Below are 56,628 nucleotides of genomic sequence, written 5' to 3'. Positions count from 1 at the left end.
CTGCTCGTGGAGTGACGGCGCTCTTCAACTCGTCGGCGAAGGTCATGCCCCCACGCTCCGAGGCGCCCGCGGAGGGCGCAGGCGGGGCGGGGCCGAATGGATGACGGGCACCCCGCACGCGCGGTCGAACTAATATTCGAACGTGGTCTATGGTGGAGGTGGGGGACAGGAAGCGGAAGGTTCAGGAGGTGCGTGTGCCCGGCTTCACGCATCTGCACACTGCCTCCGGGTTCTCCCTGCGGTACGGGGCCTCGCACCCGGAGCGGCTCGCCGAGCGCGCCGCCGAGCGGGGCATGGACGCGCTCGCGCTCACCGACCGGGACACCCTCGCGGGCGCGATCCGCTTCGCCAAGGCGTGCGAGAAGGCGGGCGTGCGGCCGCTGTTCGGGACGGATCTCGCGGTGGACCCGCCCGCGCCCCGGGAGGACGGCGAGCGCGGTGCGCGCCGCCGCGCCCCGGTGCGCGGCGGCGCCTTCATCGACGAGTCGACCCCGAGGGCGACCTTCCTCGCCCGGGACGGGGCCACGGGCTGGGCGGAGCTGTGCCGCCTGGTCAGCGCCGCCCACCGCGACGGCAGGCCCGTACTGCCCTGGGACGACAACCACGGCGAGGGCCTGACCGTGCTGCTCGGCCCCGCCTCCGACGTCGGCCGGGCGCTCGCCGCCGGGCGCCCCGACCGCGCGGCCCGTCTGCTCGTCCCCTGGCGCGAGCGGTACGGCGACGCGCTGCGCCTCGAAGCGCTGTGGCACGGCCGCTCGGGCACCGGGCCCGGCTCGCTGCGGCTCGCCGCCCGCACCGTCGGCTTCGCCGCCGAGCAGCGGCTGCGCCCCGTCCTGACCAACGCCGTCCGCTACGCCGACCCGGGCCAGGGCCCCGTCGCCGACGTCCTGGACGCCGCGCGCCGCCTGGTGCCCATCGACCCGCGCGGGGAGCACGACGGCGGCGAGCGCTGGCTGAAGGGCGAGGCCGCCATGCTGGGCGTCGCCGAGCGGATCGTCGAGGCCGCCGGGTTCCGCCGCGACGCCGCGTACCGGCTGCTCGAACAGACGAAGGCGGCCGCCGCCGAGTGCCTGGTCGACCCCCAGGACGACCTCGGCATCGGCTCGGTGCGCTTTCCCGAGCCCGCCCTCGTCGGCGCCGGGCGCCGCACCGCGCAGCGCGTCCTCGCCTCCCGGGCGGCCGCGGGCATGGTGCTGCGCGGCTACGACCGGCGCGGCGACCGGCGGGCGTACTGGGAGCGGATGCACCACGAGCTGGACATCATCGCCCACCACGGCTACGCCTCGTACTTCCTGACCGTCGCCCAAGTCGTCGACGACGTACGGGCCCTGGGCATCCGTGTGGCCGCGCGCGGCTCCGGCGCCGGGTCCCTGGTCAACCACCTCCTCGGCATCGCGCACGCCGACCCGGTCGCGCACGGGCTGCTCATGGAGCGGTTCCTGTCCACGCGGCGGCGGGTGCTTCCGGACATCGACATCGACGTGGAGTCCGCGCGCCGCCTGGAGGTCTACCGCGCGATCCTCGGCCGGTTCGGCCAGGAGCGGGTGGCGACGGTCGCGATGCCGGAGACGTACCGGGTCCGGCACGCGATCCGCGACGTGGGCGCGGCCCTGTCTATGGACCCCGCGGAGACCGACCGGATCGCCAAGGCCTTCCCGCACATCCGCGCCCGCGACGCCCGCGCGGCGATGGCGGAGCTGCCCGAGCTGAAGGGCATCGCGGCCGAGGCGGACCGGCACGGCCGTCTGTGGGAGCTGGTCGAGGGCCTCGACGCGCTGCCGCGCGGCGTCGCCATGCACCCGTGCGGCGTGCTGCTCTCCGACGCCTCCCTCCTGAAGCGCACCCCCGTCATGCCCACCAGCGGCGAGGGCTTCCCCATGTCCCAGTTCGACAAGGAGGACGTGGAGGACCTCGGTCTGCTCAAGCTCGACGTGCTTGGCGTGCGGATGCAGTCGGCGATGGCGCACGCGGTCGCCGAGGTCGAGCGGGCCACGGGGGAGCGGGTCGACCTGGACGACCCGCGCCGGGTGCCGGAGGGCGACGCGGCGACGTACCGGCTCATCCGCTCCGCCGAGACGCTCGGCTGCTTCCAGATCGAGTCGCCGGGCCAGCGGGACCTGGTGGGACGCCTGCAGCCCGCGACCTTCCACGACCTGGTGGTGGACATCTCGCTGTTCCGCCCCGGGCCGGTCGCCGCCGACATGGTGCGGCCGTTCATCGAGGCCAGACACGGCCGCGCGCCCGTCCGCTATCCGCACCCCGACCTGGAGGAACCGCTCCGGGAGACGTACGGGGTCGTCGTCTTCCACGAGCAGATCATCCACATCGTCGACATCATGACCGGCTGCGGGCGCGACGAGGCGGACCGGGTGCGCCGCGGCCTGTCCGATCCCGAGTCGCAGGGCCGCATCCGCCACTGGTTCGCGCAGACGGCGGCCGCGAAGGGCTACGGCGCCGAGACGGTCCGGCGGACCTGGGAGATCGTCGAGGCCTTCGGCAGCTACGGCTTCTGCAAGGCGCACGCCGTGGCCTTCGCCGTGCCCACGTACCAGTCGGCGTGGCTGAAGGCCCACCACCCGGCGGCCTTCTACGCGGGCCTGCTCACGCACGACCCGGGGATGTACCCGAAGCGGCTGCTGCTCGCGGACGCGCGGCGGCGCGGGGTGCCGATCCTGCCCCTCGACGTGAACCGGTCCGCGGCCGCCCATCGCATCGAACTGGAGTCCGAATCCGGGGCGTGGGGCGTACGGCTCGCGCTCGGTGACGTGCACGGCATCAGCGAGGCCGAGGCGGCCCGGATCGCGGCCGGACAGCCGTACTCCTCGCTGCTCGACTTCTGGGAACGGGCCCGGCCGAGCCGCCCGCTCGCCGGACGGCTCGCCCAGGTGGGCGCGCTCGACGCCTTCGGCGCCAACCGCCGTGACCTGCAACTGCACCTGACGGAGCTGCAGCGCGGCGCCCGGGGCGTCAGCGGCCCCCAGCTGCCGCTGACCGGCGGCCGGGACACCGCGCCCGCGGGTCTGCCCGACCTCGACGACGCGGAGCGGCTGAGCGCCGAGCTCGGCGTGCTCTCCATGGACGCCTCGCGGAACCTGATGGACGATCACCGCGCCTTCCTCGACGAGCTGGGCGTCACCTCCGCGCGCCGGCTGCGCACCGCGCGGCACGGCGACACCGTCCTGGTCGCGGGCGCCAAGGCCGCGACGCAGACCCCGCCGATCCGCTCCGGCAGGCGCGTCATCTTCACCACCCTCGACGACGGCACCGGCCTGGTCGACCTGGCCTTCTTCGACGACGCCCACGCCGCCTGCGCGCACACCGTCTTCCACTCCTGGCTGCTCCTCGTCCGCGGCGTGGTGCAGCGGCGCGGCCCGCGCAGCCTCAGCGTCGTCGGCTCGGCGGCGTGGAACCTCGCGGACCTGGTGGAGCTGCGCCGCGAGGGCGGCCTGGACGCGGTGGCACCGCGCCTGGCCGAGGGCGGCGCGGCGACCGGGGGGACCGCGGAGTCCGGGGCGGCCGCGGAGTCCGGGGCGGCCGCGGCGTCGGGCCGGGGCGGCGACCCCGGACGCGGCCGCCGTATCCGGATGGAGACCGGATACGAGATGCACCCGTGGGCCGACCTCCAGCCGCCCGGCGAACGGGCGCCCACGGGACGGAAGTTGTGGCACCAGAGCCCGGGGAGTGCGGGATGACCATCCTCTGCGTACGTTTCCAGCTGCCGCCGATGTACGAGGCGGCCCTGCCGGGCCTGCTCGGGCTCCTGGAGGAGTTCACCCCGGTCGTCGAGGCGCTGCCGCCGGACGGGGCCCTCGCCGATCTGCGGGGCGCCGAGCGGTACTTCGGGCGCGACGCCGTCGGCCTCGCGTCCGTGATCCGGGTGCGCGCCCTCGCGCTGCACGGCGTCGACTGCCTGATCGGCGCGGGTCCCGGCCCGATGCTCGCCCGGGTCGCGCTGCGCGACGCCCGGCCCGGCGCGCCGTGCGCGGTGCCCGCGGGCGCCGCCGCCGAGTTCCTCGCCGAGAAACCCGTCGCCGCGCTGCCCGGCGTCGGCACGGCGACCGCCCGCACCCTGTGCGCGTACGGCCTCGACACCCTCGGCCGGGTCGCCGCCGCGCCCCTGTCCACGCTCCAGCGCCTGATCGGCGCCAAGGCGGGCCGCGAGCTGCGCGAGCGGGCGGGCGGCGTGGACCGGGGCCGGGTGGTGCCGAACGCGGTCTCCCGCTCCCTGGCCACCGAACGCGCCTTCTCCCACGACGAGATCGACCCCGGCAGGCACCGCCGCGCCCTGCTCTCGGCCGCCGAGGAGCTGGGCACCCGGCTGCGCGCCCTCGACAAGGTCTGCCGCACCCTGACCCTCACCGTCCGCTACGCCGACCGCTCCGCGACCACGCGCAGCCGCACCCTGAAGGAGCCGACCGCGCACTCGGCGGAGCTGACGCGGGCGGCGTACGGCCTGTACGAGGCGCTCGGTCTGCAGCGGGCCCGGGTCCGTGCGATCGCCCTGCGCGCCGAGGGCCTCGGCCCCGCCGACCAGGCCGCCCACCAGCTCACCTTCGACCCGGCGGACGAGCGGGCCCGCCGCATCGAGGCGGTGGCGGACCGGGCCCGGCGGAAGTTCGGGGCGACCGCGATCGTGCCGGGGTCGCTGGCGGCGTAGGGCGAGGGCCCAGCGGGCCGCCCCTCGCCCGTCCGCGATACAACACAGACTCCCGCCCCCTTCGAGAGGACCACCATGGCCGCGACCCCCCGCCGCGCCACCCCCGCTCCCCGCGGCCTCGCGGACCTGCCGTACGCCCACCGGCTCGGCGTGTTCGCGCAGGAGTTGGAGCGCGACGGCGACCACGAGTCCGTGCACTTCGACGGCGGTGACTTCGTCGACCTGGACGGCGGCGGCACCGTCTTCCTCGAGTGCGCCTTCTCCGCGGTCGCCTTCGAGGGCGGGCGCTACCGCCGGGCCCGCTTCACCGACGTCTGGGCGCACCAGACCCGCTGGGTGGGGGCCGACCTGGCCGAGACCCAGTGGACCGACTGCGAGGCGGGTGCGGGGCTGTTCGCCGGGGTCGAGCTGCACGGCTCGCGGCTGCGGCGCGTGGTGTTCCACCAGTGCAAGTTCGACTCCGTGAACCTGCGCGCCGCCGGGCTCCGCGACGTCACCTTCGCGGACTGTCTGCTGCGGGACGTCGACTTCGCCGGGGCACGCCTCGCGGAGGTCGCCTTCCCCGGCAGCACGCTGGAGCGCGTGCGCTTCGACAACGTCACCGTGGACCGGGCCGACCTGAGCGGGGCCGCGGCCCTGGGCATCGCTTCCGGGCTCGACTCCTTGCGCGGGGCGACGATCAGCGGACTGCAACTGGTGGAGCTGGCACCCGCGTTGGCGAGGACGCTCGGCCTCGACGTGGCGGACGGCTGAGTCCGGCCGCACGGGCTCTCGGGTGCGTGATCGTGCCGAGGGCCGCTGGGAAGTCGTGCCCGCGCGCAACTTCACACTTCTACTACCGGCGCGTAATTTAGCGTGAACGCGTCAATACCGTGATCCGGGTCACAGTCGATCGTTAGCCGGTCATCGCACCTGCTCCCGTCCGCGAGGAGATCGCCTGATGCTGCCCTGGAGACGAGCGCTGCGCGCGCTCACCGCCGCCCTGCTGATCACGGGCGCCGCCACGCTCACCCCCACCGCCACGGCCGCCGCGTCCCCCGCTTCCGCCGCCGCCTCCGCCCCGACGCGCGGCTGGAACGACTACGACTGCCGCCCGTCCGCCGCCCATCCCCGTCCGGTCGTCCTCGTCCACGGCACCTTCGCGAACTCCGTGGACAACTGGCTCGTCCTCGCGCCCTATCTGGTGGGCCGCGGCTACTGCGTCTTCTCGCTCGACTACGGCCAGCTGCCGCTCGTGCCCCTCGTCCACGGCCTCGGCCCCGTCGAGAAGTCCGCCGAGCAACTCGACGTCTACGTCGACGAGGTCCTTGAGGCGACCGGGGCCGAGGAGGTCGACCTCGTCGGGCACTCGCAGGGCGGCATGATGCCCCGTCACTATCTGAAGTTCCTCGGCGGCGCCGCGAAGGTCAACGCGCTCGTCGGCCTCGCACCCGACAACCACGGCACGACCCTGCTCGGTCTGACCAAGCTCCTGCCGTACTTCCCGGGCGTCGAGGCCCTGCTCACCACGGCCACACCGGGCCTGGCCGACCAGATCGCCGGTTCGAAGTTCCTGACCCGGCTGAACGCGGGCGGTGACACCGTGCCCGGCGTGCGCTACACCGTCATCGCCACGCGGTACGACGAGGTCGTCACCCCGTACCGCTCGCAGTTCCTCGACGGGCCGAACGTACGCAACGTCCTGCTGCAGGACCTGTGCCCCGTGGACCTCTCCGAGCACGTGGCCATCGGGGTCCTGGACCGGGTCGCCCACCACGAGGTGGCCAACGCGCTCGACCCGGCCCACGCGACCCCGACGACCTGTCTGTCCTAGGGGCTGTCCGATGGGTCGGCGTGGAGCAAGGAGCGGCGTCTGGTGCGTGCGATCGCAAGGCGCCGGGATGTCCTCGGGTGGGGTCTCCCCTGCTCGAACGCAGCTGAGAGCTCGGGGAAGGAGCTACTAGGGCATTTCGGCAACGCGGCGAGCGTGCGTGCCAGGCGTCGCGACGCCGCGCCGACCCATCGGACAGACCCTAGGCCCTAGCGGTTCGTGGCGGCCCGCCGCCGTGCCGCCACGAACAGCGCGCCCGCGCCGAGCGCGATCGCCGCGGCCCCGCCCACGGCGTAGGACGCGCCGGAGCCGTCGCCGCCGGTCTCGGCGAGGCTCTCGCCGGTGGCCGCCACCGGCTTCGCCGCTCCGCCCATGGCCGAGGGCCCCTTCGTCCCGCCGCCCCCGAGGTCGCCGTGGCCGTGGTGCTCCACGGTGGACTTCCGGGCACCGGCGGCTATGTCCTTCTCCGACGGCGCGGCAGCGGCCGGGGCGACAGCGGCCTTGCCCCCGGCCGTGCCCGCGCCCGCGCTCTTGCCCGCGCCGAAGACCACGTCCGAGCAGGTGTAGAACGCCTCGGGGGAATCGGACCGCTGCCAGATCGAGTAGACGAGGTGCCGCCCCGACCTGGCGGGGACGGTGCCGCTGAACACGTAGGAGCCGTTCTCCAGCTTCGGGTCCGTGACCTTCGCGAAGGGCCGCCGCTCCAGGTCCGACCACGTCAGCGGCTTGGCCGGGTCGTACGAGGCCTTGGTGACGTACAGCTCGAAGGAGCCCCGGTGCGGGGCCGTGGCCCGGTAGCGGAAGGTGTGCTTCCCGGCGCTGAGCTTCGCGGCGGGCCAGTCGGTGCGGGGCAGGTCGAGCCCCTTGTACTTGGCGTTGCCCGCGCTGCACAGCTTGCCGTCGGGGATGATCTCCTTCGACCTGCCCGCGGCGTTGGCGATGTTGACCTCGTTCCAGTCGTACAGGGGCTGGGTGCCGCCCGCCCGGACGAGCGCCTTGCAGGCCGCCGACTTCGGCGCCTCGGGCCCCTCCTGGAAACACGCGGCCACCCGGCTCACCGGATCCGTCATCGACCCGTGCGCGGCGGCGGGCACGGCGGTGAGCGCGGACAGGGCCAGCGGTGCGACACCTGCCGCGGCGATCGCGGCGACCTTGCGGGCAGCAGTCATGGGGGATCTCCTAGCCGACGTACGGGGTGGGGGGAGCGGGGCGAAAACCCCGCGGCGATCAGCAAGTTAGCCCCCGCCCGGCCCGAATTCCCCTGCTGAAAGGGGCCGCGGGCGATCCTTATGCTCCCGTTAAGGGCCCCCTCAGCCTCGCCTCAGGTCACCCACCGGTACCGCCGCTCCGGACGCCCCGCGCCGCCGTACCTCAGCGTCACCTCCGCGCGGCCCGTCACCGCGAAGAACTCCAGATAGCGGCGGGCGCTGACGCGCGAGAGGCGGCCCGCCTGTGCGCACTCGGACGCGGACAGGCCCCGGGGGTGGGCGCGCAGGGTGTGCTCGACCAGGTCCGCGGTGTGCGGGGCCAGGCCCTTGGGGAGTTCGCGGGAGCCGGGCGGACGGCCGCCGAAGAGCTGGTCGACGTCCTCCTGGCGGGCCTCGGCGAGGCCGTCGAGCCGGGCCCGCAGGGCCGCCACGTGCCGCAACTGCTCCCGCAGCGCGGCCTGGTTGAACGGTTTGATCAGATAGTGCAGGGCCCCGGCGCGCAGGGCCGCGCGGATCACCCCCGCCTCGCGGGCGGCGGTGATGAACAGGGCGTCCACCGGCACCCGGCCGGGGTCGAGCCCCTCCGCCGCCCGCACCTCACGCAGCACCGCGAGGCCGTCCATGTCGGGCAGGTACACGTCCAGGAGCAGCAGATCGGGCCGCAGCCGCTCCACCGCCCGCAGCGCGTCGGCGCCGCTGTGCGCCACGCCCGCCACCGCGAACCCGTCCACCGCGGCGACGTACCGGCTGTGCAGCTTGGCGACCATGAAGTCGTCGTCGACGACCAGCACCCTCGTCATCGCCCGGCCCCCTCGGCCCCTCGTCGTCGCCGCAGGGTACGAGCGCGACCACAACGACCACAACGTCCGTTGATTCCGGAAGGGAGACAGGTTCCTCACGCGTGGGCAACATGTGGGCCACCTCACACACGTACCCGGCCGGAAGGCGGTGGCACCCGTGCGACTGCGCGCCCCCAGGCGACTCCGCACCCCCCTGGCCCTGTGCGGGGCCGCGCTCCTCGTCCTCGTCGGGCCGCCGCTGCTCACCACGGGCGACGGCGACGACACCGGTACCCGGATCCCCGGCCTGCGCTTCATGGTCCCCAACACCCCCGGCGGCGGCTACGACATCACCGCCCGCACCGCGGCGAAGAACGCCCAGGACGCCGGACTCACCCACGACATCGAGGTGTTCAACCTGCCCGGCGCGGGCGGCACCGTGGGCCTCAGCCGCCTCGTCGGCGAGCACGGCAACGGCCGGCTCGCCATGTCCATGGGCCTCGGCGTCGTCGGGGCCGTCCGCTCCAACGACGCGCCCAAGTCCCTCGCCGACACCACCCCCATCGCCCGGCTCACCGAGGAGCAGGACGTCGTCGTGGTGTCGAAGGACTCCCCGTACGACACCATCGACGACCTCGTCGCGGCCTGGAAGGAGCGGCCCGGGAAGATGCCCGTCGGCGGCGGCTCGGCCCCCGGCGGGCCCGACCACATCGCGCCCATGCTGATGGCCCGCGCCGCCGGGATCCCGCCGAAGGACGTCAACTACGTGCCCTTCGACGGCGGCGGCGAACTGCTCGCGTCCATCCTCGGCGACAAGGTCGCCTTCGGCGTCTCGGGCGTCGGCGAGTACCTGGACCAGATCAGGTCCGGGGAGCTGCGCCTGCTCGCCGTCACCGGGCCGAAGCGCGTCAAGGGCCTCGACGGGCCCACGCTCAAGGAGTCCGGCTACGACGTGGACTTCACCAACTGGCGCGGCATCGTGGCGCCCCCCGGCCTCTCCGACACCGAGCGCGACAAGCTCATCGGGCTCGTCCGCGAGCTGCACGGCTCCAAGGAGTGGCGCGCGTCTCTCAAGAAGAACGGGTGGGACGACGCGTTCCTCGCCGGCGACGCGTTCGGCGACTTCCTCGACGCCCAGGACCGGCGCGTCGTCTCCGTCCTGAAGGAACTCGGCCTGTGACCCCCACCGAACCCGCGCCCGCGGCCCGCGACCGCCGCGCCTGGCTGCGCGACCACTCCGAACTCGGCGTCTGCGTCATGCTGCTCGCCCTCGGCGTCGTCGTCCTCACCGACGCCCTCACCATGGACGTCGCCATCGCCCAGCGCGGGCCCATCGGCCCGCGCACCGTGCCGATCGCCGTCGGCGCCGGTCTGCTCCTCATCTCCGTCCTGCTCGCCGTCGACGTCCTGCGCGGCGGTTCAGGGGTGCCGCGCGCAGCGCGTCCAGCCGGGGTGGCGGTCGGGCGGCGGGCGGGCGAGGCCGAGGGCGGCGAGGACGTCGACCTGTCCGAACCCGCCGACTGGCGCACCGTGCTGCTGCTCGCCGGGGTCTTCCTCGCCACCGCCGCCCTCATCGAACCGGTGGGCTTCCCCGTCGCCGGAGCCCTGCTCTTCTGGGGCGCCGCCCACGCGCTCGGCAGCCGCGCGCTCCACCGCGACCCGCTCATCGCGGCCGGGCTCTCCCTGGTCACCTACGCCGTCTTCGACAACCTGCTCGGCGTGCCGCTGCCCGGCGGCCCCCTGATGGGAGTGCTGTGACATGAACTCCTTCACCTCCCTCATGGACGGCTTCGGCACCGCGCTCACCCCGATCAACCTGCTCTGGGCCGCGGTCGGCGTGCTCCTCGGCACGGCGATCGGCGTCCTGCCCGGCATCGGCCCCGCGATGGCCGTGGCCCTGCTGCTCCCGGTGACGTACGGACTCGAACCCACGGGCGCCTTCATCATGTTCGCGGGCATCTACTACGGCGCGATGTTCGGCGGCTCCACCACGTCGATCCTCCTCAACACGCCGGGCGAGAGCGCCGCCGTCGTCGCCGCCATGGAGGGCAACCCGATGGCCAAGTCCGGCCGGGGCGCGCAGGCGCTCGCGGCCGCCGCCATCGGCCACTTCGCGGGCGGCATGATCGGCACGATCCTGCTCGTCGCGCTCGCGCCGAAGGTCGCGGACCTCGCCGTCGACATCGGCGCGCCCGACTACTTCGCCATCATGGTGCTCGCCTTCATCGCCGTGACGTCGGTCCTCGGCTCCTCCCGCATCCGCGGCCTCGCCTCCCTCCTGATCGGTCTGACCCTCGGCCTGGTCGGCCTCGACCAGATGACCGGACAGCAGCGCCTGACCTTCGGCTCGCTCCAACTCGCCGACGGCATCGACGTGGTGATCGTCGCCGTGGGCCTGTTCGCCATCGGCGAGGCCCTCTGGGTCGCCGCGCACCTTCGGCGCATCAGCGGCCGGGCCATCCCCGTCGGCCGCCCCTGGCTCGGCAAGCAGGACGTCAAGCGCACCTGGAAGTCCTGGCTGCGCGGCCCGCTCATCGGCTTCCCGTTCGGCGCGATCCCCGCGGGCGGCGCCGAGATCCCCACCTTCCTCTCCTACGTCACCGAGAAACGCCTCTCCCGGCACAAGGACGAGTGGGGCAAGGGCGCCATCGAGGGCGTCGCGGGCCCCGAGTCCGCCTCCTCGGCCTCCGCGGCGGGCACCCTCGTGTCCATGCTGACCCTCGGCCTGCCCACGACCGCCGTCGCCGCCGTGATGCTCGCCGCCTTCCAGAGTTACGGGATCCAGCCCGGACCCCTGCTGTTCGAGCGCGAGTCGGAGCTGGTGTGGGGCCTGATCGCGTCCCTGTTCGTCGGCATGGTGCTGCTCCTCGCCCTGAACCTGCCGCTGGCCCCCGTGTGGGCGAAGCTGCTGCGCATCCCGCGCCCGTATCTGTACGCAGGGATTCTCTTCTTCGCGGCGGTCGGCGCGTATGCCGTCGGCGGCGAGGCGCTCGACCTGGTCATCCTGCTCGTCATCGGCCTGATCGGCTTCGGCATGCGCCGCTACGGCCTGCCGGTCCTGCCGGCCGTCATCGGCGTCATCCTCGGCCCGAACGCCGAGCAACAGCTGCGCCGCGCCCTGCAGATCAGCGACGGCAGCGTCCGGGGCCTGGTCGACACGCCCTTCTCGATCAGCGTCTACGCGGTCATCGCGCTGCTCCTGCTCTGGCCCCTGCTGCGGAAACCGGCGCGCGCCCTGCTGAACTCCCGCCGTACGGTGAGGCAATGACCGACAAGATCACCCCGCCCGGCGCGCAGGCCGCCGTCCGCCCCGCCACCGCCGCCGACGTGCCCGCCGTGCGGGCGATCACGCACGCGGCGTACCACCACTACATCGAGCGCATCGGCCGCGTGCCCGCCCCCATGGAGTCGGACCACGCCCAGAACGTGGCGGCGGGGCGGGTGCACGTCGCCGAGACCCCGGAGGGCACCGTCGTCGGCCTGGTGGTCGTCTACGCGTACGACGACCATCTGTACCTGGACAACATCGCCGTCCACCCCGACGCCAAGGGCACGGGCCTGGGCCGGCGCCTCCTGGAGTTCGTCGAGGAGCACGCGCGCGGCCTGGGCCTGCCCGAGATACGGCTCTACACCAACGCGATGATGTGGGAGAACCAGAAGCTCTACCCACGCTTCGGCTACGAGTTCGTGGAACGGCGGGTCGAGGGCGTCTACGACCGCTTCCACTACCGCAAGGCCCTTGCTGTGGACGTCCCTTGAGGGGCGGTGCCGTCAGGCCCCGCGCCCCGCGAAGGGGCCGTCGGGGGCGAAGGCCAGCCCGGCGAAGCGTTCGCCGATGTGGCAGTGCGTGGCGGCGTCCGGGTGGAGGTTGTCCGGGAGGGGGAGGCGGGCGGCGTCGGCCTCGCCGTAGAGGGCGCGGCCGTCGAGGTAGTGCAGGTTCGGGTCCTCGGCGGCCCGCTGCCGCACGATGCGGGACAGCTCCTCGCGGATGACGGTGAGCGTCAGCTTCCCGGCGGCGCGCTCCGCGGGGTCGCCCGCGGCCACGAACCGGAGCTTGCCTTCGCCGATGCCGCTGAAGTCCGGCGCGCTGGGGCCGGGCGTGTCCTCGTGGACGGGGCACAGGAGGGGCGAGACGACGAGCAGCGGCACGCTCGGGTGGCCCTCGCGGATCGTGTCGAGGAAGCCGTGCACGGCGGGCCCGAAGGCGCGAAGGCGCATCAGGTCGGCGTTGACCACATTGATGCCCAGCTTGACGCTGATCAGGTCGGCGGGGGTGTCCCGCAGGGCGCGGGCGGTGAACGGGTCGAGCAGCGCGCTGCCGCTCAGGCCCAGGTTGATCAGCTCCACGCCGCCGAGCGCCGCGGCGAGCGCGGGCCAGATGGTGGTGGGGCTCGCGGCGTCGGAGCCGTGGCTGATCGAACTGCCGTGGTGCAGCCACACCTTGCGGCCGCGCTCGGGCAGCGGCGCGACCGGGGCGTCGGCGCGCAGCGCGACGAGCTCGGTGGTCTCGTTGTGCGGCAGCCAGATCTCGATGTCCTTGTCGCGGTCCGGCAGCCCCGCAAAGCGCAGGGTGCCGGCCGGGCCCGGCCGTGTCTCGGCGGACCCGGTGGCCATGTCGATGGTCAGGGTGTTGCCCTCGGCCAGGCTCTCCCCGGCGACGAGGTCGCCGTCGACGAGCAGGTCGTAGACGCCGTCGGGCCGGGGCGGCGCGCCCACGTAGATCCGCTTGGTGGGCAGCGCGTCCAGCTCCACGACCGTGGCCCGGCTGCGGAAGGCGACGCGTACGCCGGAGGGCTGGGACTCCGCCATGGCGAGCTGGCCGTCGGCGCACTGGGCGCGGGCCCGCGCGGGCAGCCGGTGCGGCAGCAGCCCGTGCGCGGTGCGCTCCAGGTCGAGGGCGCCGCGCAGCAGGTCAGCGGTGAGGGGGACGGTGGTCAAGGGGTGCTCGGTACGCATGTCTCAGCCTGTTGGGGTGGGGTGGGGAAGTAGTGTCCGGGCAGGCCGGGGCGAAGGCCTCAGGGCGTGGGCCAGTTCCGCAGCAGGGCGTCGAGGGAGTCCAGGATCCGGGCCCAGCTCTCCTGCGGATCCGGCTCGCTGTGGCTGAACGCGCCCGCCGTCTCCAGGCTGACGTAGCCGTGGAAGACGCTGCCGAGCAGCCGGACCGCGTGCGTCTGGTCCGGCTCCGCCAGGTCGTAGCCGCGCAGGATCGCCCGCATCATCGCCGCGTGCCGGACGCCCGCGCTCGCGGCCGCCGTCTCGGGGTCGAGCCGCAGCCGGGCCGCGGCGTAGCGCCCGGGGTGCTCCGTGGCGTAGTCGCGGTAGACGTGCGCGAAGGCGGTCAGCGCGTCCTTGCCGGAGCGTCCGGCCAGTGCGTCGGCGGCCCGGTCGGCGAGTTCTCCCAGGGCCAGCAGGGCGATCCTCGTCCTGAGGTCCTGGGAGTTCTTCACGTGCGAGTACAGGCTCGCGACCTTGACGTCGAACCGCCGGGCCAGCGCCGAGACGGTCACCTGGTCGAAGCCGACCTCGTCGGCCAGCTCCGCGCCCGCCCGGGTCAGGCGTTCCGGGGTCAGTCCCACGCGTGCCATATCGGTCCTCTCCTTCGACAGAACCGATTATGCAGTTACCTAAAGGGTTTAGGCAAGCAGGATTACTCCTTAGGCTGGGTCGAGAGGGCCTCGGGCGACCTCGGGAGGAGGCCCCGCTCGGCGAGGCGCTCCAGGTCGGACAGGGCCCGCACGGCCGCGGCGGCCGCGGCCGGATCGGCCTCCGTGATGCCGCTCGCCGCGAACTCGTCCTCGTCCAGGCGCAGCACCGCACTGCGGTCCGCCGCGCACCACAGGTCGAGGTCCAGGTCCTCGACGGTGAGGACGCCGCCGCTGCGGACGGCGGGCCGGGTCACGTCGCAGTACCAGCCCTTGAGCGCGCCGTCCGCGGCGTACACCTCCTTGACGGCGTACCAGCGGTCGCGCCAGTAGTGCTCCACGAACGTGTCGCCCGGCTCGAAGCGGACGAAGCCGAAGTCCCGTACGCCCGCGCCCGCCCAGGGCGCGCGGACCGTGACGCGGGTCCCGTCGTCCGAGAGCAGCCGGGCCGGATAGCGGATCTTCGTGCGCCCCGCCTTGCGCAGCTCGACCTCGACGTCGGTCGAGGGCTTGACGTCAGTCGACAGAACGGACATGACGGACCTCCGTGTCGTGGATTTCGTATCCGAACCACTGATTGATCGCGACCATCGGGCCGTTCTCGCTGTCGTTGCCCGTGAACGCCTCCGCGAAGCCCGCCGCCCGGGCCCGGTGCAGCGAGGCGTTCTTCGCGAGCTTGGCCAGGCCCCGGCCCCGGTGGGCGCGGGCCGTGCCGGTCATGCCGGACGCGTACCGGGACGCGTCGTCGGTGTGCGCCAGGGTGAACGCGGCGGGCTCCCCGTCCACCACCGCCACCGTGGTCAGCTCGTGGTTCAGGAGCGGGTGGTGCCAGGTCTCGGTGAGCCAGTGTGCGTAGTCCGTGAACTCCGCGGTCACATCGCTCGGTTCGTCCGCCGCGGTCTCCGCGTCCAGGGCGAACAGGGGGCGCGGGTCGTCCCGGAAGTCGGCCGCCGAGCGCAGTTCGACGCCCGGGGGCGGGTCGGCGAGCGGCGGCAGCTCGCCCCGCGCCAGGTCGAGGCGGAGGAAGTGCGCGGTACGGCTCGCGCGGTAGCCGCGCCGGGCCGCGAACGCCCGGTTGCGCGGCGTGTCCAGGACCCACGAGTACAGCGCCGTCGCGCCCGCGCCCGCCAGGTGCTCCTCCGCCGTGCGCACGAGCAGCGAGCCCGCGCCCAGGCCGCACCGCCCCGGGTGCACATAGACGTTCAGGAAGCCCTGGCCCGGCTCCGGGCTGTCGTGCGCGATGCCCACCTGGGCCGTGCCGACGACCTCGCCGTCCGCCTCCGCGACCAGCGCGCGGTAGCGGGCGTCGGGATGGGCGTGCGCGCAGGAGTACGCCACGGACGCGGCGGTGGCCAGCAGGGCGGGCACCGCGGCGCGCCGCACCGCCGCGTAGGCGGCGGTGTCCCGCGGGTCGGAGGTGCGCAGGTCGCGCACCCGGATCTCAGTCATGGCCCGGACGGTACGCGCGGGGCGGGCCCGGGTGCCTCCGAATTTCCGCGCGTGCGGGACAATCGGCGGGTGGCTCTGAAGATCGTCATCAAGGAAGGCGCGGGTGCCGCGCCGCCGTTCGAACAGGTGCGGACGCAGATCGCCGAGCAGGCGCGCGGCGGGGTGCTGCCCGTCGGCTACAAGCTGCCGACGGTACGCGGGCTGGCCGAGGAGCTCGGGCTCGCGGCGAACACCGTGGCCAAGGCGTACCGGGCCCTTGAGGCGGACGGGGTGATCGAGACGCGGGGGCGGCACGGGACGTTCGTCGCGGCGGCGCGTGAGGCCGGGGCCCGGGCCGCCGCGGGGGCCGCGCAGGCGTACGCCGAGCAGGTGCGCCGCCTCGGCCTCACGCAGGACGAGGCGTTGGCGGCGGTGCGCGATGCGCTGCGCGCGGTGTACGACTCCACGCCCTGACCCCGGTGCGACGGTTGCTCGGTGGCTATAGGTACAGTCCCGCGTCGTCGTTGTCCCGGGTGGCCGGGATGGTCGGCGGCGTCGTGCCGCGGCGCAGGGCGTACAGCTCGGCCAGGGTCGCGCCCTCGCGGGAGACGCCCTCGGGGGTGCCGAGCCAGCTCACCGACTCGGCGCGGGTGAGCGCCCCCACCTCGATCCGGGCCAGGCACCGCCCGGGCCGCACCACCGCGGGGTGCAGCCGCTCCAGGTCCTCGTTGGTGGTGACCCCCACCAGCACGTTGCGGCCCTGGCCGAGCAGGCCGTCCGTCAGGTTGAGCAGGCGCGAGAGGGCCTGGCCCGCCGTGTGCTTGGCCTCGCCGCGGATCAGTTCGTCGCAGTCCTCCAGGAGCAGCAGCCGCCAGCGGCCCTTCGCCGTGCCCTCGTCCTCGCCGATGGCGATGTCCATCAGATAGCCGACGTCCGTGAACAGGCGCTCCGGATCCAGGACGCAGTCCACCTGGCACCAGTCGCGCCAGGAGCGCGCGAGCGTGCGCAGCGCGGACGTCTTGCCCGTGCCGGGCGGACCGTGCAGCAGGAGGAGCCGCCCGGAGATGTCCTCCGGCGTGGTCTTCATCAGCTTGTCCATGGCGTCGGCCACCGGCGCGGTGTAGTTCTGCCGCACCTCCGACCACGTGCCGGCGGAGATCTGCCGCGTCGTGCGGTACGGGCCGCGCCGCGGCGAGACGTACCAGAACCCCATGGTCACGTTCTCCGGCTGGGGCTCCGGGTCGTCCTGCGCGCCGTCCGTGGCCTGTTTCAGGACGTCCTCGGCGAGCTCCGCGGTGGTCGCCGTGACCGTGACGTCCGCGCCCCGGTTCCAGCGCGAGACGAGCAGCGTCCAGCCCTCGCCCTCGGCGAGCGTCGCGCTGCGGTCGTCGTCGCGGGCGGCCCGCAGCACGCGGGCGTCCGGCGGCAGCAGCGTCGAGCCCGCCTTGACCCGGTCGATGTTCGCGCTGTGCGAGTACGGCTGCTCGCCCATCGCGAAGCGGCCGAGGAACAGCGCGTCGACGACGTCCGACGGGGAGTCGCTGTCGTCGACGTTGAGCCGGATCGGCAGGGCGTCCTGAGGGTTCGCAGACATGCCGCCATGATCCGCCACGAATGAGCCCGTGTGCACCCTGGTTTCGGTACTCCGCCCGAACGCCACGCGTAAGTCCCGGACACTCGTACGGAACGCGCCCGACCGGGAATCGTCGCCGTTACGCTGGCCCTCGATGCGACGGCATGGGTGGAACTCGGATGCGCGGAAGTGGCGTCTCGCCGCTCTGCTCGGCGTTGGTGCGGCCGCTCTGGCCCTGGTCCTGACCGTGCTCACGCTGCCCGACGAGCGCGGCGGCAGCACCGCGGGCACCACCAAGGACGGCGACAAGGTGCACGGCACGCCCATGGACCCGCCGCCCCGGGGGGAGGCCCAGGTCGGCTGGGGCTTCACCCACACCCAGCACAGCGCCGACCAGGGCGAGGACGCCGCCGTCGCGCGCGCCGAGAAGCTGCTCAAGGGCCAGCCGCGCCCGCTGCCGCAGGTCCAGCACATCATGGGCTGGGGCTCGGGCAACCCCGAACCGGTGAAGGGGCGCTACGACTTCGGCGCCATGGACCGCCGCGTCGACTTCATCCGCGCCACCGGCGGCACGCCCGTCGTCACCCTGTGCTGCGCCCCCGACTGGATGAAGGGCGGCACGCCCGGCGCCGACCACACGAACTGGAGCAAGAGCTCCCTGGAGACCGCCCCCGAGCCCGAGCACTTCGACGACTTCGCCCGGCTCGCCGCCACCGTCGCCAAGCGCTATCCGGACGTACGGCACTTCATCGTCTGGAACGAACTCAAGGGCTTCTGGAACAGCACCGAGCACCGCTGGGACTACGAGGGCTACACCGAGCTGTACAACCGCGTCCACGCGGCGCTGAAGGCCGTGAACAAGGACATCATGGTCGGCGGCCCGTACGTGGTGATGAACAGCGTCGACCCGCGCCAGACCGACGGCGTCTCCAAGGACCTGAAGGGCCCCTGGGGCGCCATGGACCAGCGCTCGCTCGACGCCTTCGACTACTGGAACAAGCACAAGGCGGGCGCCGACTTCGTCGTCGTCGACGGCGCCAGCTACACGGTCGACGACGAGCTGCTCCCCGACGAGTTCAAGGCCACCGAGAAGCTCACCGACGTCAGCCACTGGCTGCGCGAGCGCTCCGGCGACCTGCCCCTGTGGTGGGCCGAGTACTACGTGGAACCCGGCGACGGCGAGGACGAGCGCGACGGCTGGTCCGAGGCGCACCGCGTGGCCGTGCACGCCGCCGGCCTCATGGCCCTGGCCCGCGGCGGCACCACCAGCGGCTTCTACTGGAACCCGCAGAAGCGCGGCGACTGCGCGGGCTGCCTGTGGAGCTCGACGCAGCTCGCCGACGGCGGCCGCGGGAAGCCGATACTGGACCTGCTCGGGAAGTTCGCCGCGGCCTTCCCGCCCGGTACCCGGTACGAGAAGGTCACCGTCGCCGACGACGACGTGCCCAACGTCCGCGTCCTCGCCGACGACGCCACCGTCCTCGTGGTGAACACGCTCGACCGGCCCATCAGCGCGGAGGTCGACGGCAAGCGGTTCGACCTCGCCGGGTACGGGGTGAAGTGGCTCAAGCGCTGAGCCGCTCCACACCCGCCCGCGCGCGGGGCCCACGGGCCCCCGGGGCTACGCCATCGTCAGGAACCGCTGGATCAGCGACGCCAGGAACACCGCGAGCAGCGGCAGCGAGAACCAGAAGCTGCTCTGCAGCCAGCGCTGCTGCGCCACGCCCGGCGCCACCGCGACGCGCACCACCTCGCGCGCCGCGAGCAACAGCACCAGCGCCACCACCGCGAGGCCGCCGACCACCGACCACGGCGTCCACGTCACCTTGGGGCCGACCGCGCCCGGATCCGCCTTCGGCACCGCACCCCTCGGCTGCTCGCGCAGCGTGTACAGCGTCGCGTCGGCGTTGCTGAGGACCTTCTTCAGGTCCGCGCGCCCGTCCAGGTTCCGCACGAGCCGGGTGTCCCAGTGCTCCGGATAGCCCGAGTCCATCTGGAGGTACACCGTCTGGCCGCGGTTGACCATCAGATAGGAGTTGGGCCCCGCGTCCTTGAGCGCCTTCACCAGGCCCGACACCAGGCGCGGGTCGGCCGGCGCGAGCGTGGGCAGGTACTCGACCTTCTCCGGGTCCTGCTTGCCCCAGGGGATCGCGGGCGTCACGTTGGTGACGGTGTCGTTGCTCATCCACAGCAGCCGCACGGTCGGGTCGTCGTGCGCGTACACGTACTCCATCGCGGCGACCTCGCCCGTGCGGACCCGCTCGAAGGGCTCGTTGCCCCAGCGGGCCACCAGGAAGCCGCCCACCAGGACGAGCCCCGCGAGCAGCGCGGCGTACGGCGCGAGGCTCACCCGGTCGCGGTCCCGCTCCTTGGCGGTGGCCCCGGTGCGCGGGAACAGCGCGAGCCCGCCGAGCAGGGCCACGCCCGGCAGCGCGAACATGAAGACGCGCAGCGCCATCTCGCCGCCGTAGCTCTGCATGCCGAAGCCCAGGAACGGCACGAAGGCCAGGACGACGAGGGACACCTCGCGGTACTTCAGCCGGCGCCTGCGCAGCCAGCCCCAGCAGGCGAGCGCGAGCACGCTCCCGGCCAGCGCCACGCGTGTGTACAGGACCAGCTTGTGCGTGGGGTCGCCGCCCTCGATGCGGCCGGAGACGGACGACGACACGTTGCCGCCGACCCCGCCCACGCCGCCGAACAGCTCGTCGAAGTGCCCCGACCAGTACGGCTCCGCGAGGAAGCCCAGCCAGAGCACCACCAGGACGCCGAAGAGCAGCGGCAGGCCCCGCAGCTCGCAGCGGCGCACGAGCACGAGGACCGTGACCACGCCGAGCATCACGAACGGCGTCAGCTGGTGCGCGGGCACCGTGGCCGCGAACAGGCCCATGAGGACCAGGAGCAGCACCGCCTGCTGCCGCCGGTTCGCCGGCTCCACCTCGGCCTCGCCGGGCCGCCGCTTCGACCAGAGCACGCGCGGCGCCCGGAACCACACCAGGAGGATCGCCACGAAGGCGATGTACAGCAGATACGTGAAGCCCTGCGGGGAGAAGTAGTCCTGGCCCACCCAGCCGCTCAGGACGAAGAGCCACAGGCCCGTCCACTTGGCCCGCCAGCTCGCCCGCATGTGCCGGGTGAGCAGGTACATCGGCGGCAGGTACAGGAGCTGGATGGCCAACGGCCACCAGCGGATGAGCTCGGTCAGGTCCGAGACGCCGCACGCCTCGGCGAGGAACGAGGCGCCCGCGAAGAACCCGGGCCAGCTCCAGCGCGCGTCCAGGTCGGGCGCCGCCGTGCCGGTCCGGTCGATGAACTCCATGAAGCCCAGGTGCTGCCAGGCCGTCGCGAACCGCGGCTCGGTCTCGATGACGGCGGGCAGCGCGTGCAGCGACACGACGGTGGCCACGAGCGTCACCGCGAGCAGCCAGGTGCGGGGCCGGTCCAGGCGCAGCAGCGAGGCGAACACGACCACGAGGAGCACTGCGCCGACCAGCGTGGGCACCGGCAGTACGGAGATGAGGCCGAGCCCGCCCATCGCGTCGAGGTCGGCATCGCCGAGCCCGAGCGCGGGCACCCAGTACAGGCCGAGGGCCAGTGCCAGGAGCAGCGCGAGGACCAGCGGGGTGCGGTCCGGGGCCGGGGCCGGCCGCGGCGGGGGAGCGGGCGTGGCGGACGCCGGTGAACCGGCGGGCGGCGCGGGCGACTTCGCCGCGGCGGACCCGGACGCGCCCCGGGTGGCCGGGGCGCCCGTGACGGGTGTCGGTGTCTTCATGCCCGGTGAACCGGGCGAGGCGGGCGCCGGTGACGGCACGGCTGCCGCACCCGTGGCGGAACCGGGCGCGCGGCCCGGGGCCGGGCGCTCCACCGGTGTCCCGTGCGACGGCGTGCCGCCGAACGGCCGCCCCACGGCCCACGCGGGCCGGTGCCCGTCCATGCCGCCCCCGTCCCCCGAGCCCGGGCGCGGCCGCGTCCCGAACACCGGCGTCGCCGGGCCGGGCCGCACGTCCGGCCTGCGCTCCTGGTGGTCCAGGTCGGCCCGGTGGATCGCCAGTTGCAGGGTGTCCGAGTCGAGGGAGTCACGCAATGCCCAGGCCGGGCCGAGGCGGTGCCCGGGGGCCTTCCTGAGGGCGCCGCCCCGGGCGCGGGCCACCGGTGACGGCGGGACGTCCGGGGTGCCGAGGTCCGCGAGGTCGCCGTCCGGCGCGGCCTCCGGGGCCGTGCGGTGCGTGATCGCGTACAGCTTGGGCGCGGCGATCGCCACGATCACCGCGAGGCTGGAGATCTCCGCGACGCCCGCGCCCGTCAGGCCCATCCGCGGCAGCAGGACCAGCGTCAGACCGAGGACGAGCGCGCACAGCAGGCCCTGCAGCCAGGCGAGGCCGGAGGTGCGGCTCTGTGCCCTGAGGACGGCGAAGTACGTCTCCATGACGACCCGCAGCGCGGACCCGACGGCGAACCAGCGCAGCAGCGGCGTCGCCGCCTCCGAGTAGCCCTGCCCGAACACGTGCAGGATGTAGGGCGCGCCCAGGAAGATGACCGCGCACACCGGCAGCATGATCCGCAGCATGCGGCGCAGCGCCGCCCGGGTGTTCGCGGCGAGCCGCGCCGGGTCGTGGGCCCCCTCGACGGTCAGCGAGGCACCCATGTTGATCGCAAGGAGGTTGGTGGTGCCCGCGATCGTGGTGGTGATGTAGAAGTACGCGTTGTCCTCGGAGCTGACCTGTGAGGCGACGATCACCGGGACCAGGTACACCACGGCGAGCGAGAACAGCGAGCCCGTGTAGTCACCGGCCAGGAAGCGGCCGATCTCGCGCAGCGAGGGCGGCTTCGCCTTGCCCTCGGTGGCCCGCACGTGGCGCGGCACGAGGCGGCGGAACACCAGCCAGCCGAGCGGCACCACCGACAGGGCGATGGCGGCCACCCACGAGACGAACACCCCGGCCGTGGGGACGGCCGCGGCGAAGACGATCAGCAGGCCGAGCTTGACCACGGAGAACACGGTGTTGCCCACCGGTACCCACACCGCGCTGCGCAGGCCGGTGAGCACGCCGTCCTGGAGGGTGAGCAGACACCAGGCCACGACCGCCGCGACGAAGCCCACCCCGGCGAGCGGGCCGTGCAGGAAGCGGTACGAGGGCCCCCACAGGTCGAGCGTGCTCAGGAAGATCAGCGCGGCGAAGCCGACGACGATCGAACTTCCCGCGTACGTACGGAAGATGAGCTTCCCGGTGGCGCGGCCCGCCACCGGGATGAAGCGCGCGAGGGCGCCCGTGAGCGTCACGGCGGTGACGCCCGCGAGGAGCTTCATCGCCGCGATGGCCGCCGAGCCCTGGCCGACCGCCGACTCCGAGTAGTACCGGGCGGCGGCCAGCCAGAAGCCCAGGCCGAGGACGCCGGAGATACCGGTGTTCAGCATCAGCGCGTACGCGTTGCGGAACAGCGGGCTGCCCCCGCCCGCACCTGGCAGACGCACCCTCCGGGACCTTCTCTCCTTTCCGCCGGACGACGGTGTGCCGCCGGTACTGCTGGTGGTCCCAGTGACCTCTGCCTGTGCGGTGGTCGTGTCAGACACGGGAGCGAGCTGCCTTCCGGCGGGCTTGTTGGCAACGGCGGACTATCGCATAACCCTTGGTGAGGGCCCGGTCCCTGGCGAAGGTCCGGGTGACCGAACGGCCCTCGGCGAGCCGCTCGAACTCCTCCAGGCCCGTACTGCGCCGCACCGTCACGCGGCGCAGTGCGTACGGGCCCTGACATCGGCGCGCCAGGGTGTTCCCCACGGCGAGCGACTGGCAGAAGCCGGCACCGCGCACCGCGCGCCGCACCCGGCGGCTGGAGTAGCCGTACGGGTAGGCGAACGACACGGGCGGGGTGCCGAGTTCACCGGCCAGGATCTCCTTGCAGCGGATCACCTCGAACCACAGGGCGTCGTCCGAGAGCTGGTCGAGCTGCGGGTGGGTGTGGCTGTGGCCGCCGATCTCCACGCCGGAGTCGGCGAGGTCGCGCACCTGGTCCCAGGTGAGCATGGTGTCGAGGCCACCGCCGGTGTTGTACGTGCCGCGCAGCCAGCCCGTCGCGATGAACAGCGTCGAGCCGAACCCCTGCTTGGTCAGGACCGGCAGGGCGTGCTGGTGCACGCCCTCGTAGCCGTCGTCGAAGGTGATGACGACGGGCCGGGTGGGCAGCGGCCGGCCCGGGTGGCGCCAGAGCCGGGCCAGCTGCGCGGTGGTGAGCGGGGTGCAGCCGAGCGCGCGGAGCACTTCCATCTGCTCCGCGAACGCCTCCGGCGACACGGACAGCTCGTGCGTCGCGTCGTTCGGCAGCTGCGCGACCGAGTGGTACATGAATATGGGGATCCCTCTTCGGGTCATCCGGTCGCTCCCTCCACGCGTCTCTCCTCGGGGCCCTCCGTCACGTCCACGACGGCGAACTCCGTCCCCGCCCTGCGTGCGCGAACGCTCCCGACGACGTACCCACCGGCCGCCGCCAGCACGCCTGTCACGATGGCGCCCGCGCGGCCCGCGCCGCCGGGGCGGCCGAGGACCGCGTCCCGCAGCCCGCGCCCGACCCCCGCGGGCAGCACCCGCGTGGTGTAGCGGCGCTCGGACTCCAGGCCCTTGTCCGCGCCCACGCTGCGGGCCACCAGGGCCTTGGAGAGCCCCTCGGCGTAGGCGCGGGAGCGGAAGTAGCCGAACCGCTCGCGGGCCGCGGGCACCCGGTGGTGGATGACCGCGCGGTCGTCGATGAGCAGCACGGCGTCGGGCCGGGCCCGGGTGAGCCGGATGCACAGCTCCGTCTCCTCGCCGCCCAGCGGGCGCTTGTCGCCGTCGCGGCCGATGCCGCTGGCGAAGCCCCCGGCGAACTCGAAGGCGGTGCGCCGGAACGAGGCGTTGCCGCCGAGCACGTTGCGCACCCGCACCCGGCCGGTCGGGTGGCCCCGGTACATGCATCCGACGACCCAGTCGAACTCCTCGGGGAACCAAGCCGGGCGGCGCCGTGAGGCCCACACCGGCCGGGTGGCGCCGCCGACGGCGAACACCCGCGGGTCGTCGTACGCCTCGGCGAAGCGCAGCAGCCAGTCGCGCTCGGCGACCGCGTCGTCGTCGAGGAAGGCGATGACCTCGCCGCGGGACGCGGCGATGCCGGTGTTGCGGCCCGCGGACAGGCCGCGGGGGCCCGCGTTCGCGAGCACCCGCACGTCCGGCGCCTCCTTGTACTCCTTGGAGAGGCGTTCTCGCAGTGCTGTGTTGTGGTCGACCACGAGCAGGGTCTCGTGGGCCGCGCGGGACTGGGCCCGGACCGAGGCGACCGCCGAGAGGATGTCCTCCCAGCGGTCCTCGGTGTACACGCAGATGACCACCGAGATAGTGATCAAGAAACCTCTCCCTGGCGCGCCGGGACGGCGGCGGTGCGTGTGACCCGCCGTTGGGTGCGCCTGTTGGAGCGCTCGGTGAGGATCACCCTGAGCACCCGCAGACCGTCGCGCACCGCGCTGAGATTGCTCACGCCGTGGATGCGCAGGTACTCGTGGCTCGGGATCTCCTGGACCTTGAGCCCCGCCTTGACGACGCGGATGTTCATCAGCGTCTCGACCTCGAAGCCGGTGCAGTCGAGCTCGATCTTGTCGAGGCAGTGCCGCCAGAAGGCGTTGTAGCCGTAGCACAGGTCCGTGTACCGGGCGCCGAACTTGGCGTTCACGACCGCGCACAGGGCGAAGTTGCCGAGTTTGCGGATGAGCGTCATGTCGTCCGTGCCGCCGCCGTTGGCGAACCGGGAGCCCTTGGCGAAGTCGGCGCCGGAGACGAGCGCGGAGACGTAGGAGACGATCTCGTGGCCGTCGGCGGAGCCGTCCGCGTCGACCATCACGATGATGTCGCCGGTGCACGCCTCGAAGCCGGTGATGAGCGCGTCGCCCTTGCCCTTGCCGAGCTGCCTGACGACCTTCACGTCCGGCCACAGCTCGCGCGCGACGCGGACCGTGTCGTCCGTGGAATTGCCGTCCACGAGCACGACTTCGTGGATCCACTCGGGCAGGGTCTTGAACACATAGGGAAGATTCTCCGCTTCGTTCATCGCGGGAATCACGACGCTCACCGGAGGCGCAATCGCCAGATGCGAGGAGACCGGCCGGTATTGCTGCTGGCTCGGAATGGCGGCCATTCCGCCTTTGGACAGTGACGGCCGTGCCGACTTGGCGGTGGAGCCGTTCTGCGACGGGTCGATTAAAGGATCTTGGCCCGAATTGAACGGGCGCACGACAGAACTCATGAGTCTTTGGTCCCTCTCGTCCGGTGGACCGCCCGCCCCCGGGCGGTCCGGCTGTGGGTCCGGTTCGAAAGAGGGGGTTCTCACGTCCGGCCATGGCGGAGCCCACACCGTGCTGTGAGCTCCGGGACACGCCCGGGTGAGCTGGCATGACTGCGCGGCACGTGACCCGGGCGACTTGTGGTCACCGGGCACGGGCACCCCCCTACCGCGCCCCGCACCGGGATCATCGCGGTCTTGAGCCCTCCCCTAGACCGACTGCCGATGAACCGTTGCGGGTGGATGTACGACGGTATTGATGCTTGCGACCGTATGGCAAGACCTGGAACGAGGTCTCGCGTTTTCGATAAATTGACTGTTGTCTTAGGACACTTTGGATGTGCCCTGTTCACTGGTTCTTCTCTGACGTTCCCTGGCGCTTCTTGCGCGCTTCTCACTCTTTTCGGCGCCGGGAACGGATCTTTCCCAGGCCCTTGAGCAGGCGGTCTGCCGGTTCGAACAATTCCGGTCGGGATACGACCGTGTTGCGCAGCGCCCGGACCGGCGCGCGATGCGCACGATGTCCGAGAGCCATGGGGTGGCGCAGCGCCACCCACCCCTCGGACACGGCGAGTTCCCGTGTCTTCAGGGAGTCCTTGTACTGTTTCTGGCCACGTCCGAGATCGAGGTGGGCGATGCCGTCGGCGGCGGCCGCCTCGGCCATGTGCAGATGCAGCAGCAGGCCGGGCGAGTACTTCGCGAACGCCGGGTCGTAGGCCGGGAACCAGCAGGAGAGCACGCGCTCGGTGCGCGGGCCGAAGTGCGCGGCGACGGGTGCGCCGTCGACGTAGAGCACGGAGAGCAGCCCCTGGAAGGTCTCCGAGCGGGTGTGGAAGAGCTGGTGCACGAGCTGGGTGATCCAGGCCTGGGCGAAGCGGTCGCTGCGGCCGGTCCTGCGGTACTGCGCGGACTTCCAGGCCATCAGCGTGCACAGCGCCTCGGGGTCGCGCTCGTCGTGCACGTAGCGCACCTCGCGGTGGGCGCGGTCGAGCTTGCGGCCCTTGGCGAGGGTGCTGCGCAGGAACTTCGGCGCATGCGTGCGCAGATGGTCGAGGTAGGCCTCGTAGCCCTGGTCGAGGTCCATGACGGGCGAGGCGTAGGAGTCGGTGGCCCCCTCCTCGAACGCCGGCTGGCCGTCCACGAGGTGGTCGTACTCGTACATCACCAGGCGGCAGGCGCGCAGCAGCCCGCGGGCGTCCCAGGTGAAGCCCGGCCGGTGCACGACGCCCTGGCTGTCGGAGACGCCGAGGCCGACGGCGCGGCCCACTCCGGTTCTGGATCTCTGGTACGGGAAGAACGCGGCGGGCTCGCCGTCCTCCCGGGCGACCGCGATCCGCACGTCGCGCCGCACCCGCGCCACGGCGAGCGTGAACTCGGGGGAGAGGAAGGGGTTCGCGAGCCCCGGTGAGCCGTTCAGATGCGCTTTGGACTGCAGGGCGGTCCAGGCCACCCGGTCCGCCGCGGTGAGTTCGCCGGGACGGTGGACGGTGATCTCCACGTCTTCAAGTCCGTCTCCTCGGGGCGCGGGGGCGCTAGCGCCGCGCCAGTGCCGACAGGAAGATGACCGAACTGATCCCCGCCACCGCCGCGACGCCGCCGCGGACCGACCACACGTGCAGGGCCAGCATGGCCTGGGCGACCAGCAGGTTGACCACGACGGCCGCCGAGACGGAGGCGAGGACACGGCCCCAGGGGTCGAGCCCCCGCAGCCAGGGCGCGAGCGCGGCGGCGGGGGCGGCGACGAGGAAGAAGAGAGTCAGGGGTCCGCGCACCGGTGAGGAGAGGTCGAGCAGCGCGAACAGCGCCCCGACGCACCCGGCCGTGACGGCCGCGCCCGTGAGCAACGGGCTCAGATCCCTGTGCGACGACTTGAACCTGATGGTCTGCATTGGCGACTTTGCCCCCCGACGCGCCGGATGCCGGGCTTCAATGTGGCGCAGTCGGCGGCGGCTCGTCAAGACGCGCAGGGAGTGCGCAGGTGTTCGCCGTCACCCCGTCGGATGATCGGTGAACTCATGGAGCGGGCAAGGGAATTACTGAAGAATTGATTGTCATGAACACTATCGACGGCGGTGGTGCGGTGCTACCACTGTCCAGGCGGAAATCCTGCTCAAGGAGGCACCATGAGATTGTCCCGTTTCACGGCCTATGCAGCGTCGCTCCTCCTCGCCGCGGCCGCCACCCTCACCGGCGTGGGCGCCGCGCACGCCGACTCCGGCGACCCGCGGAGCGCGGCCCCCGCCTATGTGGCGCTCGGGGACTCCTACTCGTCCGGCGTCGGGGCCGGCAGCTACGACAGCGGCAGCGGCGGCTGCAAACGCAGCACCCGGGCGTTCCCGGCGCTGTGGGCCGCCGCCAACTCGCCCTCCGGGTTCAGCTTCACGGCCTGCTCCGGCGCGCGCACCGACGACGTGCTCGCCAACCAGCTGGGGCCGCTCAACTCCGGCACCGGCCTCGTCTCGATCAGCGTCGGCGGCAACGACGCGGGCTTCAGCGACGTCATGACGACCTGCGTCCTGCAGTCCGAGGACAGCTGCGTGGCGCGCGTCAACCAGGCCAAGGCCTACGTCGACTCGACCCTGCCCGGCAAGCTCGACCGTGTGTACGCGGCGATCAAGAGCAAGGCGCCGTCCGCCCGGGTCGTCGTCCTCGGCTACCCCCGCTTCTACAAGCTCGGCGGCAGTTGCCTCGCCGGTCTGTCCGAGCGCGAGCGGACCGCCATCAACGGCGGCGCCGACCACCTCAACGCGGCCGTGGCCAAGCGCGCCGCCGACCACGGCTTCGCCTTCGGGGACGTCACCACCACGTTCGCGGGCCACGAGATCTGCTCCGGCGCCCCGTGGCTGAACAGCGTCGTCTGGACCAACATCGGCGAGTCGTACCACCCGACCGCAGCGGGGCAGTCCGGCGGCTATCTGCCCGTCTTCAGCAGGAACGCCTCCTGAGGCCCGCCGCGCGCCGGAGCCCGGCGCGGCCGGTGCGCCCTCAGGGCGCGAAGGCCCCGTAGGACGAGGAGGAGCCCCCGCCCGTCGTGGGCTCCTCCTCGCACGTCACCGAGTACGCCACGGCGTTGGACGTGGCCGTCACGGGGGAGCGGACCTCGACGCTGAGTTCGTTGTGGTACGTCCCGCTCGTCGTGCCCGGCTGCTCCGTGTGGTTGACCTGCTTGGTCTTCCCGCCCCCGGTCGGGAAGGAGAGCGACTTCCAGCCCGGGTCGCCGGACTCGCCCTCGGCGGTGACCCAGCGGTACTCGACCGTCACCGGGACGCGCCCGACGGTGAACGTCGCCGTGAACGAGGCCGCCTGCGCGGGCGGGCAGGCCCCCGTGTACTCCGTGCCGTGGCCGGTGAGGGAGACGCGCACGGACTGGGGCGGGGGCTTGGTGGTGCCGCCGCCCGTGCCGCCGCCCGTGCCCCCGCCGTGGGTGGAGCCGCCGTCCGTCGAACCGCCCTTGCCTCCCCCGCCGTTGGTGCCGCCGCCCCCGCTCGAACCGCCGCTGCCGCTGCCGCCGCCGTCGGAGCCCCCGCCGCTGCCGCCGCCGTCCTTTCCTCCGGTGCCGCCGCCCCCGCTGCCGCCGCCCGCGTCGGCGCCGGAGTCGTTACCGGCGTCCTTGCCCCCGCCGTTCCCGTCGCCGTCGTCGACGAGGGCGTACGTGATGCCGGCGATGGCGAGCACCAGGGCGGCGGCGCCCGCGACGAGGGCCGCGGCCGCGCGCCGCGAGCGGGGTCTCTCGGGCGTGGTCGTCGAGGTCGTACCGCCGTACGCGGCGCCCGCGGTGGCCGTGGGCGCGGCCGCGTGGCCGCCGGGCGGCGGCGGGGGCGGCACGGGCGCCGGCGGCTGGTGGGAGACCGCCGTCGGCGCGTACGGAACGTCCCGTCCGCTGCTCGGCGGGTGGCCTTCGGCGATCAGGCGCAGATCGCGCTCGGCGTCGGCGGCCGTGGCGCGCTCGCTGGGGTCCTTGCGGAGCAGGCCCTCGATGACCGGCGCCAGGGGCCCGGCGTCGCGCGGCGGCGGCAGCTCCTCGTCGACGACCGCGCGCAGCGTGCTCAGCGGGGTGTCCTGCCGGAACGGCGAGACGCCCTCCACCGCCGCGTACAGCAGGACGCCGAGGGACCACAGGTCGGACTCGGGTCCCGGCCGCTGCCCCAGCGCCCGCTCCGGGGCGAGGAATTCGGGCGATCCGACGACCTCGCCCGTCATCGTCAGGGCCGAGCTGCCCTCCACCATCGCGATCCCGAAGTCGGTGAGGACGACGCGGCCGTCGTTGCCGAGCAGGACGTTGCCCGGCTTCACATCGCGGTGCAGGACGCCCGCACCGTGGGCGGCCCGCAGCGCGCCGAGTACCTCCGCGCCCACGCGCGCGGCCCGCTGCGGCGTCATCGGGCCCTCGGCCTCCAGGACGTCCGACAGGGCCAGACCGCGCACCAGCTCCATGACGATCCAGGGGCGGCCCTCCTCGCGCGTCACGTCGTACACCGTCACCACGTTCCGGTGGGGGATGCGGGCGGCGGCCCAGGCCTCGCGCTCCAGGCGCGCGTACAGCCGCTCCACCTCGCTCGCCGGGAGGCCCGCGGGCGCGCGGACCTCCTTGACCGCGACCTCACGGCCGAGTACGTCGTCCCGGGCCCGCCACACCGTGCCCATGCCGCCCTCACCGAGCGGGGAGAGGAGGCGGTAACGCCCCGCGATCACGCGCGCCTGACCGGTCACGGTCCCCCCATTCGCAGCCGTGCGATTCTCCACAAAAGTAGCTCAACCGAGCGCCGTTGCAGCCCCTTTGACCACCAATCCGCACCCAAGGGCGAGGACCACGCAGGCGGAGCCCAGCGGTGCGAGGCGGCGGGCGAGGCCGGGGGTGCGGCCGTGGGCCAGGCGCCGTCCCGCCACCGCGCCGAGCCGTACGACGAGGAACCCGGCCGCCGTCAGCGTGACGGCCAGCCCCGCCCCGTAGGCGAGGACGAGCAGGAGGCCGAACCAGGCCTCGCCCAGGGCGGCCGCGCCCACCAGCACCACGACGGCGGAAGGGCTGGGCACGAGGCCACCGGCGAAGCCGAGCAGGAGGGTGCCGCGCAGGGTGGGCGGCGGGTGGGGGTGCGCGTGGTGGTGCGGGTGCGCGTGCGGGTGCGCATGGGGGTGCGCGGGCCGGTGCCTGCGGCGCCAGGCCCGTCGTACGAGCAGCGCGCCCGCGCCCGTCACCAGGGCCCCGCTGGCCACGCCCAGCCAGGCGACGACCGAGGGCGCGGCCGCCGAGCCGCCCGCCACCAGCAGCCCCAGCGCCACCACGCCGAGGGTGTGCGTGACCGTCACGGACGCGGCGAGGGGCAGCACGTCCCGCGCCGACGCGCTGCCGCGGGCGGCGGCGGTCGCGGCCATCAGGGTCTTGCCGTGGCCCGGCGCGAGCGCGTGCAGGGCACCGAGCAGCAGGGCGGTGCCGAGCGCGAGCGCCGCGAAGGCCGGGGTGAGGTCGTGCCGGGCCACCAGGCCGGTGAGCGCGTCGGTCGCGGCGCGCGGCAGGGCGGAGCCGGGGGCCGGGGGCGGCTCGTCGGCGAGGGCGGGGCCGCCGGGCCGGGCCCGCAGCGAGGCGGCTGTCGCGTCGGGAGAGGAGGCGCCGGGCGGGTAGCGGGTGAGGCGCTCGGAGCGGGACGTGCGCGGCACGCTCGATCCGCTGAGGGTCATGCGGTCGCCGCGCGCGGTGATCTCCCGCCAGCCCGGGACGGCCTGGGGCGCGGCGCGGAAGCGGACCGTCAGGGCGCCGGGCGGCAGCGGAGCGGTCAGACGGCACTCGACCCGGACGGTGGGCAGGCCCGCCTGGCCCGGCCGCACGCGGGCCGTGGCCGCCGCCGTGCGCAGGGCGACGCTCCGCCCGCCCACCTCCACCCGGCCGTGTGCGGCCGCCGCGCGGCACCTCTCCCGTGCCCAACGGTCCCTTCCCTCGCGGTCGATGGCGGGTTCCGCCTGCGCGGCGGGGATCTCGGCGAGGTCCTCCACGTGCTCGACGCGGAGGCGGCCCGGGGCCAGGAGCAGACCGTCGTACTGGTTGACGGTGAAGTTGCCGAGGGGGTGGGCATGGGCGGGTGCGGCGGTGCCAAGGACGACAGCAAGCACGACGAGGCCTCGCCGGGCCCAACGCCAGGCCCTGGCGGGGAGGGGGCGGCGGGCAGCGGGCGCGGTCATCGCGGCACCCCCAGAAGGCGTCGCGCCTCCCTGGCGCCCCGGGGGGAGAAGCCCGGGTTCAGGTCCAGCGCGGCGCGCAGCCAGGCGTGGCCCGAGGCGGGGGAGAGGGCGGACTCGATGGCCCCCCGGTGGTAGAGGAAGGAGGCCTCGCGCACCCCCGTGCTCGTGGCGCGCCGCGCGTACCGCAGGGCCTCCCGGTCGTGCCCGTTGACGTGCAGGGCCCAGGCCAGCGCGTCGGCCGTGTGCACGGTGTGCCGCCGCTTCCACTCGTCCCGTGCCGCGCGCAGCGCCACGGCCCGGTCGCCGTGGTCCGCCGCGGCGAGCGCGGTGTCGAGGTCGGGATCGACCCCGTGCGCGCGGGCGAGCCGCACCCAGGAGTCGATGAGCCGGTACTGCTCGCGGGCCCGCGCGGGCTCCCCTTGGGCGTCGTACAGCTCCCCGAGGGCCACGAGCGTCCCGGGCAGCGGCCGCCGGGCGACGACGGTGCGCAGATCGGCGATCGCGGCGTCCGTCTCGCCCCGCGCCGCCCGGGCCCGCCCCCGCGCCTCCAGGGCGGGCAGGTTCCCGGGGTCGGCCCGCAGCGCGGCCGCGCAGTGGCGCAGGGACGCGGCGTAGTCGCCCTGGCGCCAGGCCAGTTGGGCGAGCGCCGTGGCGACGTACGAGACGTCCCCGGGGGACCGCGCCGCCGTCGCGGCCCGGCGCAGCACGCGCCGGGCACCGGCCACGTCGCCGTGCAGCTCCTGTACGTAGGCGTACCGCGTGAAGACGGGGACGCCGGGGCGGCGCGCGTCGGCCTCCCGCACGGCCCGCGCCGCCTTCCCGTAGCGGCCGAGTTCGACGAGCGCGTCGACGCGGGAGGCCAGCGCCCCCTCGCTGTAGGGGTTCACGGCCAGCGCACGCTCCGCGTACCGCAGGGCGCCCCCGAAGTCGTGCCGGGCGGCGGCGAGCGCGGCCTGCCCGGCGAGCGCGGAGTCGTCGGCGGGGCGCAGCACGAGCGCGCGGTCCAGGGCCCGCTCGGCCTCCGCGTAGCGGGACGGGTCGCCGCGGAGCCGGGCCTGTTCGACGTACGCGGTGCCGAGCGCGGCCCAGGACCGGGCGTCCTGGGGCCGGGCGCGCAGCCGCGCGCGCAGCGCGGCCACCCCGCGGTCCAGGTCGGAGGCGAGCAGCCGGTTCCCGGTGGCGTCCGGCGCGCTGCCCCGCGCGGCGGGCGGGGCGGCCGCCGCTGACGGCCGCCCCTTGTCCGAGTCCGACGGCACCCCGCCGAGCGCCAGCGCCCCGCCGGTCAGCGCGACCGCGAGGACGGCGGCGGCGAGGAGCCCGCGGCCGGAGACGTGGTTCACCTCAGGCACCCCCGGCCGTGGCCCGGGTGCGCCGCCACCACAGGAGGCCGCTGCCGACGAGCAGCACCCCGGCGCCGCCGACGGCAGCGGACGTGATCAGGACGGTGTCGGTGGAGCCGGACGAGCCGGAGTCCACGGGCGGCGCGCCACCGCTGAGGGCGTTGCGCGCGCTGGTGCCGTCCTTGCCCGCCACCGGTCCCCGCGACCCGGCCGTGGGCAGCGCCAGATAGGGGAAGGAGCGCCCGAAGGCCTTGTCGTTGGTGTCGACCGCGTCGCCCAAGTCGTTCTTCTGGCCGACGAGTTCGCCCTCGACGACCTGGAGCGAGATGTCCAGGACGTCGTCGCTCAGGCGCCGGCCGTTCGGATAGCCCGCGTTGTCGCCGTCGAGGACACCGAGCCGCTTCGGCGTCTCGGCGGGCTTGACCGAGGTGTTCAGGCGCAGCGCCTCGGCGGGCCGTACGTTCGGCGGCTGGTTGAGGTCCTTCACGCCGGTGAGGAACACCGAGACCAGGTCCTTGCGGGGCTCCTTGGGCGCCTTGATCTTGTAGAGCTTCTCGATGATCCGCGGCAACTCCGGCTTCTGGACGTAGGGCAGGAACTGCGCGTCGTTCCACGGCGCGGAGGCGTTGAACTTGTCCTTGTCCTTCATCGGGACGACGACCTCGTTCACCAGGGGCGCGCCGAGCCGGGACACCTGGGTCCACTTGCCCGCCGCGTTCCTGCGCTGGGTCGTCGACCAGATGCCGACGGTCGGCTGGTCCTTGGACTGCCGTATCTCGGCGCTCGGCACCTGGAGCGCCACCGAGTTCACGTTGTACCCGGCGACCGTGTCCCGGCCGACCTCCGACAGGTCCTTGCCGTACACCAGGTCGAAGACCCTGAGGTCCAGGAAGAAGGGATCGTCGGCCTGCCCCACGAAGGAGGTGCCGCCGCCGGGGAGCTTGCGCACGGCCTGGTCGCGCAGCTTGCCGTAGTCGGGCATGGACGCCTTGCCCACGTGCGAGGGCGCGATCGGCAGGTCGTCGGCGATCTTCTTGGTGGACACGACCTCCTGGTCCTTCAGCCGCAGCAGGTCGATGTCGTACGTCTGCGTCACGTTCAGGTCCGGGTCGTCCAGGCTCGTGACCTCACCGGTGTTGTAGAGGAAGGTGTCGCCGTTCCTGGTGCGCGTGTCGAAGGTCCAGCGGTAGAGCAGGTCGCCCTGCGCGTCGCCGTCGCTGTCGATGTGCACGTCGTACTGGGCGTCCTCGGGGAACGGGTAGAAGTTCGGTCCGCCCGCCGGCTCCTCGAACGGCACCCAGTTCGCGACGAGGGTCGTCGTGTCGGGCTTGTCGGGGCTGACGAAGGCGTACACGTCGGTGTTGTCGTACTGCGGCTGCCCCGAGATCAGCGGGGCCTCCCGGTGGCTGGAGGCGCGCGCGGCCTCCGGTCGAAGCGTGCTGACCCCGGCGGCTGCGAGCCCCCCGGCGGCCAGCGCCCCGCAGACCAGTGCGGCGACGCCACGGATCCTGCGGCGCCGTGTGCGGCGGGTGACGACTGTTGTCATCGCGTCCGTCCTCAGTTCGGCGGTACGGGCCGCGCGCTGACCGCACGGCCCGGCTGACGCATGCCATTCGGCGCGGGGGCGGCGGTGGATTGGCCCGTGGCCGGTGAATTCCGCGGCGATGCGCCAATCCGGTCCGGGGGCTCGCCCCGAATCTCCGCCGAGTCCAGAATTGAGCGCCCGGGATGCCGGGAGAGTGGGGGACGGCTGTGGACGCGGACGCACTGCTGCCACGGGTGGCCGACGGCGACCACCAGGCCTTCGAGGAGCTGTACGCGCTGGTGTCCGGGCCGGTCTACGGCCTGGTGCGACGCGTGCTCCGCGATCCGGCGCAGTCCGAGGAGGTGGCCCAGGAGGTGCTGCTCGAACTGTGGCGCACGGCGGCCCGCTTCGACCCGGCGCGCGGCACGGCCCTGTCGTGGATCCTGACGCTCGCCCACCGCAGGGCCGTCGACCGGGTGCGCAGCGCCCGCGCGGCCGGTGACCGCGAGCGGCGCCTGGCCCGCCGCGGCGAGGGACCGGCCTTCGACCAGGTCGCCGAGGCGGTGGAGGGCAGCCTGGAGCGCGAGTGGGTGCGCCGCTGCCTGGACCGCCTGACCGACCTCCAGCACCAGGCGCTCACCCTCGCCTACTACGACGGCTACACCTACCGGGAGGTGGCGCGACGCCTGTCCGTGCCGCTCGGCACCGTCAAGACCCGCATGCGGGACGGCCTGCTGCGTCTGCGCGACTGCCTGGGTGCCGCCGCATGAGCCCTGCGGAACCCGGGCCGCTGAGCCGCCTGCGCCGGTACGCGAGCGGCCTTTTGACGGGTGGCCCACTGCACTCCATGCACTCCCTCGCCGTGCCGTACGCGCTCGACGCCCTCGACCCGGACGAGACGCGCCGCTTCGAGAAGCATCTGGCCACCTGCGGCCGATGCACGCGGGAGGTGCGCGCGCTCGCCGCCGACACCGTGCGCCTGGCGCGCGCGGCCTCCGTCCCCGCCCCCGAGGACCTGCGGGAGCGCATCCTCGCCGCCGTGCGCACCACGGCCCAGGAGCCCGCCGGGCGGCGGGCCGCGCCCGAGCCCCCGGCGGTGCCGCGGCGCCGCGCTCCCGGCCTGGCTCCGCTCGCGCTGGCCGCGTCCGGCGTGGTACTTGCCCTCGTGGCGGCCGGCTTCCTCGCCCTCGCGCTGGTCCGCACCGACGGCGAGCTGTCCGACGAGCGGGCGGCCGCACGTGAGATCGCCCACGTCCTGGCCGCGCCCGACGCCCGCGCGAGCACCGGCCGGGACGCCCGGGGGCGGGGTATCGGCGTGATCGCGTCCCGTGCGGAACGACGGGCCGTGGTGAGCGTCACCGGCCTCGGCCGGCCTCCGGACGGGCGCGCGCATCAACTGTGGGTGATGCGCGCCGGGGCCGCGCCCCGTTCGCTCGGGCTCCTCGATGGCGAAACGCCGGTGGTCGCGAAGGATCTCAGCACGCGAGCGAAATCACTCGCTGTCACCGTCGAACCCGACGGCGGCTCCGCGCGGCCCACGACTGGGCCCCTCGTCCAACTCACCCTGGAATCAGTTGGATTCGGAGAGTAACCGTCAACGACCTTGTGGAGAAGGTGAATCCCGCCACCGGGATACACGAGTGTCATGGTGGGGCGATAGGGTTAACCTGCCCTGGGCCGGGTGCCCTCGTACGGGTGGGGAGTGACATGGAACAGATAACAGTGCGCAGCAGGGCGAGGGTCCCTGCGATCACATGTGGGAGCGGCGCGAGCAGTTCGCGTCTCGACCGCCATCTCTCGGTGCTGGGCGGCCCCGCCGTCCCGCAGCGCGAGGCGGCCGAGGCGACCCTGCTGATGCGTGAGCTCACCTCGCGTGGCGCCGCGCACGACCGGGGCGGCAAGCGCGCGCAGGTGCGCCGTGTCTCGCTGTTCGCACCGCTGCGCAGACTGCGCCGCACGCTTTTCGGCGGCCACTGACCTCGGGCGCGGGTGCCTCCGGCCTCGCCCTGGGGTGCCCGCGCTTCCCCTCTCCCCGCCGTCACTCCCGGCACGCGGCGGGCACCGGTGACTCCCCCAGCTCCTGATGCTGACCGGCCTGTGCGCCGTGCTCGCCCGCGGGCCGCGTGGGGCTGGCCGCGCAGTTCCCCGCGCCCCTTCGGGGCGTCATCGCGCTCAGGCGCTCAGCTCTTCCTCCGTCCCGAAACCGAGACGGGTCAGCTCGCCCCGTGAGGACACCCCCAGCTTCGGATACGCGTTGTACAGGTGGTAGCCCACTGTGCGCGGGGACAGGAACAGCTGGGCGCCGATGTCGCGGTTGGTCATCCCCGCCGCCGCGAGCCGCACCACCTGACGCTCCTGCGGCGTGAGCCGCTCCAGCGGCACCCGTTCGCCGCCCTGCCGCGCCCGGCTCTCGCCCGTGGCCCGCAGCTCCGCGCGCGCCCGGCCCGCCCACGGCGCCGCCCCGATCTGCTCGAACGCGTCCAGGGCCGCGCGCAGCGGCACACGGGCCTCGCTCCTGCGGCCCGCCCGGCGCAGCCACTCCCCGAACAGCAGTCGCGTACGGGCCTGCTCGAAGGGCCTGCCGTCGCCGCTGTGCAGCGTCAGGGCCTCCTCGTACGCGGCCTGCGCCGTCGCCTCGCCGGCGAGCAGGGCACGGCAGCGCGCCGCGATGGCGCGCGCCCACGCCGCGCCCGTGTGCTCCGCCCAGTCCGCGTACCGCCGTGCCGCCCCGCGCGCCGCGTCGGGCCGCCCGGCCCGCACCGCCGCCTCGACGTGGTCCGGCAGGCAGTGCAGCGCCACCACGGTGTGGCCCGCGGGGCCCGCCGCCAGGTCCTCGTAGCCGCGCAGCGCCGCCTCCCAGCGGCCGAGGCCCAGGTCGAGCAGGGGCAGGGCGGCCGCGCCCCACACCCGGCCCGGCGGTGCCTGCCGCGGGTCGAGGTGCCCGGCGAGCTCCCGGACGCGGGCCTCGTCCCCGTCGAGCGCGGCGAGATGGGCGAGGACGCCCGTCAGCTGGTGCGCGTAGTGGTGCTGGCCGCTGTCGCGGGCGATGCGGACGCCGTCCTCGGCGCCCGCGAGGGCGCAGCCGTGGCGGCCGAGCAGCACGCGCGCCCTGGCCCGCTGGAGCAGCACCAGCGGCAGCGGCCCCACCGCGCCCTGCTCGCGGCACTCGCGCTCCAGGTCCGCGGCCAGCTCCACGCCGCCCTCCAGATCGCCGAGGGGCGCGAACCACCCGGCGACGGAGGCCCGCTCGCGCAGGTCGAGGCCGTGCTCCCGGCTCCGCGCGGCGTCGAAGAGGCGCCGCAGCGGCGGCAGGGCCGCGCCCGTGTCGCCCGCGGCGAGCCGCGCCAGGCCCGTGACGGCGGGTAGATAGGGCGGCGCCGCGGGCGACGGCTCGACGCCGAGCGCGGCCGCCCGCTCCACGACGGCGTCGACCGCCGTGCGGTGGCCGGACGCCCAGGCCGCCGTCATCGCCTCGTACAGCAGGCGCGCCGCCGTCTCCGGGGCCCGCCCGGCGAGGGCCGACGCGGTGTCCACGAGGACCGTGTGCGCGGCTTCCAGCTGGTCGCGCTCGCGGGCCACGCCCGCGCGGACCCGTGCGAGGCGGGCGAGCAGCGCCGGGTCCGTGAGGTGCGGGGTCGCGCTGCCCGCGAGCCGGGCCGCGTGGTCGCCGTGGCCCGCGTCGGCCGCCGCCGAGGCCGCGAGGGCCAGGCGCCGGGCGCGCTCGGCGCTGTCCGGGGTGAGCTGCGCGGCCCGTTCGAAGGCGGCGGCCTCGGCCGCGTAGCCGCCGCGGGCCCGGGCGTGCTCGGCGGTCCGCTCCAGGACGGACGCGACGTGCTCGTCGGGTTCGGTGGTGGCCGCGGCCAGGTGCCAGGCTCGGCGGTCGACCTGGCCGACGCACGGCAGGGCCTCGGCGAGGGCGGCGTGGGCGGCGAGGCGGGCGCCGAGCGGGGCGCCGCGGTAGGCGGCGGTGCGGATCAGGGGGTGCCGGAAGACGAGCCGCCCGGCTTCGACCCGCAGGAGCTGCTTGCGCTCCGCGGGCTCCACGTCGGCGACGGCGGCCCCGAGCCGGGCGGCGGCGGCCGCGGTGGTCTCCAGGTCGCCGGTGCCCTCGGCCGCCGCGACGAGCAGCAGGGTGCGGGTGGCCTCCGGCAGCGCGGCGATGCGGTCGGCGAACGCCTGCTGCACGCGGGAGGGGCCCGGCACCGGCGCGGACGGCGGCCCGTACGCCACGAGTTGTCCCTCGCGCTGGGCGGCGGGCAGCTCGCGCAGGGCCAGGGGGTTGCCGCCCGCCTCGGCGAGCAGCTGACGGCGTACGTACGGCGGCAGGTCCCCGGCGTGCGCGGCGAGGATCCGGTCCGCGGCGGCGTCGTCGAGCCCGGTCAGGCGCAGCTCGGGCAGGCCCGCGGCGGGGAACGCCGGCGCGTGCGGCTCGCGGGCCGCGAACAGCATCACCACGCCCTCGGCCGTGAGCCGTCGCGCGGCGAACAGCAGCGTGTCCGCCGACGCGTGGTCGAGCCAGTGGGCGTCGTCCACGACGCAGAGCAGCGGCCCGTCGTCGGCGAGTTCGGACAGCAGGGTCAGCAGGGCGACGCCCGTCAGGAACCGGTCGCCCGGCCCGCCGTGGGCCCCGCCCGCGAGCCCGAGCGCGGTGCGCAGGGCCGCGGCCTGCGGGGCGGGCAGCGCGGCGATGCGGTCGGTCACCTGGTGCAGGAGCATGTGCAGGCCCGCGAAGGGGAGTTCGCTCTCGGCCTCCACGCCGGTGGTGCGCAGCACCCGCCCCCACGGGGCGGCCGACGCCGCGCCGTCTGCCGCCTCCGCCCCGGCCTCCGCCGCCCCGAGCAGAGCGGATTTGCCGATTCCGGCTTCGCCGCGCAGGACGAGGGCCGCGCTGTGTCCCGTGCGGGCCTGGGCGAGCAGGGACCTGAGCTGGTGCAGTTCTTCGGCGCGGCCTTCGAGCATGTTGCATGTCAGCCGCCCCGGCGCGCCGGGTATTCCCCGGCCCCGCTCCGGGCAGCGCTCCGGCGGCCCGGCCCGCGTGGTGTCAGTCGACCGTCAGGACGACCTTGCCCCGGCCGTGGCCCGACTCCACGGCCCGGTGAGCGGCCGCCGCCTCCTGGAGAGGGTGGGCCGCCCGGAGGTGGACCCGCAACAGGCCCTTCGCGTACAGGGCGGTGACCTCGGCCAGGCGCTCCGCCGTGCGCGTGCCGCGCAGCAGGGGCACGCCCAGGCGCTCCGCCTCCTCGTCCGCGACCATCGTCGCCACCCGGCTGCGGTCCTTGGCCACGGCCACCGACGCCCGCAGGGCCTGGGCGCCCGCCCCGTCGACGGCCGCGTCGACGCCGTCCGGGGCGAGGGCGCGCACCCGGTCCTCAAGCCCTTCGCCGTACGTGACGGGGACGGCGCCGAGGGCGCGCAGGTGGTCGTGGTTGCGCGGGCTCGCGGTGCCGATGACCGTGGTGGCGCCCCACGCCCGCGCCAACTGCACGGCCAGGGTGCCGAATCCGCCCGCGGCGCCGTTGACCAGGACCGTGTCGCCGGGCCGCACGCCGACCGCGCTGAGCGCCATGTGCGCGCCCTGCGCGTTGCCGGAGAAGCCGCCCGCGCTGACGAAGTCCATCGCGTCCGGCTTGGCGACCAGCTGGTCCGCGCCGACGACGACGTACTGCGCGTACGCGCCGAGCAGGGAGAAGCCGAGGACGTCCGCGCCGGGCGCGAACGCCGTGACCTCGGAGCCCACCGCGTCCACGGTGCCCGCGAACTCGTTGCCGGGCACGACCGGGAAGGCGGCGCCGGGCGGGCGCATCGCCCCCTGCCGGATACCCGTGTCGAAGGGCATGACGCCCGCGGCCCGGACCCGCACCCGCACCTGCCCGGGCCCTGGCTCCGGGACGGCGAGGTCCATGAGCCGGAGCACGTCCGGGCCGCCGTACTCCGTGAAAGCCATCGCGCGCATGGTCATGACGCCACCGTCTCCTTCGTGTTGTCGCTGGTGCTGTGGGTGCCGCCGCCCGAGGTGGGCTCGGCGGAGGCCAGCAGGACGACCTTGCCGACCGTGGCGCGGCCGAGCAGCGCCGTGTGCGCCGCGGCCGCGTCACGCAGCGGGAACGTCGTGACGGCCGGTACGAGGGTGCCGCTCGCGGCCGCGGCGAGGGCGCGCTCCTGGAGCGCGCGCAGGCCCCCGGGCACCCGCAGGACGCGCGGGCCGAGCGCGTACGTCGCCGTGATCAGGCGCGCGTGCAGGTCCTGGGAGGTGAACTCCGTCGGCGCCCCCGCCGACCAGCCGTACATCACGAACTGCCCGCCGTGGCCCAGGAGGTCGAACGCCGCCCGGCCCGCGGCCCCGCCGACGCTGTCGAAGACGACGTCGACCTCGCGGCCGCCGAGCGCGGCACGCACCTCGTCCGCCCAGTCCGGGCGGTCGTAGTCGACGGCGACGTCCGCGCCGAGGGCCCGGACCCGTGCGGCCTTGTCCGGGCCGCCCGCCGCGCCCACCACGGTCGCGCCGAGGTTCCGTGCCGCCTGCACGAGCAGCGTGCCGATGCCGCCCGCCGCCGCGGTCACCAGGACCACGTCGTCGGCCGCGGGCGCGGCCACCTCCAGGACGCCGAGTGCCATCCGGCCGGTGCCGACCATCGCGATCGCGGCCTCGTACGACACCGAGTCCGGCAGCGGGAAGAGCGCCTCCGTCTCGCGCACGGCCAGCTCGGCGTAACCGGCGTTGACCAGGCCGAGATGCGTGACGACGCGGCGCCCGAGCCACTGACTCGCCACCCCGTCGCCGAGCCGGTCGACGATCCCCGCGACCTCGCGGCCCGGTGTCACGGGCAGGTCGGGCAGCGGGAAGGGCAGGGCGTCGTCCGCGCCGCGCTGCAGGGCGGTGTCGAGGAGGTGGACGCCCGCCGCCCGTACGGCGATCCGGACCTGGCCGGGGCCGGGCTCGGGGTCGTCGACCTCTTCGTAGCGCAGTTCCTCGGGCCCGCCGAAGGCGTGCAGTCGGATGGCGTGCATGGGGAGTTCCTCCCGGACGGTGGTGGGGGCGATGTCGCTTCCGACGCTAGGCGGGGGCGGTGCGGCGTCGCCTCTGTCGGGTGACTGGGGTCGTGCGAGAGGTGACCGGGCCGGGTGACCGGGGGAGCGACCGGGACCGCCTCCACCGGAGCCCGGCCGGGGGGAACCCAGTCACGTGACAGAGGCGGTGCGGTCAGGGCCGTTCCTAGCGTCGGCGGCATGACTCAGCAGACATCCGCGGCCACCGGTGCCCCGTCCGCCGACGACGGTGGGCGGACGCGCTGGGCGCCCGTCGTCGTGATGGCCCTCGCCATGCTCCTGGTCACCCTGGAGCTCAGCCTGTCCGCCGTGACGCTGCCCGCGATCGGGGACGACCTGGGCGTCGGCTCCTCCGCCACCCAATGGGTGCTGCTCGCCTACGCGTTGCCCACCGCCGCCCTCGCCCTGCCCGCGGGGCGCTGGAGCGACCGCGTGGACCTGCGCGCGGTCTTCCTGCTCGCTACGCCCGCGATCGGCCTGACCAGCGTGCTCGCGGCCCTGGCCCCGAACCTCTCGGTCCTGGTCGCCGCCCGCGTGCTGCAAGGCGTGGCGGGCGCGGTCGTCGGCGCGCTGTACCTGCCGGTGGTCGCCCTGAGCGTGCCGCCCGAGCGCCGGGGCCGCGCCATGGGCCTCATCGCCACGATCATGCCGCTCGGCTCCATGGGCGGCTCCTCGCTCGGCGGGGCCGTCGTGGACGCCTACGGCTGGCGGCCGGTGTTCCTCCTGAAGATCCCCGTCCTGATCGCGGTGGTGTGGCTGGGCGCACGGCTGATCCCGCGTGGCGACAAGGGCCTCGCGCCGCCGAGCCGTTCGCTGGTCGGGGACGGCCTGGCGCTCGGCGCCGCGGTGACGGCGCTGCTCGTCGCCTTCGACCGGGTGGACGCGGACGCGCCCGTCGCCGCCGGCGTCGCCGCGGCCGCCGCGGTCGCGGGCGGCCTCGGGTGGGCCCGGCTGCGCACCGCCCGCCCCGTCCTCGACCTGCTGCGGCGGCCCGGCGTGGGCCTGCCCGTGCTCGCCCTCTTCCTCAGCGGCACCTTCACCGGTCTGTCCTACTTCCTGCTGCCCTACTACGTCGCCGACGTCCTGGACGCCGGGGCCTCCCTGACCGGCCTCGCGATGATGTTCTTCATCGGCGCGGTGGCGCTCACCGCGTCCGTCGGCGGGTCGCTCGCCGACCGCTTCCCCAAGGAACGCGTGGGCGCGGCGGGCGCCGCCCTGACCGCGCTCGGGGTGCTGAGCATGCTCACCCTCGGGCCGGACGCGGGCCTGTGGGACATCGGCTGGCGGCTCGCCGTGACCGGTGTGGGGCAGGCGCTGTTCGGCACGCCGGTGAACCTCGGCATCCTGGAGGCGACCCCGGCGGAGCTCGTCGGCACGGCCGGTGGTGTCACCAACACCTTCCGGACCCTCGCGTTCACGGTGGGTCCCGCGGTGGCCGCCCTCGCCTATGGGACGGGTGGCGCGGGAGTGCCCGGCTTCCGCACCGGGATCGTGGTGCTCGCGGCCCTCCAGGCGCTCAGCACCGTCGCGCTGCTGCTGGGGCGGCGCGGCCGTGCCTAGCGCTCAGAGCAGGGCGAACTGCCCCTCCGGCCCCTCCTCGTGGTGGTCGAGGACCGAGGCCGGGCGCCGGGCCGCCGCGGGGACGGGCAGGACGCCCGCCGCGTGCAGGTCGGCGACCGTGAGCGCGTCGGCGGGGGAGGGCTCCGGGAGCGCCGGAAGCTCCGCGAGGAGGGCGAGGACGGTGATCAGCTCCAGGAGCTGGGAGGTCCAGGCCTGGGGCCACACCGTGGGCCGGACGGCCTCCAGGGTGCCGGGCTCCGCCGGGGCCGCCCGCCGCTCGAACCACAGCTCGATGACCCGCACCCCGCTGACCCGGAAGTCCCACGCGCCCGCGGGCACGGGCGAGATGAGCCCGCCCTCACCGATCCGCAGGGCCTCGTCCTCGGCGTCGTAGGCGAGCCCGGAGGGTTGCGCGGGCAGCGGCGCCCGCACGTACGGCCGCCGCCCGCCGGGCAGCTTCGGCCGCTCTCCCGAGGATCCGCGCAGCTGGAGCCAGAGCGCGCGCCGCCCCAGCTCCACGCCCCGCGCCCAGGCGTCGGCGGCGGACGTGAGCGGCACGACGGGGCCCGCGGGCGTGGCCCGCGCGGCGACCAGGGTCCAGGCCAGGAAGTCCTCCGGGGCGACACCCGTCCCGTACAGCCGGGAGAGGTGTTCCAACAGACCGGATAGAACGTTCGTTTCAGTGCCACCAGGACGTCGGTAGAGCGGGCGGATGCGGCCGGGCCGCCCGGCGGGGGAGCGCCCGTCCGGCACCACCGCGGAGGCGAGCACCGCGGGTCCGGCGTCCGGGCCGGGGACGTATCCCTGCTCGGTGAGGAAGAGCTGTCCGGCGCCTGCCACCCGCCACAGCTCGGGGCGGGCCGCGTCGAGGAGGCGGTGGTCGGGTATCAGCCACTGCTCGTCGAAGGGCCCGTGCACCACCCGGACGGGTTCGGCGCAGGGCCCGTCCTCGCGGGCGAGGCGGCCCGTGCCGCCGCCGCACCCGGGCAGCTGCGCGACCGAGGTGTGCAGGGTGCGCGCCCGGGTCGGCCCGAACAGCGCCTCGCGCCCGGCCGCGTCGGCGCGGACGAAGGCGTCCCAACGGGCCCTGAGGGACGCGGCGTCGGGCGCCATCGGCCACCCGCGCCCCGGCCGGAGCGGCGCGACGGACCACGGCATGAGATCGGCGAGCGGCGGCGCGTCGTCGTACGTCACGCCCGGCATCGTACGACGCGCCGGGAGGCGGCCATCAGGTCGCGTCGAGCGTGACGGTGAACGAGAAGCGGTCGCCCCGGTACTGGATCCGGGCCACGTCGAGCGCCCGGCCCTCGGTGTCGTAGGTGATGCCCGTGTAGTGCAGGATCGGGCTGAGCAGCGGCACTTGGAGCAGCCGGGCCGTCTCCGGGTCGGCGAGCCGGGCCTCCACGGTGTCGGTGATGCGCGAGATCGCCACGCCCACCACGTCGCGCAGGACCTTCGTCATCGGCCAGCGCTCCAGGTCGGTCGGGTCGATGCGCTCGGCGAGGTCGGGACGCACGTGGTTGCGCGCGTGGTTGGTCGGCTCGCCGGTCCTGGCGTCGCTGCGCAGCCGGTGGTACGTGGCGACTTCGGCGAGCCCGGGGAAGTGCTCGGCGACGTCGGTGGGCACCTGCTCCCGGCCGTGGGACAGGAGCTTGGTGTCCATGCCGGACTGCTGCGCCACGATGGCGTCGACCGAGCCGAGCAGGCGCACCGGCGAGCCGCGCCGCACGTCCGGCTCGATGAACGTGCCGCGCCGCCGGTGCCTGCTGATCAGGCCCTCGTCCTCCAGTTCCTTGAGGGCCTGGCGCATGGTGAGCACGCTGACGCCGTAGTGCCCCGCCAGCTGCTCCTCGGTGGGAAGCCGCAGCGGGGCGTCCGGCGCCCGGCCGAGTATCGAGGCGCGCAGCGACTGCGAGACCTGATACCACAGCGGCAGCTTTCGGTTCAGGACGATCGAGTCCGGGGCGAAAGCGGTCACAGGGAACTCCGTACTTCCGAGACGACGCGGACAGCGGCCGGAAGTGGTGGTGCTACGGCCGGAAATGACGCTCCAGACCCTGCCACACGTCGTCGTACCTCCGCTGCAGATGGTCCGCCGAGGCCGCCTGCCCGGTGGCGGTCACCGGCCAGCGGGTCTCGAACATGAACGCGAGGCCGTCGTCGATCTTCTGCGGCTTCAGCTCCGCGGCGCTGGCCTTCTCGAAGGTCTCCCGGTCGGGGCCGTGCGCCGACATCATGTTGTGCAGCGAGCCGCCGCCCGGCACGAAGCCCTCCGCCTTGGCGTCGTACGCGCCCTCGATCAGGCCCATGTACTCGCTCATCACGTTCCGGTGGAAGTACGGCGGCCGGAACGTGTCCTCGCCGACCAGCCAGCGCGGCGCGAAGACCACGAAGTCGACGCCCGCGAGGCCCGGGGTGTCCGAGGGCGAGGTGAGCACCGTGAAGATCGACGGGTCGGGGTGGTCGTAGGAGATGGTGCCGATGACGTTGAAGCGGCGCAGGTCGTACACGTACGGCACGTGGTTGCCGTGCCAGGCGACCACGTCGAGCGGGGAGTGGTCGTACGTCGCCGTCCAGAGGTTGCCGCAGAACTTGTTGACGACCTCGACCGGGCCCTCGACGTCCTCGTACGCGGCGACGGGGGCCAGGAAGTCCCGCGCGTTCGCCAGGCCGTTGGCGCCGATCGGGCCGAGGTCGGGGAGCTGGAAGGCCGCGCCGTAGTTCTCGCAGACGTACCCCCGGGCGCTCTCGTCGAGCAGCTCGACGCGGAAGCGGACGCCGCGCGGGATCAGGGCGACGTGGCCGGGCTCGGCGCGCAGCAGGCCCAGCTCGGTGCGGAGCAGCAGGCCGCCCTGCTCGGGCACCACGAGCAGCTCGCCGTCGGCGTCGCTGAACACCCGGTCCATGGAGGCGTTGGCGTGGTAGAGGTGCACCGCCATGCCCGTGCGCTGGGTCGCGTCGCCGTTGCCGCCGAGGGTCCACAGGCCGGCGAGCCAGTCGGTGCCGGGGGCGGGCTCCGGCAGCGGGTTCCAGCGCAGGCGGTTGGGGTCGGGCACGGTCTCGGTGAAGGGGGCCGTGCGGATCGCGCCGTTGTCGGTCCGGGTGAACGACGGGTGGGCGGCCGACGGGCGCACCCGGTACAGCCACGAGCGGCGGTTGTGGGCGCGCGGCTCGGTGAACGCGGTGCCGCTCAGCTGCTCCGCGTACAGGCCGAGGGGAGCGCGCTGGGGCGAGTTGCGGCCGAGCGGCAGGGCGCCGGGGACGGCCTCCGAGCTGTGCTCGTTGCCGAAACCGGAGAGGTAGGTGAGCCCCTCCGCGAGCTTGCGTGCGTTGCCCCTGTCGTCCTTCGGCTGGTCCCCGCTCATGACAGCTCCCTCGGCTCCCTGGCCCACGACGGGCCGACGCCGGCGTCCTCGCCAACGATTCCTATGGAACACCGTAGGATTCGTCATTTCCCCGCGCAAGAGGGATCCGTGAAATGTGAACGGTGCTCTACTCTCCCGGAGTGCGTGACTCCTCAGGTCCGCGTGACCCGAACCCCGCCGCCGCCCTGCGCCGCAGCCCCGTGCAGCGCCGCAGCGCGGAGCGCCTGGGCCGGATCCTCGACGCCTGCGCCGCCCTCCTCGACGAGGTCGGCTACGAGGGGCTGACCACCCGGGCGGTCGCGGTCCGCGCGGGCGTGCCCATCGGCTCGGTCTACCGCTTCTTCGACAACAAGCGGGCCCTGGCCGACGCCCTCGCCCACCGCAACCTCGACGCCTACGCCCGCCGGGTCACGGCGCGCATGACGGCCGTGCCCCGCGGCGATCTGCGCGGCGCCGTCGAGGCCGCCTTCGACGAGTATCTGCTGATGAAGCGCACCGTGCCCGGCTTCGGGCGGGTCGACTTCGGCGTTCCGTCGGCGCCCGAGGCGATGCCCGACGCCAACGAGACCGTCGCCGACCGCGTCGCCCGGCTCCTCGCCGGGCACCTCGGCCGCCCGCTGGACGCCCGGCTCCGCCGCGCCATGCTCGTCGGCGTCGAGGCCGTCGACGCCCTGCTCCAACTCGCCTTCCGCACCGACCCGTTGGGCGACCCGGAGCTCGTGGCCGAGACGCGGATCCTGCTGTACGCGTACGTCGAGCGGGCGCTCGGCTGAACCCTGGCGCCATACGTACCGGTCGGTATGCTGAGGGTGCACCGCGCCTCCGCGCCCCGCCCCGGGAGGGCCCATGACCCGCACCGCCCCGCGCATCTGCCCGCTCTGCGAAGCCACCTGCGGCCTCACGCTCACCGTCGAGGGCACGCGCGTGACCGGCGCGCGCGGCGACCGCGACGACGTCTTCAGCCGCGGTTTCATCTGCCCCAAGGGCGCCTCCCTCGGCGCGTCCGACGCCGACCCCGACCGGCTGCGGCGGCCCCTCGTCCGCACCGGCGGACGCCTCGCGGAGACGAGTTGGGACGAGGCCTTCGCCGCCGTCGCCGCGGGCCTGCGCCCCGTCGTCGAGCGGTACGGACCGCACGCGGTGGGCGTCGTGCTCGGCAACCCGAACGTGCACACCATGGCGGGCGCCCTGTACCCGTCCGTGCTGCTCGGCGCCCTCGGCACCCGCAGCCTGTTCACCGCGAGCACCGTCGACCAGATGCCCAAGCACGTCTCCTGCGGCCTCCTGTTCGGCGACCCGCTGGCGATCCCCGTACCCGACCTGGACCGCACCGACCACCTGCTCGTCATCGGCGCCAACCCCCTGGACTCCAACGGCAGCCTGTGCACCGCGCCCGACTTCCCCGGCAGGCTCAAGGCGCTGCGCGCCCGGGGCGGCCTGCTCACCGTCGTCGACCCGCGCCGCACCCGCACCGCCCGGCTCGCCGACCGGCACCTGGCGATCCGGCCCGGCACGGACGCGCTGCTGCTCGCGGCGATGGCGCAGGTCCTGTTCGCCGACGGCCTCACCCGCCTCGGCGCGCTCGCGGACCACGTCACGGGGACCGACGAACTCGCCGACGCCGTACGGGACCTCACCCCGGAGGCCGTCGCCACGGCCTGCGACGTGCCCGCCGCCACCATCCGGACCCTCGCCCACGAACTGGCCGCTGCGCCCACCGCCGCCGTGTACGGCAGGGTCGGCGCGAGCACCGTCGCCCACGGGACGCTGACCTGCTGGCTCGTCGACGTCCTGAACGTCCTGACCGGCAACCTCGACCGGCCCGGCGGCGTCCTCTTCCCGCTCTCCGCCACCGGCAGGGCACCGCGCCCCGCCGGGCCCGGCCGGGGCTTCGCGCTCGGCCGCTGGCGCAGCCGCGTGAGCGGGCACCCCGAGGCCAAGGGCGAGCTGCCCGTCGCCGCGCTCGCCGAGGAGATCGACACCCAGCCCCGCGTCCCGGACAGCGGCCTGGGCGAGAGCCCCGTCCGCGCCGTCATCGCCATCGCCGCCAACCCCGTCCTGTCCGCGCCCGACGGCGACCGCCTCGACAAGGCCCTGGAGTCCCTGGACTTCATGGTGAGCGTCGACCCGTACCTGAACGAGACCGCGCGCCACGCCGACGTCGTGCTCCCGCCGCCACCGCCCGCCCAGAGCGCCCACTTCCCCTTCGCCTTCAACGCCCTGGCCGTGCGCAACCAGGTCCGCTACACCCGCGCCGCCGTGCCCCTGGAGGCGGGCCGGATGCCGGAGACCGAGATCCTCGCGCGGCTGGTCCTCGCCGCGACCGGCGGGCACGGCACCGACCCGGCCGCCGTGGACGCCCTGGTCGTCGAGCGCACCCTCGCCGAGGCCGTCGCCGCCCCGCACACCCGCGTGCACGGCCGCGACCCCGCCGACCTCGCCGCCCGGCTCACGGGGGAGAGCGGCCCCGAGCGGCGCCTGGACCTGATGCTGCGCCTCGGCCCGTACGGCGACGGCTTCGGCGCGGACCCGGACGGGCTGAGCCTGGCCCGCCTCCTCGACCACCCGCACGGCATCGACCTCGGGCCGCTCGCCCCGCGCGTCCCGGAGATCCTCAGGACCCGCAGCGGGCGGATCGAGCTGCTGCCCGGTCCGATCGCCGCCGACCTGCCGCGGCTGGCCCGCGCGCTGCGCGAGACGCCCGCCGAGCTCGTCCTCGTCGGCCGCCGCCATCTGCGCTCCAACAACAGCTGGATGCACAACGTGCCCGCCCTCACCGGCGGCTCCAACCGCTGCACCCTGCACGTCCACCCCCGGGACGCGGCCCGGCTCGGCCTGGCGGACGGCCGCCCCGCGCGCGTGACGGCCGCGGGCGGAGAGATCGAGGCCCTGGTGGAGGTCACGGACGCGATGCGCCCCGGGGTGGTGAGCCTGCCGCACGGCTGGGGCCACGACCGCCCCGGCACCCGCCTGACCGTCGCCGCCGCCGACCCCGGCGCCAACGTGAACCAGCTCCTCGACGGCAGCCTCCTCGACCCGCTCTCCGGCACGGCGGTGCTCAACGGCTTCGCGGTGCGGGTCACTCCGCTCGCGCGGTGAGCAGGAGGAGCGCCCGAAGGGGCGCGGGGACCCGCGCGACCGGCCCCGACGGGCCCGCAGCCACCCGACGTCACGGAGTGGCACGAGGCGTGCGGGGCTCGGCCCTGAGGCGGTGGACCGGGGCGGTCACTCGGCGCGCCCCGCCGCCCCCGCGGCCACGCACAGCAGGATCCCCAGCGTGACGAAGGGAGCCGCCGCCCCCGCCACCCCGGCGACGAGGCCCGCCCCGGCCGGCGCGGCGACCTGGCCGAGCCGGTTGCCGGTGAGCCGCAGGGCGAGGGCCGTGGAGCGGGCCCCGGCGGGCGCCGCCTGGACCACGGTCGTCATCGACAGGGGCTGGCCGACGCCGAGGCAGAACCCGAGCAGCGTCAGGACCACCCCGAGCGCCCAGACGGGCAGCGGCAACGCGACCCCGGCGCACAGGAGTCCGGCGGCGGCGCAGGTGCCCGCGATGAGCGCACGGCGGCCGAGCAGCCGGATGAGCGGCGTCATCACGAGGCGGCAGGCGATCGTCGCGCCCGCGCGCAGGCCGAGCAGGATCCCGACGGTCGCGGGCGCGATGCCCCGGTGCTCACCGATGACGGGCAGATACGCGGTGAGGATGTCGGTGGCGGACAGCACGGCGAGACTGATGAACATCCCCGCGGGCACACCCCGGGCGCCCAGGATGCGCAGCACGGAAACCTTGGACCCCGCGGACGCACCGGCTCCCGGCTCCGGGGAGGCCCCGCCCGCGGACGCCCCGGCCCCGCCCCGAGGCTGCTCCAGGCGCCACAGCGACGTGCAGGACACCGCCGCGACGCCCGCCGCCACCACCAGGGCGAGGGCGCTCGTGCTGCCCGTGTCGCCGCCGATCAGCGCACCGGCCGCCAGCGGGCCGACGAGCTGGCCGAGGGAGGCGCCGATGGTGAAGTGCCCGAAGTTCCGGTCCCGTTCGGCGGGTGCCGACCGGCGGGCGACGATGGACTGCGCGCCGATGACGAAGCAGAGGTGGCCGAGGCCCATCACCCCGCTCCACGCGGCGAGGGCGCCGAGCGACCCCGAGGTGCCGCCGAGCGCGCAGCCGCCCGCGATCAGCGCGACGCCGAGGAGCAGCAGTGGCGCGCACCGGCCGTGGTCGGTACGGCGGCCGAGCGGCACCGCCACGAACAGCGGGAGCAGCGCGTACACGCCCGCGATCACCCCGACGGCCCGCTCGTCGGCGCCCAGCGCGAGGGCCCGGTAGGAGACGGCGGGCCGCGCCATCGAGACCGCGGCCTGCGCACAGCTGAAGGAGATGACGAGCCGCAGCAGCCAGCCCCTGTCCCCGCGCCACCGGGCCTTGCGCTCCCCGGCAGGACCCTTCCCGGCCGGGGAGCGCAAGGCCGCGCGGGGACGACGTATCCGCGGCATCACGGCTCAGATGATGCCGAACAGGATCCCGGACCCAAGGACCACGAGCGAGGTGAGGACCGCCCACTTCACCGTGAACCGGGTGTGGTCGCCGAACTCGACCTTGGCCATGCCGACGAGGACGTACACGGCGGGCACGAGCGGGCTCGACATGTGCAGGGCCTGCCCCGCGATGGAGGCGCGGGCGATCTCGATGGTGGAGACGCCGTGCGCGTTGCCCGCCTCGGCAAGCACCGGCAGGACGCCGAAGTAGAAGCCGTCGTTGGACATGAAGTACGTGAGGGGGATCGAGAGCAGACCGGTGACCAGGCCCATCTGGCCGCCCATGCCGTCCGGGATGGCGTTCACGAGCCAGTCGGCCATGTGGTCGACCATGCCGGTGCCGGTGAGCACGCCGGTGAAGACGGCGGCGGCGAAGACCATGCCGGTGACGTTGAGGACGTTCTCGGCGTGCGCGGCGATGCGGGCCTTCTGGTCGGGCATGTGCGGGAAGTTGACGGTGAGGGCCAGGGCCGCGCCGAGCAGGAACAGGACCGGGATCGGCAGCCACTCCATGATCATGGCGGTGAGCAGCAGGACGGTGAGGCCCGCGTTGAACCAGTAGAGCTTGGGGCGCAGGGTGGGGCGGTTCGGGTCGAGGCCCTGGAAGCCGTCGTCGTCGGGGTCGTCCGTGGAGGGGCCGTCCGCGGAGGTGTCGCCTGCCGTGGAGCCCGCCGTGGAGACCGCAGAGGAGCCCGCCGTGGAGCCCGCCGTGGAGCCGCCCGTGGCGGAGCCGCCGCCCTTCACGAAGCTGACCCGCTCGGCCCCGCCCCCGTCGCCGCCCGCGCCGACCAGCACCGGCTCGCCCGTGACCGTCCCGCTCTCCAGGACCTCGTCGAGCGAGAGCACCCCGAGGCGCTTGCGCTCGCGCAGACCGAGGGCGTACGCGAGGACGAAGACGGCGACGAGGCCGACCGCGAGCGCCGGGATCATCGGCACGAAGATGTCGCTGGCGTCGACCTTGAGGGCGGTGGCCGCGCGGGCCGTCGGGCCGCCCCAAGGCAGGGTGTTCATCACGCCGTTGGCGGTGGCCGCGACGCCCGTCATGACGACGAGGCTCATCTTCAGGCGCTTGTACAGCGGGTACATCGCCGACACGGTGATCATGAACGTGGTGGAGCCGTCGCCGTCGAGCGAGACGATCGCGGCGAGCACGGCCGTGCCGACGACGATCCGCATCGGGTCCGCCTTGCAGAACCGCAGGATGCCCCGGACGATCGGGTCGAAGAGGCCGACATCGATCATGACGCCGAAGTACACGATGGCGAACATGAGCATCGCGGCCGTGGGCGCGAGGTTGCCCACGCCGTCGAGGACGTAGTCGCCGAGGTGGGCGGCCTTGCCCACGAAGACGCAGAACAGCGCGGGGACGAGCACCAGTGCCGCGATGGGCGACATCTTCTTCATCATGATCAGCACCAGGAAGGTGGCGATCATGACGAATCCGAGGATTGTCAGCATGGGAGCTACCTATCGTTCACCATCGAACTGCCACCAGGTCTGGCGGTTCGGATGACCGTAGGACCCGCTTTCCAGCGTTAACAAGATGTTGACGTGTGAGCAATAAGCGCAAAACTCCAGGTCAGCGCGGTGCTGTGGGGGAGCGGGCCGTTCCGCTCCGGCCGCCCGGGCCCGGGGCGGAGCAGCCGGAAGGGGCTCTGGCGGCAGAAAACTATCGGCGCTAGTTTGACTCCATGAAGCCCCACACCGGCATGTACATCGCGGGGCAGTGGCGCCCCGCCGCCACCCAGGACACCACCCCCGTGGTGAACCCTGCCGACGAGCAGGTCATCGCCCACGTCCCCGCGGGCACCGCCGAGGACGTCGCGGCCGCGGTCCGGGCCGCGCGCGAGGCGCTCCCCGGCTGGCGGGCGACCCCGCCCGCGGAGCGCGCCGCGCGGCTCGCCGCGATCCGCGACGGCCTCGTCGCCCGCAAGGCCGAGATCGCCGGTACGGTCGCCGCCGAACTGGGCGCCCCGCTGCCGTTCGCGGAGGCCGTCCACGCCGGGGTGCCGATCCTCGTGGCGGGCTCGTACGCGGAACTCGCGGCCACCCACCCCTTCGAGGAGAAGGTGGGCAACTCCATCGTCCACTGCGAACCCGTGGGCGTCGTCGGCGCGATCACCCCCTGGAACTACCCCCTCCACCAGATCGTCGCCAAGGTCGCCCCGGCCCTCGCGGCGGGCTGCACCGTGGTGCTCAAGCCCGCCGAGGACACCCCGCTCACGGCCCGTCTGTTCGCCGGGATCGTGCACGACGCGGGCCTGCCCGCGGGGGTGTTCAACCTGGTCACAGGGCTCGGCCCGGTCGCGGGCCAGGCGCTCGCCGAGCACGACGGCGTGGACCTCGTCTCGTTCACCGGCTCCACGGCGGTCGGCAGGAGGGTCGGCGCGATCGCGGGCGCGGCCGTCAAGCGCGTCGCCCTCGAACTCGGCGGCAAGTCCGCCAACGTCATCCTGCCGAGCGCCGACCTCGCCAGGGCCGTGAACGTGGGCGTCGCCAACGTCATGGCCAACTCCGGCCAGACGTGCAGCGCCTGGACCCGCATGCTCGTCCACACCTCGCAGTACGACGAGGCGGTCCGGCTCGCCGCGCTGGCAGCCGGGAAGTACGCCGAGCGCATCGGCCCGGTCGTCAGCGAGAGGCAGCGCGACCGCGTGCGCGGCTACATCGACCGGGGCGTGGCGGAAGGCGCGCGCCTGGTGGCGGGCGGCCCCGAGGCGCCGCGCGAGCGCGGCTACTACGTGCGCCCCACCGTCTTCGCCGACGTCACCCCCGACATGACCATCGCCCAGGAGGAGATCTTCGGCCCGGTCGTCTCCCTCATCCGCTACGCGGACGAGGCCGAGGCCGAGACGATCGCCAACGGCACGGTGTACGGCCTCGCGGGCGCGGTGTGGGCGGCGGACGACGCGGAGGCGGTGGCCTTCGCCCGCCGCCTCGACACCGGCCAGGTCGACATCAACGGCGGCGGCTTCAACCCGCTCGCGCCCTTCGGCGGCTACAAGCAGTCGGGCGTCGGCCGCGAACTGGGGCGGCACGGCCTGGCGGAGTACCTCCAGACCAAGTCGCTCCAGTTCTAGCCGCCTCTCCTGAAAGCCCTTCCCGCCCCTTGGAGGTTTCACTGTCGTGGTCCGTGCCGCCGTACTGCCCGCCATCGGTTCCCCGCTGGAGATCGCCGACATCGAGCTGCCCGACCCCGGGCCCGGTCAGGTGCGGGTGCGCCTGGCCGCCGCCGGGGTCTGCCACTCCGACCTGTCCCTGACGAACGGCACCATGCGCGTGCCGGTCCCCGCGGTGCTCGGCCACGAGGGCTCGGGCACGGTGGTGGCCGTGGGCGCGGGCGTCGCCCATGTCGCGCCCGGTGACGGCGTGGTCCTCAACTGGGCCCCGTCCTGCGGCGACTGCCACGCCTGCGGCCTCGGCGAGGTCTGGCTGTGCGGCAACGCGCTCACCGGCGCGGGTGCCGTGTACGCCCGCCGCGCCGACGGCACCGACCTGCACCCCGGCCTGAACGTGGCCGCGTTCGCGCAGGAGACGGTGGTGGCCGCCGGGTGCGTCCTGCCCGCGCCCGAGGGCGTGCCCCTCGCCGACGCCGCCCTGCTCGGCTGCGCCGTCCTCACCGGCTACGGCGCGGTGCACCACGCGGCGCGCGTCCGCGCGGGCGAGACGGTCGCCGTCCTCGGCGTCGGCGGGGTGGGCCTGGCCGCGCTCCAGGCGGCACGGATCGCCGGGGCGGCACGGGTGCTCGCGGTCGACGTGTCCGCGGGGAAGGAGGCCCTGGCCCGCGCGGCCGGGGCCACGGACTATGTGGTCGCCTCCGACAGGACGGCCCGCGACCTGCGCGAACTCACCGGCGGCCACGGCGTCGACGTGGCCGTGGAGTGTGTGGGCCGCGCGGTCACGATCCGCGCCGCTTGGGAGTCCACCCGCCGCGGCGGCCGCACCGTCGTCGTCGGCATCGGCGGCAAGGACCAGCGGGTCACCTTCAACGCCCTGGAGCTCTTCCACTGGGGCCGCACCCTCTCCGGCTGCGTCTACGGCAACACGGACCCGGCACGGGACGTCCCCGTCCTCGCCGACCACGTCCGCGCGGGCCGCCTCGACCTGGGCCTGATGGTCACGGACCGGATCGGCCTGGAGGGCATCCCGGCGGCCTTCGCGAGCATGGAGGCGGGCAAGGGCGGCCGGGCCCTCGTGGTGTTCTGAGTGCCCCCGCCGGGGCGCCGGGGCCGCGGCCCCGTTCACCCCGCGCGCAGCGTCACGCGGTCGTACTGCAGCGCCAACCCGTCGAGCAGCGCCGCGAGCCCCGCGTCGAAGGCCCGCTCGTCCACCCGTTCCTGGTGCTCCGCGAGGAGGTGGGCCTGGCCGAGGTGGGGGTAGTCGGCCGGGTCGTACGCCGCCTCGTCGTCGACGAAGCCGCCGGCGAAGGAGCCGAGCGCGGAGCCCATGATGAAGTACCGCATCAGCGCGCCGATCGACGTGGCCTGCGCGGGGGGCCACCCCGCGTCGACCATGGCGCCGAACATCGCGTCCGCGAGGCGCAGGCCCGCGGGGCGGCGGCCGGGGCCGCGGGCGAGGACGGGGACGATGTTCGGGTGCCGGGTGAGCGCGGCCCGGTAGGAGACGGCCCAGTCGTGCAGCGCGGCGCGCCAGTCGCGGCCGTCCTCGAACATCGACAGGTCGACCTGCGCGCTGACCGAGTCCGCCACCGCCTCCAGGATCTGGTCCTTGGTGGCGAAGTGGTTGTAGAGGGACGGGCCGCTGACGCCCAGTTCGGCCGCGAGGCGGCGGGTGGAGACTGCGGCGAGACCCTCGGCGTCCACGAGGGAGCGCGCCGCGTCGACGATGCGGTCGCGGCTGAGGAGGGGCTTGCGCGGTCGGGCCATGCGGCACATAGTAGGGCTGCGATGAGAAACTAGCAGTGCTAATTAAAACTCCGTCGGGCGGGAAGGCTTCGATGAACCTGGAGCTCAGCGAGGAGCAGGACGCCGTCAGGCGGCTCGCCAAGGACTTCGTCGCGCGCGAGATCGCCCCGCACGCGGCCGCCTGGGACCGGGCCGAGGGCGTGGACAAGGCCATCGTGCGCAAGCTCGGCGACGTCGGCTTCCTCGGCCTCACCATCGACGAGGAGTACGGCGGCAGCGGCGGCGACCACCTCGCGTACTGCCTGGTGACCGAGGAGCTCGGCCGGGGCGACTCCTCCGTGCGCGGCATCGTCTCGGTCTCCCTCGGGCTCGTCGCCAAGTCGGTTGCCGCCTGGGGCGACGAGGAGCAGAAGCGGCGCTGGCTGCCCGGCCTCACCTCCGGCACGGCCGTGGGCTGCTTCGGACTCACCGAACCGGGGACGGGCTCGGACGCGGGGAACCTCGCCACCAGGGCCGTCCGCGACAGCGACGGCTCGTACGTCATCGACGGCACCAAGATGTTCATCACGAACGGCACCTGGGCCGACGTGGTCCTGCTGTTCGCGCGGACGAACGACACCCCGGGGCACAGGGGCGTCTCCGCCTTCCTCGTGCCCACCGACACCCCCGGCCTGACCCGCCGCGCCGTGCACGGCAAGCTCGGCCTGCGCGGCCAGGCCACCGCCGAACTGGTCCTCCAGGGCGTCAAGGTGCCCGCGAGCGCGCTGCTCGGGCCCGAGGGCAAGGGGTTCTCGGTGGCCATGGCCGCCCTCGCCAAGGGGCGG

Annotated in this window: 47 protein-coding genes (2 of these 47 running past the window's edge); 20 read left to right on the top strand and 27 right to left on the bottom strand. The window is 74.4% G+C overall.

The window, feature by feature from the left end:
* A protein-coding gene (locus MQV74_RS10155) for a DUF3533 domain-containing protein (RefSeq protein ID WP_242716035.1) crosses the window boundary here: on the bottom strand, window positions 1-46 show its 5' end (the start). It extends 968 nt beyond the left edge of the window; the window shows 46 of its 1,014 coding nt (coding positions 1-46); it begins with the start codon at window positions 44-46; the stop codon falls past the left edge of the window.
* Between the two features lie 148 nt (window positions 47-194).
* Here MQV74_RS10155 and MQV74_RS10150 point away from each other — a divergent pair, with 148 nt between their 5' ends.
* The 4 genes from MQV74_RS10150 to MQV74_RS10135 all read left to right on the top strand — a co-directional run bounded on the left by MQV74_RS10150 (window position 195) and on the right by MQV74_RS10135 (window position 6,470).
* Window positions 195-3,692 carry a DNA polymerase III subunit alpha gene (locus MQV74_RS10150; RefSeq protein WP_242716033.1) on the top strand — a complete coding sequence of 1,166 codons (3,498 nt, stop codon included), beginning with the start codon at window positions 195-197 and terminating at the stop codon, window positions 3,690-3,692.
* Window positions 3,689-4,657, top strand: a complete 969-nt coding sequence (locus MQV74_RS10145) for a DNA polymerase Y family protein (protein WP_242716031.1) — start codon at window positions 3,689-3,691, stop codon at window positions 4,655-4,657. The genes MQV74_RS10150 and MQV74_RS10145 overlap by 4 nt, the downstream gene beginning before the upstream one ends.
* Before the next feature lie 75 nt (window positions 4,658-4,732).
* Window positions 4,733-5,410, top strand: coding sequence for a pentapeptide repeat-containing protein (locus MQV74_RS10140; protein ID WP_242716029.1), 678 nt, complete (start codon window positions 4,733-4,735; stop codon window positions 5,408-5,410).
* Between the two features lie 187 nt (window positions 5,411-5,597).
* Window positions 5,598-6,470: an esterase/lipase family protein gene (locus tag MQV74_RS10135; protein ID WP_242716027.1), complete on the top strand. Its 873-nt coding sequence runs from the start codon at window positions 5,598-5,600 to the stop codon at window positions 6,468-6,470.
* Between the two features lie 206 nt (window positions 6,471-6,676).
* On the opposite strand, the gene MQV74_RS10130 is transcribed toward MQV74_RS10135, so the two are convergent.
* On the bottom strand, window positions 6,677-7,636 hold the full coding sequence (locus MQV74_RS10130; RefSeq protein ID WP_242716019.1) for a lytic polysaccharide monooxygenase auxiliary activity family 9 protein: 960 nt from the start codon (window positions 7,634-7,636) through the stop codon (window positions 6,677-6,679).
* Window positions 7,637-7,788: 152 nt separating this feature from the next.
* Entirely contained in the window at window positions 7,789-8,475 is a 687-nt protein-coding gene (locus MQV74_RS10125) for a response regulator (RefSeq protein WP_242716011.1), read from the bottom strand.
* 163 nt (window positions 8,476-8,638) lie between these two features.
* Between MQV74_RS10125 and MQV74_RS10120 the strand changes: the two genes are divergently transcribed.
* From MQV74_RS10120 to MQV74_RS10105, 4 genes are read left to right on the top strand one after another with little or no spacing between them, the layout of a single operon-like run.
* Window positions 8,639-9,634, top strand: coding sequence for a Bug family tripartite tricarboxylate transporter substrate binding protein (locus tag MQV74_RS10120; protein ID WP_242728574.1), 996 nt, complete (start codon window positions 8,639-8,641; stop codon window positions 9,632-9,634).
* The gene (locus MQV74_RS10115; protein ID WP_242716009.1) at window positions 9,631-10,212 is read left to right on the top strand and encodes a tripartite tricarboxylate transporter TctB family protein; all 582 of its coding nucleotides are present in this window, start codon (window positions 9,631-9,633) and stop codon (window positions 10,210-10,212) included. Before MQV74_RS10120 ends, MQV74_RS10115 begins: the two co-directional genes overlap by 4 nt.
* A gap of 1 nt (window position 10,213) precedes the next feature.
* On the top strand, window positions 10,214-11,722 hold the full coding sequence (locus MQV74_RS10110; RefSeq protein WP_242716007.1) for a tripartite tricarboxylate transporter permease: 1,509 nt from the start codon (window positions 10,214-10,216) through the stop codon (window positions 11,720-11,722).
* Window positions 11,719-12,213, top strand: a complete 495-nt coding sequence (locus MQV74_RS10105; RefSeq protein ID WP_242716005.1) for a GNAT family N-acetyltransferase — start codon at window positions 11,719-11,721, stop codon at window positions 12,211-12,213. Before MQV74_RS10110 ends, MQV74_RS10105 begins: the two co-directional genes overlap by 4 nt.
* A gap of 12 nt (window positions 12,214-12,225) precedes the next feature.
* Here the strand turns inward: MQV74_RS10105 and MQV74_RS10100 are convergent, their stop codons facing one another.
* The 4 genes from MQV74_RS10100 to MQV74_RS10085 form a co-directional block, all read right to left on the bottom strand.
* A complete protein-coding gene (locus MQV74_RS10100; protein ID WP_242716003.1) occupies window positions 12,226-13,410 on the bottom strand; it encodes a GDSL-type esterase/lipase family protein in 1,185 nt (394 codons plus the stop codon).
* A gap of 59 nt (window positions 13,411-13,469) precedes the next feature.
* On the bottom strand, window positions 13,470-14,039 hold the full coding sequence (locus MQV74_RS10095) for a TetR/AcrR family transcriptional regulator (RefSeq protein ID WP_242716001.1): 570 nt from the start codon (window positions 14,037-14,039) through the stop codon (window positions 13,470-13,472).
* A gap of 62 nt (window positions 14,040-14,101) precedes the next feature.
* The gene (locus MQV74_RS10090; RefSeq protein ID WP_242715999.1) at window positions 14,102-14,632 is read right to left on the bottom strand and encodes a DUF402 domain-containing protein; all 531 of its coding nucleotides are present in this window, start codon (window positions 14,630-14,632) and stop codon (window positions 14,102-14,104) included.
* Window positions 14,613-15,545, bottom strand: coding sequence for a GNAT family N-acetyltransferase (locus MQV74_RS10085; RefSeq protein ID WP_242715996.1), 933 nt, complete (start codon window positions 15,543-15,545; stop codon window positions 14,613-14,615). Before MQV74_RS10085 ends, MQV74_RS10090 begins: the two co-directional genes overlap by 20 nt.
* A 69-nt stretch (window positions 15,546-15,614) precedes the next feature.
* Between MQV74_RS10085 and MQV74_RS10080 the strand changes: the two genes are divergently transcribed.
* Window positions 15,615-15,998, top strand: coding sequence for a GntR family transcriptional regulator (locus tag MQV74_RS10080; RefSeq protein WP_242715994.1), 384 nt, complete (start codon window positions 15,615-15,617; stop codon window positions 15,996-15,998).
* 25 nt (window positions 15,999-16,023) lie between these two features.
* Here the strand turns inward: MQV74_RS10080 and MQV74_RS10075 are convergent, their stop codons facing one another.
* Window positions 16,024-17,118: a DUF5925 domain-containing protein gene (locus tag MQV74_RS10075; RefSeq protein ID WP_242715986.1), complete on the bottom strand. Its 1,095-nt coding sequence runs from the start codon at window positions 17,116-17,118 to the stop codon at window positions 16,024-16,026.
* A gap of 133 nt (window positions 17,119-17,251) precedes the next feature.
* Here MQV74_RS10075 and MQV74_RS10070 point away from each other — a divergent pair, with 133 nt between their 5' ends.
* Window positions 17,252-18,673, top strand: a complete 1,422-nt coding sequence (locus tag MQV74_RS10070; RefSeq protein ID WP_242715984.1) for a GH39 family glycosyl hydrolase — start codon at window positions 17,252-17,254, stop codon at window positions 18,671-18,673.
* Window positions 18,674-18,718: 45 nt separating this feature from the next.
* Here MQV74_RS10070 and MQV74_RS10065 read toward each other — a convergent pair whose 3' ends face one another.
* The 6 genes from MQV74_RS10065 to MQV74_RS10040 all read right to left on the bottom strand — a co-directional run bounded on the left by MQV74_RS10065 (window position 18,719) and on the right by MQV74_RS10040 (window position 27,284).
* Window positions 18,719-22,666 carry a lipopolysaccharide biosynthesis protein gene (locus MQV74_RS10065; protein ID WP_242715982.1) on the bottom strand — a complete coding sequence of 1,316 codons (3,948 nt, stop codon included), beginning with the start codon at window positions 22,664-22,666 and terminating at the stop codon, window positions 18,719-18,721.
* On the bottom strand, window positions 22,659-23,462 hold the full coding sequence (locus MQV74_RS10060) for a polysaccharide deacetylase family protein (protein ID WP_242715980.1): 804 nt from the start codon (window positions 23,460-23,462) through the stop codon (window positions 22,659-22,661). Before MQV74_RS10060 ends, MQV74_RS10065 begins: the two co-directional genes overlap by 8 nt.
* A complete protein-coding gene (locus MQV74_RS10055; protein WP_242715978.1) occupies window positions 23,459-24,466 on the bottom strand; it encodes a glycosyltransferase family 2 protein in 1,008 nt (335 codons plus the stop codon). The genes MQV74_RS10060 and MQV74_RS10055 overlap by 4 nt, the downstream gene beginning before the upstream one ends.
* A complete protein-coding gene (locus MQV74_RS10050; protein WP_374120603.1) occupies window positions 24,463-25,359 on the bottom strand; it encodes a glycosyltransferase family 2 protein in 897 nt (298 codons plus the stop codon). The genes MQV74_RS10055 and MQV74_RS10050 overlap by 4 nt, the downstream gene beginning before the upstream one ends.
* 430 nt (window positions 25,360-25,789) lie before the next feature.
* Window positions 25,790-26,893 (bottom strand): GNAT family N-acetyltransferase, encoded by a 1,104-nt coding sequence (locus tag MQV74_RS10045; protein WP_242715975.1) that lies wholly within the window; start codon window positions 26,891-26,893, stop codon window positions 25,790-25,792.
* A gap of 34 nt (window positions 26,894-26,927) precedes the next feature.
* Entirely contained in the window at window positions 26,928-27,284 is a 357-nt protein-coding gene (locus tag MQV74_RS10040; RefSeq protein WP_171075681.1) for a hypothetical protein, read from the bottom strand.
* 234 nt (window positions 27,285-27,518) lie between these two features.
* On the opposite strand from MQV74_RS10040, the gene MQV74_RS10035 reads away from it, so the two are divergent.
* Window positions 27,519-28,340, top strand: coding sequence for an SGNH/GDSL hydrolase family protein (locus MQV74_RS10035; RefSeq protein WP_242715973.1), 822 nt, complete (start codon window positions 27,519-27,521; stop codon window positions 28,338-28,340).
* Between the two features lie 40 nt (window positions 28,341-28,380).
* Here the strand turns inward: MQV74_RS10035 and MQV74_RS10030 are convergent, their stop codons facing one another.
* The 4 genes from MQV74_RS10030 to MQV74_RS10015 form a co-directional block, all read right to left on the bottom strand.
* Window positions 28,381-30,039 (bottom strand): serine/threonine-protein kinase, encoded by a 1,659-nt coding sequence (locus tag MQV74_RS10030; RefSeq protein WP_242728573.1) that lies wholly within the window; start codon window positions 30,037-30,039, stop codon window positions 28,381-28,383.
* A gap of 108 nt (window positions 30,040-30,147) precedes the next feature.
* Window positions 30,148-31,569, bottom strand: a complete 1,422-nt coding sequence (locus tag MQV74_RS10025) for a nickel transporter (protein WP_242715971.1) — start codon at window positions 31,567-31,569, stop codon at window positions 30,148-30,150.
* Window positions 31,566-32,909, bottom strand: coding sequence for a tetratricopeptide repeat protein (locus MQV74_RS10020; protein ID WP_308402256.1), 1,344 nt, complete (start codon window positions 32,907-32,909; stop codon window positions 31,566-31,568). The genes MQV74_RS10025 and MQV74_RS10020 overlap by 4 nt, the downstream gene beginning before the upstream one ends.
* A 1-nt stretch (window position 32,910) precedes the next feature.
* Entirely contained in the window at window positions 32,911-34,455 is a 1,545-nt protein-coding gene (locus MQV74_RS10015) for a DUF4331 domain-containing protein (protein WP_242715969.1), read from the bottom strand.
* A 206-nt stretch (window positions 34,456-34,661) separates the two neighbouring features.
* Between MQV74_RS10015 and MQV74_RS10010 the strand changes: the two genes are divergently transcribed.
* From MQV74_RS10010 to MQV74_RS10000, 3 genes are all read left to right on the top strand, one after another.
* Window positions 34,662-35,204, top strand: a complete 543-nt coding sequence (locus MQV74_RS10010) for a sigma-70 family RNA polymerase sigma factor (protein ID WP_242715967.1) — start codon at window positions 34,662-34,664, stop codon at window positions 35,202-35,204.
* Window positions 35,205-35,281: 77 nt separating this feature from the next.
* The gene (locus tag MQV74_RS10005) at window positions 35,282-36,025 is read left to right on the top strand and encodes an anti-sigma factor (protein ID WP_242728569.1); all 744 of its coding nucleotides are present in this window, start codon (window positions 35,282-35,284) and stop codon (window positions 36,023-36,025) included.
* A 116-nt stretch (window positions 36,026-36,141) separates the two neighbouring features.
* A complete protein-coding gene (locus MQV74_RS10000; protein ID WP_242715965.1) occupies window positions 36,142-36,411 on the top strand; it encodes a hypothetical protein in 270 nt (89 codons plus the stop codon).
* 195 nt (window positions 36,412-36,606) lie between these two features.
* Here the strand turns inward: MQV74_RS10000 and MQV74_RS09995 are convergent, their stop codons facing one another.
* From MQV74_RS09995 to MQV74_RS09985, 3 genes are all read right to left on the bottom strand, one after another.
* Window positions 36,607-39,393: a helix-turn-helix transcriptional regulator gene (locus MQV74_RS09995; RefSeq protein ID WP_242715963.1), complete on the bottom strand. Its 2,787-nt coding sequence runs from the start codon at window positions 39,391-39,393 to the stop codon at window positions 36,607-36,609.
* Between the two features lie 82 nt (window positions 39,394-39,475).
* Complete coding sequence (locus MQV74_RS09990; protein ID WP_308402255.1) at window positions 39,476-40,393, bottom strand: NADP-dependent oxidoreductase; 918 nt, start codon at window positions 40,391-40,393, stop codon at window positions 39,476-39,478.
* Window positions 40,390-41,442, bottom strand: a complete 1,053-nt coding sequence (locus MQV74_RS09985; protein ID WP_242715961.1) for a zinc-binding dehydrogenase — start codon at window positions 41,440-41,442, stop codon at window positions 40,390-40,392. The genes MQV74_RS09990 and MQV74_RS09985 overlap by 4 nt, the downstream gene beginning before the upstream one ends.
* Window positions 41,443-41,661: 219 nt before the next feature.
* Between MQV74_RS09985 and MQV74_RS09980 the strand changes: the two genes are divergently transcribed.
* A complete protein-coding gene (locus MQV74_RS09980) occupies window positions 41,662-43,041 on the top strand; it encodes an MFS transporter (protein ID WP_242715959.1) in 1,380 nt (459 codons plus the stop codon).
* A 3-nt stretch (window positions 43,042-43,044) separates the two neighbouring features.
* Here MQV74_RS09980 and MQV74_RS09975 read toward each other — a convergent pair whose 3' ends face one another.
* The 3 genes from MQV74_RS09975 to hmgA are packed head-to-tail and all read right to left on the bottom strand — an operon-like array spanning window position 43,045 to window position 46,406.
* Window positions 43,045-44,244: a type ISP restriction/modification enzyme gene (locus tag MQV74_RS09975; protein WP_242715957.1), complete on the bottom strand. Its 1,200-nt coding sequence runs from the start codon at window positions 44,242-44,244 to the stop codon at window positions 43,045-43,047.
* A 25-nt stretch (window positions 44,245-44,269) separates the two neighbouring features.
* Window positions 44,270-45,019 carry a GntR family transcriptional regulator gene (locus MQV74_RS09970; RefSeq protein WP_144002582.1) on the bottom strand — a complete coding sequence of 250 codons (750 nt, stop codon included), beginning with the start codon at window positions 45,017-45,019 and terminating at the stop codon, window positions 44,270-44,272.
* Window positions 45,020-45,071: 52 nt separating this feature from the next.
* Window positions 45,072-46,406, bottom strand: coding sequence for a homogentisate 1,2-dioxygenase (gene hmgA, locus MQV74_RS09965; RefSeq protein ID WP_242715955.1), 1,335 nt, complete (start codon window positions 46,404-46,406; stop codon window positions 45,072-45,074).
* A 140-nt stretch (window positions 46,407-46,546) separates the two neighbouring features.
* Between hmgA and MQV74_RS09960 the strand changes: the two genes are divergently transcribed.
* Both MQV74_RS09960 and MQV74_RS09955 read left to right on the top strand, forming a co-directional pair.
* Window positions 46,547-47,179, top strand: a complete 633-nt coding sequence (locus tag MQV74_RS09960) for a TetR/AcrR family transcriptional regulator (protein ID WP_308402254.1) — start codon at window positions 46,547-46,549, stop codon at window positions 47,177-47,179.
* 73 nt (window positions 47,180-47,252) lie between these two features.
* Window positions 47,253-49,505 (top strand): molybdopterin oxidoreductase family protein, encoded by a 2,253-nt coding sequence (locus MQV74_RS09955; protein ID WP_242715953.1) that lies wholly within the window; start codon window positions 47,253-47,255, stop codon window positions 49,503-49,505.
* 126 nt (window positions 49,506-49,631) lie between these two features.
* Here MQV74_RS09955 and MQV74_RS09950 read toward each other — a convergent pair whose 3' ends face one another.
* The gene (locus MQV74_RS09950) at window positions 49,632-50,897 is read right to left on the bottom strand and encodes an MFS transporter (RefSeq protein ID WP_242715951.1); all 1,266 of its coding nucleotides are present in this window, start codon (window positions 50,895-50,897) and stop codon (window positions 49,632-49,634) included.
* A gap of 6 nt (window positions 50,898-50,903) precedes the next feature.
* Window positions 50,904-52,397, bottom strand: a complete 1,494-nt coding sequence (locus MQV74_RS09945; RefSeq protein ID WP_242715949.1) for a CitMHS family transporter — start codon at window positions 52,395-52,397, stop codon at window positions 50,904-50,906.
* A 233-nt stretch (window positions 52,398-52,630) separates the two neighbouring features.
* On the opposite strand from MQV74_RS09945, the gene MQV74_RS09940 reads away from it, so the two are divergent.
* Both MQV74_RS09940 and MQV74_RS09935 read left to right on the top strand, forming a co-directional pair.
* On the top strand, window positions 52,631-54,019 hold the full coding sequence (locus tag MQV74_RS09940) for an aldehyde dehydrogenase family protein (protein WP_242715947.1): 1,389 nt from the start codon (window positions 52,631-52,633) through the stop codon (window positions 54,017-54,019).
* Window positions 54,020-54,065: 46 nt separating this feature from the next.
* On the top strand, window positions 54,066-55,145 hold the full coding sequence (locus MQV74_RS09935) for a zinc-binding dehydrogenase (RefSeq protein ID WP_242715946.1): 1,080 nt from the start codon (window positions 54,066-54,068) through the stop codon (window positions 55,143-55,145).
* A gap of 35 nt (window positions 55,146-55,180) precedes the next feature.
* On the opposite strand, the gene MQV74_RS09930 is transcribed toward MQV74_RS09935, so the two are convergent.
* Entirely contained in the window at window positions 55,181-55,825 is a 645-nt protein-coding gene (locus tag MQV74_RS09930; protein ID WP_242715944.1) for a TetR/AcrR family transcriptional regulator, read from the bottom strand.
* Window positions 55,826-55,896: 71 nt separating this feature from the next.
* On the opposite strand from MQV74_RS09930, the gene MQV74_RS09925 reads away from it, so the two are divergent.
* Window positions 55,897-56,628: the 5' portion of an acyl-CoA dehydrogenase family protein gene (locus tag MQV74_RS09925; RefSeq protein ID WP_242715942.1), read on the top strand. It continues 423 nt past the right edge of the window; only the first 732 of its 1,155 coding nucleotides appear in the window; the start codon lies at window positions 55,897-55,899; its stop codon lies beyond the right edge, outside the window.

Origin of the sequence: Streptomyces sp. AN091965 (assembly GCF_022698285.1) — a bacterium.
GTDB lineage: Bacteria > Actinomycetota > Actinomycetes > Streptomycetales > Streptomycetaceae > Streptomyces.
This window is presented reverse-complemented; position numbering and strand designations above follow the sequence as displayed.

Bases quoted from the DNA above. Each gene is read 5' to 3' on its own strand.
- MQV74_RS10015 (WP_242715969.1), bottom strand. From the start codon at position 34,455: ATGACAACAGTCGTCACCCGCCGCACACGGCGCCGCAGGATCCGTGGC.
- MQV74_RS10030 (WP_242728573.1), bottom strand. From the start codon at position 30,039: ATGGGCACGGTGTGGCGGGCCCGGGACGACGTACTCGGCCGTGAGGTC.
- MQV74_RS10005 (WP_242728569.1), top strand. From the start codon at position 35,282: ATGCACTCCCTCGCCGTGCCGTACGCGCTCGACGCCCTCGACCCGGAC.
- MQV74_RS10000 (WP_242715965.1), top strand. From the start codon at position 36,142: ATGGAACAGATAACAGTGCGCAGCAGGGCGAGGGTCCCTGCGATCACA.
- MQV74_RS10070 (WP_242715984.1), top strand. From the start codon at position 17,252: ATGCGACGGCATGGGTGGAACTCGGATGCGCGGAAGTGGCGTCTCGCC.
- MQV74_RS10110 (WP_242716007.1), top strand. From the start codon at position 10,214: ATGAACTCCTTCACCTCCCTCATGGACGGCTTCGGCACCGCGCTCACC.
- MQV74_RS09980 (WP_242715959.1), top strand. From the start codon at position 41,662: ATGACTCAGCAGACATCCGCGGCCACCGGTGCCCCGTCCGCCGACGAC.
- MQV74_RS10085 (WP_242715996.1), bottom strand. From the start codon at position 15,545: ATGACTGAGATCCGGGTGCGCGACCTGCGCACCTCCGACCCGCGGGAC.
- MQV74_RS10145 (WP_242716031.1), top strand. From the start codon at position 3,689: ATGACCATCCTCTGCGTACGTTTCCAGCTGCCGCCGATGTACGAGGCG.
- MQV74_RS09945 (WP_242715949.1), bottom strand. From the start codon at position 52,397: ATGCTGACAATCCTCGGATTCGTCATGATCGCCACCTTCCTGGTGCTG.
- MQV74_RS10040 (WP_171075681.1), bottom strand. From the start codon at position 27,284: ATGCAGACCATCAGGTTCAAGTCGTCGCACAGGGATCTGAGCCCGTTG.
- MQV74_RS09985 (WP_242715961.1), bottom strand. From the start codon at position 41,442: ATGCACGCCATCCGACTGCACGCCTTCGGCGGGCCCGAGGAACTGCGC.
- MQV74_RS09995 (WP_242715963.1), bottom strand. From the start codon at position 39,393: ATGCTCGAAGGCCGCGCCGAAGAACTGCACCAGCTCAGGTCCCTGCTC.
- MQV74_RS10035 (WP_242715973.1), top strand. From the start codon at position 27,519: ATGAGATTGTCCCGTTTCACGGCCTATGCAGCGTCGCTCCTCCTCGCC.
- MQV74_RS10025 (WP_242715971.1), bottom strand. From the start codon at position 31,569: ATGACCGCGCCCGCTGCCCGCCGCCCCCTCCCCGCCAGGGCCTGGCGT.
- MQV74_RS10075 (WP_242715986.1), bottom strand. From the start codon at position 17,118: ATGTCTGCGAACCCTCAGGACGCCCTGCCGATCCGGCTCAACGTCGAC.
- MQV74_RS10090 (WP_242715999.1), bottom strand. From the start codon at position 14,632: ATGTCCGTTCTGTCGACTGACGTCAAGCCCTCGACCGACGTCGAGGTC.
- MQV74_RS10140 (WP_242716029.1), top strand. From the start codon at position 4,733: ATGGCCGCGACCCCCCGCCGCGCCACCCCCGCTCCCCGCGGCCTCGCG.
- MQV74_RS10130 (WP_242716019.1), bottom strand. From the start codon at position 7,636: ATGACTGCTGCCCGCAAGGTCGCCGCGATCGCCGCGGCAGGTGTCGCA.
- hmgA (WP_242715955.1), bottom strand. From the start codon at position 46,406: ATGAGCGGGGACCAGCCGAAGGACGACAGGGGCAACGCACGCAAGCTC.
- MQV74_RS09950 (WP_242715951.1), bottom strand. From the start codon at position 50,897: ATGCCGCGGATACGTCGTCCCCGCGCGGCCTTGCGCTCCCCGGCCGGG.
- MQV74_RS10105 (WP_242716005.1), top strand. From the start codon at position 11,719: ATGACCGACAAGATCACCCCGCCCGGCGCGCAGGCCGCCGTCCGCCCC.
- MQV74_RS10125 (WP_242716011.1), bottom strand. From the start codon at position 8,475: ATGACGAGGGTGCTGGTCGTCGACGACGACTTCATGGTCGCCAAGCTG.
- MQV74_RS09930 (WP_242715944.1), bottom strand. From the start codon at position 55,825: ATGGCCCGACCGCGCAAGCCCCTCCTCAGCCGCGACCGCATCGTCGAC.
- MQV74_RS10050 (WP_374120603.1), bottom strand. From the start codon at position 25,359: ATGAGTTCTGTCGTGCGCCCGTTCAATTCGGGCCAAGATCCTTTAATC.
- MQV74_RS09990 (WP_308402255.1), bottom strand. From the start codon at position 40,393: ATGACCATGCGCGCGATGGCTTTCACGGAGTACGGCGGCCCGGACGTG.
- MQV74_RS09975 (WP_242715957.1), bottom strand. From the start codon at position 44,244: ATGCCGGGCGTGACGTACGACGACGCGCCGCCGCTCGCCGATCTCATG.
- MQV74_RS09955 (WP_242715953.1), top strand. From the start codon at position 47,253: ATGACCCGCACCGCCCCGCGCATCTGCCCGCTCTGCGAAGCCACCTGC.
- MQV74_RS10095 (WP_242716001.1), bottom strand. From the start codon at position 14,039: ATGGCACGCGTGGGACTGACCCCGGAACGCCTGACCCGGGCGGGCGCG.
- MQV74_RS09940 (WP_242715947.1), top strand. From the start codon at position 52,631: ATGAAGCCCCACACCGGCATGTACATCGCGGGGCAGTGGCGCCCCGCC.
- MQV74_RS10135 (WP_242716027.1), top strand. From the start codon at position 5,598: ATGCTGCCCTGGAGACGAGCGCTGCGCGCGCTCACCGCCGCCCTGCTG.
- MQV74_RS10060 (WP_242715980.1), bottom strand. From the start codon at position 23,462: ATGACCCGAAGAGGGATCCCCATATTCATGTACCACTCGGTCGCGCAG.
- MQV74_RS10100 (WP_242716003.1), bottom strand. From the start codon at position 13,410: ATGCGTACCGAGCACCCCTTGACCACCGTCCCCCTCACCGCTGACCTG.